Below are 57,671 nucleotides of genomic sequence, written 5' to 3'. Positions count from 1 at the left end.
GCAAAGGCATTTAACAGGGGCTATAGTTTGTCCGTCTTTAATAAGGCTTATATAGAGCTTAAAAAGAGAAATATTGAAGTGATAGTCCATGTGATTTTAGGCTTACCGGGCGAAACGGATAAAGATATGTATGAAACTGTCAGGTATTTAGCAAATCTCAATCCTAAGTTAGACGGAATAAAGCTCCACCTCCTCCATATATTAAAGAATACCAGACTAGAGAGGGAATATAGGGAAAAGCCTTTTAAGATACTAAGCCTTGATGAATATACTGAAATTCTTATAAACTGTCTGAGAATCCTGCCTGAAAGCGTGGTGATTCACAGGATGACGGGAGACGGAGATAAGAGGCTTCTGGTAGAGCCACTGTGGAGCGCTGATAAGAAAAGGGTGCTAAATACCATAAATAAGGCTATTAGAGAAGCTAAAAGATGATATTAAATTAATTGTAGTTAAACAAAATACTTATTGGAGAAAAAAATGGCAAAGAATAATTATTATGCGGTAAGAATAGGAAAGACTCCCGGTATATATAAGACTTGGGAGGACTGTAAGGCTCAGGTTATAGGCTATAAAGGGGCTATATATAAGGGATTTGTAGAAAAGCAGGATGCGGAAGACTTTTTAAGGGGCGGATTATCTGCTCCTAACACTGATGCAGCAAGTGATAATAATGATGAAAATATACAGGCAGAGCCCTCTGATAGTGAAATAACCGCTTATGTGGATGGAAGTTTTAGCAGTGGGAAGATTTTTGGCTGTGGCTGTATTATACTTAAAGACGGAGAGGTAATAGCTGAAATATCAAAAGCCTACGAGGATGAAGAGCTTGCAACAATGAGGAATGTGGCGGGAGAGATAAAAGCTTCTGAACTTGCCATGCAATATGCGTTAGACAATGGCTATACATCATTAAGTATCTACCACGATTATCAGGGGATAGCAAGCTGGTGTCTGGGAGAGTGGAAGACCAATAAGGCAGGAACCGTAGCATATAAGCAGTTTTATGATGGTATAAAAGATAAGCTTAAGGTTCATTTTATCAAAGTCAAGGGCCATTCAGGTGATGAATATAATGAGATAGCTGATGGGCTGGCTAAAAAAGCACTTGGAATTGAGTAGACAAAAAGTGTAAAATTCTCATAAAATAAAACAATAAAAAATATTAAAAAAGTGTTGACATCATAAGTTAATTCATGTATAATATTCCTTGCTTGATTGCAAAACACTTAAGAAATTTCGGGGTGTGGCTCAGTTTGGCTAGAGTACTTGATTTGGGATCAAGGGGTCGCAGGTTCGAATCCTGTCACCCCGACTTGTTTCTAAGTTTTGTAATAAGCGAAAAGTAAATATTACTTGTTTTGCGGGTGTGGTTCAATGGTAGAACACCAGCCTTCCAAGCTGGATACGTGGGTTCGATTCCCATCACCCGCTTTCATTTTGATTATTATTCAAAATGGGTTTGTACCGATAGCTCAGTTGGATAGAGCAACGGCCTTCTAAGCCGTGTGTCGGGGGTTCGAATCCCTTTCGGTACACTTAAGCTAGTCGGATTATATATATGGTGGGTATAGTGTAGTTGGTTAACGCGCCAGATTGTGGTTCTGGATACCGAGGGTTCGAGTCCCTCTACCCACCCTTAGAGTGCAAAGGCGAGAGTCTTTGTATTTTTTGGGCTATAGCCAAGCGGTTAAGGCACGGGACTTTGACTCCCGCATCGACGGTTCGAATCCGGCTAGCCCAGCCATGCGGATATGGCGGAATTGGCAGACGCGCCAGATTTAGGTTCTGGTGGGAACCCCCGTGCAGGTTCAACTCCTGTTATCCGCAGACTACCGGACTTTATTGCATCTTGCATGAAGTTCGGTTTTTTTATATAATGTTCAAGTATCGAAATTAAAACTTCGATGTAGACTTATTTTGATAAGAGAAGCTATGGCGGCTCTATATCATTCTTATTCGTTAAAAGTATCTGCTATAAGAAACTTTAGGGATAAGACAACAAAAATATTGCTTGCAAATAGGAGAGCAGTGATGAAAGACTTGATGAAAAAGTTCAGCCTGAAAGAATTTATCTGGATGACCATTGGTATCGAGATTATGGTAATTGGTATTTATTTCTTTAAGTTTCCAAATAACTTTTCTTTCGGAGGAGCTACAGGTATAGCGGTTATTTTATCAAAGTATACCGTTGGAGTTTTAACCAAGGGAAATATTGTAGTTATCTTCAATGTTTTGCTCCTTATAATAGGATTTATTTTTCTCGGAAAAGAATTTGGACTAAAAACAGTGTATTGTTCTCTGGTTATGTCATTCTCACTGCAGGGACTTGAGTACATTGCTCCGCTTACGGGGCCTCTGACCAATGAAACAATAATGGAACTTGTATATGCTATTTTTCTTCCTGCCATAGGCAGTGCCATATTGTTTAATATAGGTGCCTCATCCGGAGGAACCGATATACTGGCTATGTTGCTTAAAAAGTATACCTCTATGAACATAGGAGTCGCACTTATGTCTGCTGACTGTATACTTGCAGCCCTTACCTTTCCTATTTACGGAATCAAGACAGGACTTATGTCGATGCTTGGTCTTGGCGTAAAGGCTCTTGTTATTGATAACGTAATTGAAAGCATCAATCTTTGTAAGTATATTAATATTGTTTGTAATGATCACGAGCCTATAACAAAGTTTATAGGTAAGGAATTAAACCGTTCTGCCACTGTAGTTGATGCTAAGGGTGCGTATTTAGGACAGCATAAGTTTATGGTGCTTACTGTAGTTAACAGAAGACAGGCGGTTCTTTTAAGAAATTTCATTAGAGAAACCGAGCCTACTGCTTTCATTATAATTACAAGTACAAGTGAAATTGTTGGAAAAGGATTTATGAGAATATAGGAGAGAATCTATGGGAAAATACTTTGGGACAGACGGATTCAGAGGAGAAGCTAATGTAGGATTAACAGTTAATCACGCATTTAAGGTTGGAAGATTCTTAGGGTATTACTACGGTAAGGAGCATAAGGCAAAGATAGTAATCGGTAAAGATACCAGAAGGTCAAGCTATATGTTTGAATATGCCCTTGCAGCAGGACTTACCGCAAGTGGGGCAGATGCTTATCTTTTGCACGTTACAAGTACGCCGAGTGTTTCCTATGTGGTAAGAACAGAGGAATTTGACTGCGGTATTATGATATCTGCAAGCCACAATCCTTTCTACGACAACGGTATAAAGATAATAAACGGAAATGGTTATAAGCTAGAGGCTGAGGTTGAGGCTCTTATAGAAGAATACATTGACAAAGAAGAAGATAATATTCCTCTTGCAACTGGAGAGAATATCGGCAGAACTGTTGACTATGTGCTTGGAAGAAACAGATATCTGGGATATCTTATTTCACTTCCTACCAAATCCTTTAAGGATGTGAGAGTGGGACTGGACTGTGCAAACGGTTCTGCACATCAGATAGCAACTGCAGTATTTAAGGCACTTGGAGCTAAGACCTATGTTATAAATGCAGACCCTGATGGTACTAATATCAACACTGAATGCGGTTCAACCCACATAGAGAAGCTTCAGGAGTTCGTTAGAGAGAAGAATCTTGATATAGGCTTTGCATATGACGGAGATGCGGACAGATGCCTTGCTGTAGATGAAAACGGTAATATTATAGACGGTGATGCTATTCTCTACATCTGTGGTTCATACCTTAAACACAAGGGTGAGCTTGACAACGATACAGTAGTTACAACTGTAATGTCCAATATGGGGCTATATAAGGCTTTTGATAAGCTTGGAATTAAATATGAAAAGACAGATGTAGGCGACAAGTATGTGAGTGAAAATATGGTTGCAAATGGCTATTCCTTAGGTGGGGAACAGTCAGGACACATTATCTTTGGAAAGTATGCAACTACAGGAGATGGAGTACTTACTTCACTTAAAATAATGGATGCAATGCTTATCAGTAAGAAGAGGATATCAGAGCTTACAGAAGGCTTTAAGGTATATCCTCAGCTTCTTGTGAACTTAAAGGTCACTGATAAGGACCTCGTAATGAATGATGAAAAGGTTCTTAAAGCTGCGGATGAGGCTGAGGCAGGGCTTAATGGCGATGGAAGAGTGCTTTTTAGAAAAAGTGGCACTGAACCTCTTATAAGAGTTATGGTAGAAGCAGGAAGTGATGAGAAATGTAAAGAGGCAGCGGACAAAATAATCGATGCTATTAAAGCTTGTGGCTATATTTTATGATATAAGTGTCAAACCTAATCTTTATATTAAAAAGCTTAAGTAAAATGTCCTATACCATTGAAAAAACTTGAGAATTGATATATTATTGAAACAGTTACGCTTTTGAGGCGATAACTGTTTCTTTATGCTTAATGTGAGGTAAAAATGGCAGGGAATAATAATAGAAAAAAAACAGCAAACAAAGGTAATAGAAAAAGCGGCAATAGCAGGAATTCTACAAAGAAGACTGTAGGAAAGAAGACAGGTACAAAGAGAACTACACGTAATAAGCAGGTTAAAGTTGAAAGAGAAGGCTTTTTATCAGAGAACAAATATGAATTATTATTCATATTTACCAGTGTCATCTCAATTGTACTTTTACTTTCAAATTTTAATCTGGTTGGACCTGTAGGAAGAGGTATTAATAGCTTTCTTTTTGGCTGCATAGGTGTGATTACATGGATATTTCCATTCTATGTTTTCTTTGCGTCTATTTTTATGTTGGCTAATGTAGGCAATAAGAGGGTTAGAAATAAAGTTATGGCAAGTGCAGGCCTGCTTTTAGCCTTTGGTGGTATATTTGAGCTTGCGTCATATGGAGACCTAAGTGACATTCCTTGGAAATCTCTATACACGATGTCTGTGGATAATAAAAACGGAGGAGGCTTCCTCGGAGGTGCTCTTGCTAAGATATTTAATCTTGGGCTTGCCCAGGTAGGAGCATACCTTTTGCTAATAGCGATAATTATAATGTTTGTTATTTATTTAACGGGAAGGCTCATAACCTCTGTTATAAACGACAGGGTGACAGAAACCAGAGAGACTATAGCGGAATATAAGAATGAGGCTATGCTTGACGCCAGGGCAAAGGCGGAGGAGAAGTTAGCCAGAAGAAAAGAGCTAAGAGAAATAAGAAGGGCTGAAAGAGAGAGAATAAGACAGGCCAGAGCCGAAGAGGATGAGAGGCTTAGACAGGAGGAAATGGATAGAAAGAGGGCCATTTCCGAAGAGATTATTCAGGAGAGGATTAAGGCAAATATAGAGAACAAGAAGAAGCTTGAGGAGACTGCAAAGCAGGAAGAAGCTAAGAAAGAAGAGGAAGAAGCAGCTACAAAGGAGAAGTCTGCAGATATGGATAAAGAGACTGTAGATGATGCTCCTATCGGAGAAGCTAAAGTGTCTGAAAAGAAAGAGGCTGCCCGTGAAAATCAAAAAACAACAGAGGAAGCTGTTGATATTAACAAAGAGGTAGAAGTAAAGGAGGTAGGCGAGACAGAAAAATCTCAGCTTTCTTTTCTGATTCATAGGGCAAATGAGGATAAGAAGATTTCTGAGGGCAAAGAAGATGAGTTTTACTTAAAAGAAATCAATGATAAGTTCGGTGATGGTGAAGGTTTGTGGAAGCCGGAAGGAGAAGAAGGAAAGATTGATGAAGGGCTTGATACTATAACAGAGCCTAGTGGTATAGCAGAGTCTGATTATAAATCAGAGCTTGGAGGTATAGAAGAGCCTGAAGTAAAGGCTGAAGCTTTGATTGAAGAAGAGGATAAGGAAGATTTAGAGGATGAAGCGGAAAATGAAGTAAGCTCTCATAAGCTTGATAAAAATTACTACGAAACGGATGAGAGCGATTTTGAAGATGATATAGACGAATATGAAGATTTGCTGGATGATGAGGATGAAGAAGAGCTAGTTCCTCAAAGGTCTATTCTTGAAATTGAAAAAGAGAGGCTCCTTGAAAAGAAAACCATAACCGGCAATAAAGCGCTTGAGTCTTCATTTGGTGATGGTGGTAATAATAGTGCAATCTCTACAGACATTTCAAATATTCCTGAAAATAGTAACAGCCCTATAAAAGAGAGAAGAGATGATGGCATAGAGCCGCTTATTCCGGATATATCAGTTGCCAATCCACCTGCACCTCCTAAGCCTTATGTATTTCCGCCAATTAGTCTACTAAGCAAGGCTGAGAGTGATGATGAGGGAATAAGTGATGAAGAGCTACACGAAACTGCAAGAAAACTTCAGGAAACCCTGACTGCCTTTGGAGTAAATGTAAAGGTAACTGATGTCAGCTGTGGCCCATCTGTAACAAGGTATGAGCTTCAGCCTGAACAGGGGGTTAAGGTAAGCAAGATAACTGCACTTACTGATGACATTAAGTTAAATCTTGCGGCAGCTGATATTCGTATAGAGGCACCGATTCCGGGAAAGGCAGCAGTCGGAATTGAAGTACCTAATAAAAAGAACCTGATGGTGTACTTTAGAGATTTGATTGAGAATAAAGACTTTAATGAACACCAGTCAAAGCTTGCCTTTGCTGTGGGTAAGGACATAGGCGGGCAGACTATGATATCTGATATAGCAAAGATGCCTCATCTTCTAATTGCCGGTGCAACAGGCTCAGGAAAGTCAGTATGCATCAATACGCTTATTATGAGTATACTTTACAAGGCAAAGCCTAGTGAGGTCAAGCTTATTATGGTGGATCCTAAGGTGGTTGAGCTTTCTGTATATAACGGAATACCTCATCTTTTGCTTCCTGTAGTAACAGATCCTAAGAAGGCGGCAGCAGCTCTTAACTGGGCAGTTGCGGAAATGAACAGGCGTTACAAGCTTTTCTCCGACATGAAGGTTAGAGAAATAAAGGGCTTTAACAAAAAGGTAGGAAAAGATTCGCCTGAATGGATGCCTCAGATAGTGATAATAGTAGACGAGCTTGCTGACCTTATGATGGTTTCATCAAAGGAGGTTGAAGAAGCTATATGCCGTCTGGCTCAGCTTGCAAGAGCAGCAGGTATCCATCTTGTAATTGCAACCCAGCGCCCAAGTGTAAATGTCATCACAGGTCTTATTAAGGCAAATGTACCTTCAAGAATAGCCTTTGCTGTATCGTCTCAGGTGGATTCGAGGACAATTCTTGACGGAGCAGGGGCCGAAAAGCTCTTAGGTAAGGGGGATATGCTATTCTTCCCTTCTGGATATCCTAAGCCAGTGAGGGTTCAGGGAGCCTTTGTTTCGGATAATGAGGTCTCTGATGTAGTTGAATTCATCAAAGAAAACAATGATCCTGCTCACAAGGCGGCTGATATTACAGAGCAGGTAAACGCAGCTGCTCAGGTTGAGAGCATTAAGGAAGGAAATACACCTGCTGAAGAGGATGACGGCTTTGATGCGTATTTTGAAGAAGCCGGGAAACTGGTAATAGACAAAGATAAGGCTTCTATAGGTATGTTTCAAAGGGTGTACAGAATAGGCTTCAACAGGGCAGCCAGAATCATGGATCAGCTTGCTGAAGCAGGAGTAGTAAGTGCTGAGGATGGAACCAAGCCTCGAAAGGTGCTTATGAGTAAGGATGATTTTGAAGCTTTCATAATGTCAAGACACTGATTAGATTTTTTGACATTAATAGCTATAAAATGAGCACTTTTTTTGAATTGACACATAGAGCATTTATTAGTTATGATTAAGCTGTGCAAGATATTTATAAGTATATTTGGGTATCAAAAGCTATTAAACTCTTTTACAAGCAAATCCAAATATTATTTATCTGCTTTTGACAATTGTATTATAAGTAACAAGTATTAAACTAAAAAACCGAAAAGGGGACGGGATTTATGAAAACTGATATTGAAATAGCTAAAGAAGCGGTGATGAAGCCTATTGGAGAAGTAGCTGAAAAGCTTGGCATTTCCTTAGACGAGCTTGAATTATACGGAAAGTATAAGGCTAAGCTCTCGGATGAGCTTTGGGACAGGATTAAAGACAATGAAGATGGAAAGCTGATTCTTGTTACTGCTATCAATCCTACCCCTGCGGGTGAAGGAAAGACAACGGTCACCGTAGGCCTTGGTGAGGCATTTGAAAGACTTGGCAAAAAGGCTGTAATAGCACTTAGAGAGCCTTCTCTTGGACCTTGTTTTGGAGTAAAAGGCGGAGCAGCAGGCGGAGGCTATGCACAGGTAGTGCCTATGGAGGATTTAAATCTCCATTTTACCGGTGATTTTCATGCAATTACCTCTGCCAACAATTTGCTTTCAGCCTTACTTGATAACCACATAAAACAGGGTAATGCCCTAGGAATAGATACCAATCAGATAGTTTGGAAACGCTGTCTTGATATGAACGACAGGGTACTTAGAAATGTAGTGGTAGGACTGGGGTCATCTGCTGACGGTGTGGTTAGAGAGGATCACTTTGTAATTACGGTTGCCTCTGAAATAATGGCTGTTCTCTGTCTTGCAAATGATATGAAGGACTTAAAAGAGAGACTTTCACGTATAATTGTAGCCTATAGCTTCGATGGCAAGCCTGTTACCGCAGGAGATTTGAATGCAGTCGGCTCTATGGCGGCTCTTCTTAAAGAGGCAATCAAGCCAAATCTTATTCAGACTATAGAGCATAGCCCTGCTATTGTTCATGGTGGGCCATTTGCCAATATAGCCCATGGCTGTAACTCAGTAAGGGCAACAAAGACAGCCCTTAAACTTGCTGATTATGTTATCACAGAAGCAGGTTTTGGTGCTGACCTTGGTGCTGAGAAGTTCTTGGATATCAAATGCCGTATGGCAGGACTTAAGCCATCTGTAGTGGTTCTTGTAGCTACTATAAGGGCTCTTAAGTACAATGGAGGAGTGGATAAGAAGGAGCTTGGAGCAGAGAACCTTGATGCACTTAAAAAGGGAATAGTAAACCTTGAAAAGCATATTGAGAATCTGAAGCAGTTCGGCGTTCCTGTTGTAGTAACACTTAATAAGTTTGTCTCAGACACAGAAGCAGAGCTCAAATTCGTAAAAGATTTTTGTGAGGATAGAGGATGTGACTTTGAACTTGCAGAAGTTTGGGAAAAAGGCGGTCTTGGTGGTGAGGAGCTTGCAAAGAAAATAATTGCAACAATCGAGTCAAAGACTTCTAATTATGCGCCTATCTATGGAGATGAACTTTCTATCAAAGAAAAAATAGAAGCAATATGTACTAAAATTTATGGAGCATCAGGAGTGGACTTTGCGTCTGCTGCTGATAAGATGATTAAAAAGATTGAAGAACTTGGATTTGGCCACTTCCCTGTATGTATGGCAAAGACACAGTATTCGCTCTCAGATAATGCAGCTCTCCTTGGAAGACCTGAGGGCTTTAGAGTGACTGTAAGGGAGGCTTATGTATCAGCCGGAGCAGGCTTTGTGGTAGTGCTTACAGGCAATATTATGACTATGCCGGGACTTCCAAAGACACCTGCAGCATTTAACATTGATGTGGATGATGACGGCAATATAGTTGGACTGTTTTAAATATTATTAAGGAGTTTTTAAGATGTGGGAGATAGAAAAGGCAATTTTGCTTACAAATAATGACAGAGTAGTTGATAAATTCGGAGACAAGATACATTGTATCATGTGTAAGGACTACGAGGAAGTGATGATAAAGACAAGGGATATGGTATATTCGGGCAATAAACTGCTCACTCACCCTCAGGCCTCAAGCCTTAAGCCTAATCAGACACTTTACCGCTCGATTATCATTTATCCAAAAGAAGGTGAAGATAATACAGAAGATATAATGCTTATTGAAAAATGCGTGGAGACATTTAGACAGTGGCAGGGTATTGCGAAGAGCCCCGAGAGCTATCCGGAGGATGTAGCAAATGACTTCAAGACAATTGACTTATCAGTAATTGAAAATGTAATTCCAAGGATATGTTAAAAGGAGCGATTCAGAATGGATTATTTTAAAGGCCTCAATAGAAAAGACTATATAATAAAAGCCAATGAAATGATTAAAAGAGAAGGTATCGATTCTGTTTCAATAAGAAAACTGGCTAAGGAAATGAAGTGTTCATCAGCAAATCTGTACAGGTATTTTGCAAATCGTGATGAACTCATCTACTTTGCTCAGTTAGCTGAACTTAAAAATTATATTACTTCTCTAAATACCGCTGAGAAGGTATGGAGTAATGTATGGGAAAGATATGTGGGGGTTTGGTATTGCTACTGTATGGAAGCATTCAGAAAGCCGCTAGCTTACAATCTGCTGTTTTTTAACAACTATGAGACAGCACTTAGTGAAGCCATAGGGGAGTATTATCGAATGTTTCCTGAGGAAATTGATGAATCATCGACATCATTTCAGGCAATGCTTACCAATCCTGAGTTTTTGGGGAGAGATTTTGAGATGTGTAAGCTTTGTATAGCTGATGATGCCATTACTTATGACAATGCTGTTATGCTTAACAGAATTGTGTGTTTATTATATAAGGGATATCTAAAAACAATCATGGATAATAAAATCACTGATGAAGAGACAATCAATAAATATGTTTGGGATTATATATATGATTGTGAACTTGCGGTTAAGGCTCTTGCCTCAGATTTGAAAGGTTACACAGGCTATAAAACCGTAATTGCAAAATCTTGCAAATAAATACGAATTTTTGCAAAAAATTGCAAATTGAGTTTTAATATTGAATAATAGACTTTTATCTAAATCCGCCATCCACAATGAATTGTCGTAGATGGCGGATTTTATTGCGCTATAAAAAGTTGAAATAATTAATAAAAAATTACTAAAAACTATTGATTAATACCTAAAAATTATGTAACATGTAGATGAACCAGATATTGTATTTTTGGTATGATGTAAGCTTATTTAGTTAGATTTGTAATAACTAATTCATTATGCTTTAAGAGGATATCCTGGGATTAATTTTGTTAAAGGAGGATTAGCCTATGATGCCACGGCCGGGATAATGATTACATTATCTCACAGAACTATATTTTACCTTAAAAATAATAATCAAACGAGAGGTACGTATGAAACAAGAACATAATGCGTTTAGTTGGAAAAGAGTTTTAATCCTTGCAGGTGCAGTAATAGCCTTCCAGATAGGCTCAGGCTTTGCTACCGGACAGGAGATAATTCAGTATTATACTGCATATGGAGTTGAGGGACTTTTAACATTGGCAGTATTTTTCGGAACTTTTCTATATTACAATGTCAACTTTGCAAAAGCGGGAGCAGAAGAGCATTTTGAAAAAGCCAATGATATTTACAGATTTTACTGCGGAAAATATGTAGGTACCTTTTGTGACTATTATTCGACAATCTTTTGCTATATGTCATTTTGGGTAATGGTAGGTGGTGCAGCTTCAACACTTAATCAGGAATATGGACTTCCTCTTTGGATAGGAGCTGTAATCTTAGTAGCTTTAACCGCTATTACTGTTGCAGGCGGACTTGAATTTTTGGTAGATGCGATAGGATTAGTTGGACCAATTATAGTTGTAATATGTATAGCAATCGGTATCATTACTCTTTTTAGAGATGGTGGTGATATCCAGGCAGGACTTGATGCTATTAAAAATGGAACCTTTGAAGGAGCAAAAGCAGGTGAGACCATTAAAAATGCAGGTCCTAACTGGCTTATATCTGGACTTTCTTACTCAGGCTTCGCTCTTCTTTGGTTTGCGAGCTTTATGGCAGCACTTGGTACAAAGAATAGCAAGAAGAATCTTTATTATGGTATAATAGGTGGAACAATTGCAGTATCCGTTGCTATTGCGCTTATTTCTTTTGCACAGATAGCCAATATCAATACACCTAATGCAGATGGAAGCATACATGTATGGGATGCAGCCATTCCAAATCTCATTCTTGCAATGAAGGTATGGAAACCATTTTCAGCTATTTTTGCTGTAATAGTATTTGCAGGTATTTATACTTCAGCTGTGCCTCTTCTTTACAATCCTGCTTCAAGATTTGCTAAAGAGGGTACACCTAAGTTCAAGATACTTACAATTGTGCTTGCTATTATCGGCCTTATAGTAGGACTCTTCTTACCATTTAAGATGCTTGTAAATTATATTTATGTATTAAATGGTTATGTAGGAGCATTACTCATTGTATTTATGTTATGGAAGAATATCAAAGATACTTTTTTAAAGAAAAAAGAGGCCTGATTTATACAATTAAGTAGTTGGAATCCTAAGTTCACTTATAGATAAAAGCAATAAATAAGACGATTTATTGTAAAAATTGCACAAAAATTTAAGAATCACCCTACGGAAATATGCGGTTTTCGTGGGGTGATTTCGTTAAATTGCCAAACTTGGATTAATTAACAATTAATGCTTGAAAATTTATAAAAAATTGTATATTATATACATGTCACAAGTTATCATGATTATATAAGATAACGGAAGTCTAAGAATTAATTTTTTTTAGCAAGATGTTATCGCGATAAAAAATTATTTGTATCAATCAAATATTTTTTATTTTTATAAATAAGTTATCGTGATTACTAAAATTATATAAGGAGGGATTTACCTATGAAATTGGAACTTGGAAAAATCAGAATCGATGATATCCAGTTCGCAGACAAGACTTATGTAAAAGATCACGTTCTCTACGTTAATAAAGAAGAAGTAGAGAAGCTTGTTCTTGAAGACGATAAGCTCAAAGGCTGCAAGCTTGATATCGCAAGACCGGGAGAGAAGACAAGAATTACTCCTGTTAAGGATGTAATTGAGCCAAGAGTAAAAGTAAGCGGTGGCGGCAACATCTTCCCTGGTGTTATCGGAAAAGTTAGTCCTACAGTTGGTGAAGGAAGAACCCATGCTCTTGATGGCTGCTGTGTGGTTACTGTAGGAAGAATTGTTGGTTTCCAGGAAGGTGTAATCGATATGAGCGGCGTTGCTGCTGATTACTGCCCATTCTCAAAAACAGTTAACCTTTGTGTAGTAATCGAGCCTCAGGAAGGATTAGAGACTCACGTATATGAGAAGGCGGGCCGTATGGCAGGTCTTAAGGTTGCTGCTTATCTTGGGGAGGCAGGAAAAGAAGTTGAGCCTGATACACTTGAGACATTTGAGACAAAGCCTATATTTGAGCAGGCTGCAATGTATCCTGATCTTCCAAAGGTTGGTTACGTTCACATGCTTCAGTCACAGGGACTTCTCCATGACACATATTACTACGGAGTAGATGCTAAGCAGTTCATTCCTACCTATATGTATCCACAGGAGATTATGGACGGTGCTATCGTATCCGGTAACTGCGTTGCTCCTTGTGATAAGGTTACAACATATCATCATTTCCACAATCCTGTTATTGAAGATTGCTTCAAGCATCACGGAAAAGACATAAACTTTATGGGCGTTATCTTAACCAATGAGAACGTATTCCTTGCTGATAAGGAAAGACATTCTGATATGGTAGCAAAGCTCGCTGAGTGGATGGGACTTGACGGTGTTCTTATTACAGAGGAAGGCTATGGTAACCCTGACACAGACCTTATGATGAACTGTAAGAAGGTTCAGAGAAAGGGTGTAGACGTTGTTCTTATAACAGATGAATTCCCTGGAAAAGACGGAAAGAGCCAGTCTCTTGCAGACGTTTGCGATGAGGCAAATGCTCTTGCATCTTGTGGACAGGGTAATATGACATTACAGTTCCCTAAGATGGACAAGATAATCGGTACTATGGATTATATCGAGAATCAGATTGGTGGATGGGCTGGATGCGTTAACCCAGATGGCTCATTTGAGGCTGAGATTCAGATTATCATTGCTTCTACAATTGCTAACGGATTCAATACGCTTGCAGCAAGAGGCTATTAATTAATAATTATGGAGGGAAATGAGATGGCAAAGTATAAAATTGTACATTATATAAACCAGTTCTTTGCCGGCATCGGTGGTGAAGACAAAGCCGACTTTAAGCCGGAAGTAAGAGAAGAAGTTATTGGACCTGGTTTGGCGCTTCAGGCTGAGCTTGGCGATGACTATCAGATAGTAGCTACGGTAATCTGTGGTGATAACTATTTCGGAGAAAATCTTGACACAGCAACTGATATAATAGTTGAAATGGTTAAGAAATACAATCCTGACGTATTCGTAGCAGGCCCATCATTTAACGCAGGCCGTTACGGTGTTGCCTGTGGTACTATCTGTAAGGCTGTTGAAGAAAGACTTGGATGTAAGGTTATTACAGCTTCTTATGAGGAGAATCCTGGCGTTGATATGTTCCGTAAGGATATTATTACAGTTAAGACAGGTAATTCTGCAGCTACAATGAAGAAGTCTGTCGGTAATCTTGCTACTCTTATCAAGAAGCTTGCTACAGGTGAAGAGATTTTAGGACCTGTTGAAGAAGGCTATCACGAGAGAGGTATCCGTGTTAACTACTTTGCAGAGGAAAGAGGTTCTGCAAGAGCTATCAAGATGCTTGTTAAGAAGATGAAGGGCGAGGAGTTTACTACAGACCTTCCTATGCCTAAGTTTGATAGAGTTGATCCGGCAGCTCCTGTTAAGGATATAAAGAAAGCTAAGATTGCTATCGTTACATCCGGTGGTGTGGTTCCACAGGGCAACCCTGATCACATTGAGTCTTCAAATGCTACCAAGTATGGAGCATATTCAATCGAAGGAATGCAGTCACTTTCACCAAAGGATTTTACAACAATACATGGTGGATACGACAGACAGTTTGTTATGGAGAATCCTAACCTTGTAGTACCTCTTGATGTACTTAGAGAGCTGGAAGCTGACGGAGAGTTTGGCGAGCTTTACAATACATTCTTTACCACAACAGGTACAGGTACCGCTACAGGTTCTGCTGCAAAGATGGGAACTGAGATTGGTAAGATACTTGTTGATGACCACGTAGACGCTGTTATTCTTGTCAGCACGTGAGGCACCTGTACACGTTGCGGTGCAACGATGGTTAAAGGTATCGAGAGATATGGTATTCCGGTAGTACATATGGCTACAGTAGTTCCTATTTCACTTACAATTGGTGCTAACAGAATCATTCCTGGTGTTGGTATTCCTTATCCACTTGGAGATCCTACACAGGGTGAGGTTGATTCCAAGAAGATTCGTAAGAGAATGGTTAGAAGAGCTCTTAAAACTTTACAGACACCTGTTACAGAGCAGACTGTATTTGAAACTGACAACTTCTAATTAAAATGATATAGGCCCGGATTTATAGATATGAACATAATCTTATAAAGGTTGTATCGTAGAATCCGGGCTGTTTTGTTAATTGAATCCGTGTATCCGTATTTTGGCCTGCAGACAGTTTCAGTCCCAGCTGTGATAGTTTGAGGGGAGGTCGGTTGGATTTGATTAATCTGCTTTTCGGAGACGCAATTATTTAAATAATTACATAGTGGGGTATAAAATATGGGACAAGATAATAATGCAGTAAGTTGGAAAAGAGTTATAATTCTTGCTGGTGCTGTTATTGCCTTTACGATTGGTTCAGGCTTTGCAACCGGTCAGGAAATCATTCAGTATTATACAGCTTATGGTGTTAAAGGACTTTTGGCTTTGCTTGTTTTCTTTGTAGCTTTCCTTTACTACAATTATAACTTTGCTAAGGCTGGAGCTGAAGAAAAATTTGAGAAGTCAAATGATATTTACAAGTATTACTGCGGAAAGTATGTAGGTACTTTCTGTGACTATTATTCAACAATATTCTGTTACATGTCATTTTGGGTAATGGTTGGTGGTGCAGCTTCAACTCTTAATCAGGAATATAACCTTCCTCTTTGGGTAGGTGCAGTAATCTTGGTTGTAATTACTACTATTACGGTTATAGGCGGACTTAATTCACTTGTAGATGCAATTGGTATAGTTGGTCCTATCATAGTTGTACTTTGTATAGCTATCGGTGTTTTAACAGTTATAAGAGATGGAGGCAATATTCAGGCTGGTCTGGATGTCATCGCAAACGGTACTTTTGAAGGTGCTAAAGATGGTGAGACAATCAAGAATGCAGGTTCAACTTGGCTTGCTTCAGGTCTTTCATACGCTGGTTTCGTTCTTCTTTGGTTTGCAAGCTTTACAGCTGCTCTTGGAGCAAAGAACACCAAGAAGAACCTTAACTATGGTATCATCGGTGGTACTCTTGCAGTTTGTATAGCTATCATCCTTGTTTCTTTCGCACAGATTTCAAATATCAATACTCCAAGTGCTGACGGAAGCGTTTATGTATGGAATGCAGCTATTCCTAACCTTATTCTTGCAATGAAGATCTGGAAGCCATTCTCATCTATTTTTGCAGTAGTTGTATTTGCAGGTATTTATACAACAGCAGTGCCTCTACTTTACAATCCTGCTTCAAGATTTGCTAAAGAGGGTACAAGTCAGTTTAAGATACTTACTATAGTGCTGGCAGTTGTTGGTTTGGTAGTAGGACTCTTCCTCCCATTTAAGGTTCTTGTAAATTATATTTATGTATTAAATGGCTATGTAGGAGCAGTGCTTATTATATTCATGATTTGGAAGAATATCAAAGATACCTTCCTCAAGAAAAAGAATGCCTAATTGAAACCGGAAGAAAGCCCTGCCACTAGGAGGTGACAAGGCTTTCTTCACTGTATACATAATGTGTGGTTGAAAAGATAATATATTCTCTTGTGAGCATATTACAAGCAAAAATTGCATTTTGGTAATTAATCACAAGTTCAAATTATCTCTAAGGTCCTCCCTATTCCATAGTGTAACCAGTGCTTCCTTAGCCGCATCAATGACCTCAGGTGAGAATCTGGAGGTGGTTATCATCATGCCCTGAGTACAGGCTCTTTGCTTCATTTCAGTCAGAAAGTTGTTAAAATCACTGATATCAATCACATTGTCGGTAGTTATTATAAGTACTGCACCTCTTTCTGTAAATGACTCTCCATTTCTAGTCCCTTCCCTTGTACAGACAAAATGGCTGCCTGGGAATTCAGATTCATATGGCTCAAGTGCAAACCCTCTTCCTGTATAAAGTGCAGTTATCTTTGCCGTAAGCGCTTCCTCTGAGATAGCTTCAACCTTTTGCATTTTGCTCTCGGCTACAGCTTCGGTTCCATATTTTTTTCCGAGTATCTTTGTGAGGATGGGTGCAAGTACAAGTAACACAAGACAAATTCCTATGTTAAAGGGTGTCAGCCCGCCAAACCTTATGCCTATTAACAAAAGTAATACGATGGCAAACAAAAAGAAATAAATCTCAAACCTCTTATTATTCATCTTCATTATTCCCCTTGACTAATCTATATCTATTATTAAGCTTGGTTGAAAAAGCTTTCGATAGAATATAATACACTAGTTTAGTCTAAGTGTCAAAACTAACGGGATTTGATGTGATAATGATATAAGTTAATTGAATATCTTTTTCTATAAGTCCAAACGATAATATACCAAATTTTATATTATATTTAGCTTTATTAGATATTGTAAAAAGTAACCGAGATAAATATAATAATTACTGATATGGATATTTGCACTTATAAGTGATATAGTATAATCATAGATTATTATTAAAGTCTACTTATGAAAGGAAGGATGATTATGAAAGAGTATGCTCCTGTTAAAGAAGGAAAGATTAGAGAGGTTTATGATATCGGTGACAGCCTAATTATGGTTGCAACTGATAGAATATCGGCATTTGACCACATATTAAAGAATAAGATATCAGATAAGGGAGCCATTCTTACTCAGATGTCAAAATTCTGGTTTGATTTTACAAAGGATATTCTTCCTAACCATATGTTAAGTGTAGATGTAAATGATATGCCTGAGTTTTTTAGAAAGCCTGAATTTACAGGTAACAGCATGAAGGTTAAGAAGCTTCGTATGCTTCCGCTTGAGTGCATAGTCCGTGGTTATATCACAGGAAGCGGCTGGGCAAGCTACAAGGAAAATGGAACGGTTTGTGGTATAAAGCTTCCAGAGGGACTTAAAGAGTCAGAAAAGCTCCCTGAGCCTATATATACACCAAGTACAAAGGCTGAGATAGGTCTTCACGATGAAAATATATCTTATGAGCAGAGTATTGATGTACTTGAAAAGGAGTTTCCGGGTAAGGGAGAGGAGTATGCATCAAAGCTTAAAGATGCAACTATAGCTCTCTATAAGAAATGTGCTGACTATGCACTTTCAAAGGGTATTATAATAGCAGATACCAAGTTTGAGTTTGGTCTTGACGAGAATGACAATATCGTTATAGGTGATGAGATGCTCACTCCAGACAGCTCCAGATTCTGGCCTCTTGAGGGCTTCAAGGTGGGAGCAGGACAGCCTTCTTATGATAAGCAGTATGTAAGAGACTGGCTTAAAGCTAATCCTGACAGTGATTATCTTCTTCCTGAGGACGTAATAGAGAAGACAATAGAGAAGTATAAAGAAGCGTTCAAGCTGCTTACAGGAGAGGATTTCAAGAGATAATATTATAACTTGATGGATATTGCTATCCAATAAGATAACATCACAATTGTATATAATGATATGATTGTCAAAACACTTGATAATCTGTGTTAATACCGATAGGCTCAGTATTTGGCTTATCGGTATTTGCATTAATGTAAGAATATACTTGAAAAATACCAGTTTATCACAGTAAAAACACAATTATATGATATACTTATTAAGAAGTTGAAAATAACTAATTATACTTAAAAACTTGACAAAATACTGTCAAATGATATCATTTTATAAACTGACACAGTAGTCAGTGGCATCCGCGTTATAACTATAAACTAAAATAAGAATGGAGGTGTAAGATGTTAGTTATACCTATTTACAATACAATAATTTTACCTGACGTGCAGTACAATCTCGAGCCAGATTCACTTACAGACAGGGAAAAAAGCACATTAAAGGTAGAAGATACAGTAATACTTTTACCACTTAAGGAAGAGAAGACTAGAGAAGAACTTAGAGCAGAGGATTTTTATCCTATAGGATTAACAGGAGTTATTAAGGGAATTAGAAATGCTGATGGCGATTTGATAATGGCTGTAAGAACTGAAATAAAGGTAAAGGTAGTTAACCTTGTAGCAAACAGAGAGGTTCTGAACGCAGAGTATGAGATTATCTATGACGAGGCTGATATAGATGAGAGAGAGCAAAGAGCCGTATTTAATATGGTTTTAGAGAATCTTGCGCAGATTTCTTCGTATTTTCAGTGGGGAAGCTGGGCTATGCGTTTTTCTGAAAAGCTTGATAATGTCAACGAAGTCATAAGCATAGTAGGGCCTTATACAGACTTAACCGTGGAAGAGAAATATGCAATGCTTGAAACCGACTCGCTTATGGAGAGATACCATCTTATCTCTGAGGCGATGCTTAAGTACAGGGATCTTGTTGAACTTCAGGTAGATATTAACAAGAAAATCCAGGATAAGCAGGGTGATAATTACAGAGAAAGTATGATTAGGAGGCAGATAGAACTGCTTAATGACGAACTTTCCGAATATAATCAGGATGAACTCTCGGATGTAAAGAGGCTTGAAAGTAAAATAGAAGAAGCTGGCTTTCCTGAAGAGGTTAAAGTTGAGATAGACAGGGTATTTAACAAGTTTAGACAGATGGGAAGTGATGACCACGAATATGGCTCCACACTTGAATATCTTGAGTTTGTTACTGCCCTTAGCTGGAAGCCTGAAGAAGAGCAGGAAATAGATATCAAAAAGGCAAAGGAAATACTCAACAAGAGCCATCATGGCCTTAAGAAGCCTAAAGAAAGAGTTACCGAGCAGATTGCGGTAATGGCACTTAAGAAGCAAAATGCAGGCTCGATTATTTTGTTTACCGGTGCACCGGGAACCGGGAAAACCAGTATGGGTAAGGCTATAGCTGAGGCGCTTGGTAGAAAGTATATAAGAATCAGCCTTGGAGGTATAAAGGATGAGGCTGAGATAAGAGGACATCGAAGAACCTATGTAGGCGCAATGCCGGGACGCATAATGGAGAGCATTAAGCGCTCAGGTGTAAACAACCCTGTAATTGTCCTTGATGAAATAGATAAGCTAGGATATGGAAGCTTCAATGGCGACCCTGAGAGCGCACTTCTTGAGGTGCTTGATCCTGAGCAGAATGTTACCTTTACAGACCATTATATGAATGTGCCTTATGATCTCTCTAAGGTGTTATTTATTTGTACTGCTAACAGCATAGATGAGATGAGTGAGCCACTCCTTGACAGAATGGAGATAATAGAGCTTTCTGGTTATACTGCGGAAGAGAAATTCCATATTGCTAAAGAGCACCTTATGTCAAAGTCTCTTGAAGAGACTGGACTCTTAAGGAAAAATATTGGAATATCTGATTCAGTGCTTAAGAACATAATCGCCAATTACACTATGGAAGCCGGAGTAAGAGGGCTTAAGAAGCAGATTGACAAGCTGATGAGGCAGGCAGCAGTTAAGATTCTTGAAAAAGAAGTTGAAAAGGTAGTTATAAAGAAAGGAGATCTTCCTAAACTACTTGGCAATAAAAAGGCTCTTCACGATAAGGTACTTAAGCACAATATTCCAGGCGTAGTGACTGGCCTTGCCTGGACACAGGCAGGAGGAGAAATCCTCTTTATAGAAACGACAGCATTTGCAGGAACAGGGCAGATTGTAATAACAGGTCAACTGGGAGATGTAATGAAAGAGTCTGCCACAATAGCGGTAAATCTGGTAAAGTCTTTACTATTTGACAAGAAAATAGATTTTAGAGATAAAGATATACATATCCATGTGCCTTCAGGCTCGGTACCAAAGGATGGTCCATCTGCAGGAATAACTATGTTTACTGCAATAATTTCGTTGGTGCTTGGTATTAAAGTAGATTCTCTGCTTGCAATGACTGGAGAGATATCTCTAAGGGGACAGGTTCTTCCTATAGGAGGGCTTCCTGAAAAGCTGATGGCGGCAGAAAGAGCCGGTATAAAGAAGGTACTCATACCGCTGTCAAATAAAGAGGACCTTATTGATGTACCTGAGTCAACTAAGAAATCACTTGAGATAGTACTTGTAGACACAGTTACTGATGTTGCAAAAGAAGCACTTGGACTCTCGTTCTATCCTAATAATAAGGGATTTTTTAAGGAGATAAATAAAAAGATAAAAAATGAAGATAAGGAGAAAGTTGTAATACCGGTTAAGAGGAAAAATAAGAATTCTGATTTTATAGCTAATTAAGTAGTATTGTCGTTTAAAATATCTTGAAAAAACTTATAAAATGTGTCATTATAAGTGGAACAAGAGGTGTTAGTTAACTATCAAGTAAAGAAAGGTAAAGAATGAAATTTATAAGGTTAAATAAGGCAACAGTCAGATGTATTCTTACAACTGAAGACTTGGAAGAGTACGGAATTGGCATTGATGACTTTATTGAACAAAACGATCAGGTTTCTGACTTTATCCAAGAACTACTTGAAAAAGCAGGCGCAGAAGTTGGAAATGTTTCCCAAAGCGGTATGGTAACTCTTGGGATAATGCAGATGCCGGGCGGAAAAGTATCTATAACCATAACCGATGCAGGTGCTGAGGATGCTATGGAAGGCGGTATGGCAGACAGACTTGAATCATTGTTTAAGAAGATGTCACAGGTTGACCAACTCCGTCAGTTCATCAGTGAAATGGGGGCCCTTAGAGAAAGTAAGGAAGATGAGGAGAAGTCTCCGGAAAAGCTGATTACCGATTCAATCGTTGGGTTGGATGGAGAAAAAACAACTACAGTATTGCATTTTGACACACTTGATGATATAACTGAATATGCAAAGTCTATCTCTTATGGCAGACCTATAAAAAGCGATCTGTATAAGGTGGATGACGGCTTTATTTTGGTAGTGCATAAGGCCTCGATGTCAATGCTTTCGTATGCGAAGATTTGTTTTTCGGCCATTGACTATGGGGCAAAGATAAATAATGTGCCTACACTTGAAGCCTTCCTGATGGAACATGGCAACTTGCTTATAGCAAGAAAAGCAATTCAGGTTATGAGAAATATTTAGTTTCTTTTGACCTTTGCTAAAACTTAATAATATTCTTAAGCCCTGTGCAAGCTTGCTTGTTATAGGGTTTAAGGTGTTTTAGGCTGTATTAAAAAATATACTTTATAGGAGTGGCATTATGTTAGATATCAGATTTGTCAGAGAGAACCCGGATGTAGTTAAGCAGAACATCAGAAATAAATTTCAGGATGAAAAGCTTCCTTTGGTAAAAGAAGTGATTGAGCTTGATGAGAGATCTAGAGAATTAAAAACAAAGGGAGACAGCCTTCGTGCTGAAAAGAACAAGCTAAGTAAGCAGATTGGAGCTTGCATGGCTAAAGGAATGAAGGACGATGCTGAGGAGCTAAAAAGGAGAGTCGCAGCCGATGCCGAAGAGCTTGAGTCTATGGAAAAAGAGCAGGCTGAACTTGATGAGAAAATCAAGAAAATAATGATGACTATACCTAACATAATAGATGAAAGCGTGCCTATTGGTAAGGATGATTCCCAGAATGTAGAGGTTCAGAGGTTCGGCGAGCCAAAGGTGCCTAATTTTGAGATACCTTATCATACTCAGATTATGGAGAGCTTTGAGGGTATTGACCTTGATAGTGCAGGCAGGGTTGCAGGTAATGGATTTTATTACCTTATAGGTGACATCGCAAGACTTCACTCAGCTGTACTAAGCTATGCAAGGGACTTTATGATAGATAGAGGATTTACCTACTGCGTACCTCCTTTTATGATTAGGAGCAATGTAGTGACAGGAGTAATGAGCTTTTCTGAAATGGATGCCATGATGTATAAGATTGAAGGTGAAGATCTTTATCTTATTGGAACAAGCGAACATTCTATGATAGGACGCTTTATTGGACAGATGCTTGATGAAGAGAGCCTTCCGCTTAAGTTTACCAGTTATTCACCTTGTTTTCGTAAGGAAAAAGGTGCTCACGGTATAGAAGAAAGAGGAGTTTATCGTATCCACCAGTTTGAAAAGCAGGAAATGATTGTATTATGCAAACCCGAAGAGGCAATGAAGTGGTATGATAAGATGTGGCAGAATACTGTAGACCTCTTCAGAAGTCTTGATATTCCTGTAAGAACTCTAGAGTGTTGTTCAGGCGATCTTGCTGACCTCAAGGTTAAGTCAGTTGATGTTGAGGCATGGAGTCCTAGACAGCAGAAGTATTTTGAGGTAGGAAGCTGTTCTAATCTCGGTGATGCTCAGGCCAGAAGACTTGGTATAAGAGTACGTAACAAGAGTGGCAATTATTTTGCAACCACACTCAACAATACTGTTGCTGCTCCACCTCGTATGCTCATTGCCTTCCTTGAGAATAATCTTAATGAAGATGGAAGCGTGAACATTCCTGAGGTACTAAGACCATATATGGGTGGTAAGGAAAAGCTTGTTCCTAAGAAAAAGTAAAGGATACTTTTAGTTAAGAGTTTTGTAAGTATTTTAAAATATTTTTAAGATTAATAGTCTTCGATTTAATTGACTTTGATTGATATAAGGTTTAATCTTATATTGTCAGTTAAATCGGAGATTTATAACTTTAACGGTAAGCTTTGTATTTGGAGATTTATGTACGGATATGTAAATATTAATAAGATGGAGCTGAGGCTTAAGGAAATTTATGAGTTTCAAGGCTTTTACTGTGGGCTTTGTGAGACTTTGGGAGAAAGATACGGCGTAAGCGGAAGATTTTCGCTCTCCTATGATATGACGTTTCTCATAGTCCTGCTTACGTCATTATATGAGCCTGACTCAGCTATAGTAAGTAAACGCTGCCTGGTACATCCTCTTAAAAAAAAGCCTGTAATTACGAATAAGTTTAGTGAGTATGCTGCTGATATGAATATCATCCTGGCTTACGAGCATTTTGATGATGACTATAAGGATGAGAAGAAGCTTAAGGCGGCTGCAGGGCTTTTGGCATATAAGAATGCTTATAAAAGGGCCATAGGTATGTATGAAAGGCAGACAAATGTAATTAGAGAAGAGCTTGATAACCTAAGCAGAATTGAAGAGGCAGAGGATTATGACATAGAGAAAGCAGCTGCTACATTTGGCAGGATAATGGCAGAAATATTCGTATATGAAAAGGATAATTGGGAAGAAGATTTGAGAAGAATAGGCTTTTTCATAGGCAAATTTATATATATAATGGATGCGTATGAAGATGTAGAGGATGACATAAAAAGGGGGAATTATAATCCTTTTAAGAAGATTTATGAAGATAAGGACTTTAAGGAAAATGTGAAATATATGCTTGAGATGACAATAAGTGAGTGTGCTGCATCATTTGAAAGGCTGCCACTTATAAAAGATGTCGACATTTTGAGAAATATATTGTATGATGGTGTGTGGAAAAAGTTTGACAGGAGGTCTGAGAATGAATCCATATGAAGTGCTTGGAGTATCAAGGAATGCAAGTATTGATGAAATAAAGAAAGCTTACAAAGAACTTAGCAGGAAATATCATCCGGATTCTTATGTTGGGAATCCTCTTTCATCATTGGCAGAAGAAAAGTTTAAGCAGGTTCAGGAAGCTTATGATGCCATTATGAAGGAAAAAAACGGAGACTATAATTATGCAGGTAATTACAACAATAACGGATATAATAACAGCGAGAGCGGTGAAATGGCTGAGGTATACAATCTTCTTGGCAGAAGAGCCTACAGTCAGGCTTTAAGCCTGCTTGATTCTATGCCTAACAGAAATGCAAAATGGTATTACTATAGCGCAATTGCTCAGGTGGGACTTGGCAATAACCTTCGTGGTATGGAGTATGCAAGGATGGCAGTATCTATGGAGCCAAACAACATAGAATATCAGAATCTTGTCAACCGTCTAAGCTTTCAGGGCAACAGATACGGCGAGGTAAGAAACGTGTATAGAGGTGGTAGAAGTGGATTTGATGATGCAACTGACCTGTGTTGTAAGCTATGGTTAGCTGATTCACTTTGTGAGTGTATGGGAGGAGATTTGTGCTCATGCATGTAAATGTAAAACAATTAGTTTATGCAGGGCTTTGCCTTGCTGTTTCTATGGTTTTGGTGATACTTGAAGGCGTATTCGGTATGAGTACGCTTTTTTTGCTAAGCCTGTCCGGATTTTTTGTGGGAGTGGTGATAAGAGAGTCAGGCTTTAAGATGGGAGGAGCATATTTGGCTGCATCCATTGCTCTTGCATTTTTCATAGCTCCGGATAAAACAAAGATAATCACGTATGTGGTAGTGGAAATATATATATTTGCAAGAGAGGCAATATGGGAACTTATGACAAAGGGTGAGATTAAAGATGCCAAAAGATCAAACCTATTGTATTTTCTTTCAAAATTAGCAGTATTTAACCTGCTCACTGTACCTCTTGTTCTAATATTCCCTACGCTCTTCCTAACACAGGTAAGTACAAAATGGCTTTTGATTGCTGTAGCGGTGATACAGCCTGCTTGGTATGTAGGAGACAAAGCTTATGATGCGTTTCAGATTGGTATATGGAACAGGATTAAGGGTTTGATATGATATTAAATAAATATTTGGGAAGTAACTACAATGTGGCTGAACTAAAAGAGGCTGTCTATGAAGGCGAAGGAGAGCTAACGAAGGTGGCTGCCTACGCTTTTAAGGAACATAGAGAGCTAACTGAGGTTAGTCTCCCCGAGAATGTAGAAGAAGTAGGAAATAACGCTTTTTACAACTGTAGAAATCTACGCAAAATTGTATTTTATGACAAAATAGAAAGCTTTGGTGACGGAGCTTTTCGTAACTGCAGCAAGCTTGACTATATAGAGGTTAAAAGGGCAGGAGGAAGTCTTAGAGGGCTTAAGGAAATACTATTAGCTATGTCAAAATCTGTGATGGTTTCGGTGTATGGTAATGAATTGTTTTTTCCGCATTTTCAACCTGAATTTCAGGATAATGTAGGAGCGAAAATAGTGGCTGAAATCATGCACGGTGCGGGGATGAATTACAGGGAATGTGTAGGCAGAGAAGGAATAGACTATATGAAATACGATGGGCTGTTTACCATTCAAAAATACTCAATGGACTTAAATGAGGCGATTATGGTATGCAAAGCAAGGCTTATATATCCTGTAGAGCTTAAAGATGAAAAAAGGGCTGAGTACCTTGAGTTTTTGGTAAACAATAAAAAAGCTCTTTTAGATGATGCCGCAAAAAATAAAGACAGCGCCTCGGTTACAGCCTATATCGATGTGGGAATATTTGACACAAGGGAGGCAGCAGATGAGGCCTGTGATTTCTTTTGCGAGACAGACTTTGCAGAGGGTGTCAATATTATGATTGAATATAGAAACAAGAAGTTTAAGAAAACAAGCATAATGGATATGGAAATATAAAATGGGAAGAAGTAATAAAGAATGGGAGAATCTTGGACTAAAGATATTTAACGCCGCAAAAAATGAACTCTACCTGTCTATGAGATACCTCTACTTAGCTATTGACGGACTGGAGATAGTAGCGGATATGAGGGTGGACTTCCTCGCTACAGATGGCGGAAAGCTGTATTTTTTGCCAATGATGGCTGCTGAGAAGTATATGGAAAATCCTCTCATTATCAATAGAGCCTATCTTCACAGCGTACTTCACTGCCTCTTTGGACATATGTATAAAAGGGAGAAGAGGGATGAGGATTTGTGGAACCTTGCCTGCGATATTATGGTGGAGGGGATTATAGATGAAATGGAAGCCAAAAGCGTAACTATGGTTGTTCCACCTCTTAAGGAAGAAGCTGAGGTAAGGATAGCAAGGGAGTGTAAGATATTTTCTGCAGAATACATCTATGACTATTTAAAGAAGAATAAAGAAGATATACTTGCTCTTGAGAATTACTTTAAGGTGGATGACCATTCGCTTTGGGATAATGAAAATAATGATGATAAAGAGGCTAAAAACGATAAACAGGAAGATAATGCGAGAGAGGAAGAGCTTTGGAAGGATGTAAGTACTAAAATCCAGACGGAGATTGAGACATATTCAAGGAGTATAGGTATAGAAAATACAAGGCTGTATCAAAGTCTTGTGACAAGGAATAGGGAAAAGGTATCTTATACTGATTTCCTCAGAAAGTTTAAGGAGCCTGTGGAAGAGATTAAGCTTGATTTTGAGACCTTTGACTATGGATTTTATAACTATGGACTTAGGCTTTATGGGAATATGCCTCTTATAGAGGAGCCGGAATACAGGGTTTCGGAAGCAGTTAAAAATTTTGTGGTTGTTATAGATACCTCAGGATCGGTAAGCAGGGAGATTGTGACTGCCTTCCTTGAAGAGACTGTGAATATCCTGACTGAAGAAAGTGTTACTGAGGATTTTGGTATTACCAGAGAATGTGTTATTATTCAATGTGACAATCAGATTCAGGATGTTAAGGTACTACATAATAAAGAAGAACTTGAGCATTATATAAAAGAGTTTGAAATTATCGGGAGGGGAGGCACAGACTTTAGAGTTGCCTTTAGCTATATAGCTGATGAAGTAAAAGAGGGTAGAATGAGTAAGCCTTCTGGATTAATTTACTTTACAGACGGATATGGTATTTATCCTGAAGCAAAGCCTGAGTATGATGTAGTTTTTGTGTTTCCCGAGACTGCTTATCCTGATGGGAAATTCCCTTATATGAGTGGAGAGTTTCCGGTATGGGCAATGCATTTGGTGATGGATGTTTAGAAAGGTAAAAAGATGAATATAGAAGCGGCTAAGACAGAGATTAAGCGTACTTTAGCGTTGTATTTGGAAAAGGATGAGATGGGCAATTATTTGATGCCCCAGGTGAAGCAGCGACCACTCTTTTTGGTGGGACCTCCGGGAGTGGGTAAGACTGCGATTATGGAGCAGGTGGCAGCAGAGGAAGGTGTGGCCCTTGTGTCATATACCATTACCCACCATACGAGGCAGAGTGCAGTGGGTCTTCCCTTTATAAAAGAGAGGGAATATGACGGTAAGCTGTATTCTACCACTGAATACACTATGAGCGAGATTATTGCAAGTATCTACGAGAGCATAGAAAAGACAGGCATTAAGGAGGGAATACTTTTCCTTGATGAAATTAACTGTGTATCAGAGACACTTGCGCCTATGATGCTTCAGTTCCTTCAGGAGAAGAAGTTTGGCAACTTCAGTGTACCTAAGGGCTGGATTATAGTTACTGCGGGCAATCCTGCTGGCTATAATAAGTCTGTAAGGGAGTTTGATACTGTTACCCTGGATAGAATAAGACAGATAACAATTGAAGCAGAATATAGCGTATGGAAGAATTATGCGATAAAGCAGGGAGTTCATCCTGCTATAATGAGTTTCCTAGAGATTAAAAAAGAAAATTTCTACCACATGGAGACTACGGTTGAAGGAAAGAGAATAGTTACTCCAAGGGGATGGGAGGATTTCTCTGTGCTTTTATGGGGATATGAGAGAAAGGGCTTTGATATATCTAATGAGGTAGCTCTTGAGTTTATAAAGGATAAGAGAATAGCTATAGACTTTGTCAACTTCCTTGAGCTTTTCCATAAATATGAGAATAAATATAGGATAAAAGATATACTTGAAAATGGAGATATTTCAGCTGAACTTCCAGGCTATGAAGAAGCTGGCTTTGATGAGAAAATAAGCGTTATTTCTATGATGCTTTCGGGACTTAATAACTATTTTATAAAGACTTACAGAGAAGAGGAATATCTAAAAAGGCTATTTAATGTGCTTAAAAGGGCTAAGGAGGAAGAGGGCTATAAGACAGTATGTGAGCTCTACGAGGATGAAAGGAAAGAGTACGAGAAGCTTACTCTTGGCAGGGCCTTAGACAAGGTGCAGGATAAGATTTATATTAAGACTATAAGTAAGCTGTCTGAGCTTGTAGCACTGACTGAGGGGCTTTCAGAAGAAGAATTTGCCACTAATATGTCTGAGTTTTTTGCTAAAGAGAAGGCTCTAGTAATTGCCACCACAGAAAAGGCTGAGAAGGCACTTTCCAATGCTATTAATTTTATGGAAAAGTATTTCACGCCATCTGATGACAGCGAGGAACTTGTCGTGGCTTCAGGTTCAGAAATGGTTTACTTCATCTCGGAGCTTGAGACCAATTATTACAGTATGAATTTCATAAGGGAACACTCTAGTGTGGATCTTAAGAAGTATGGAAAACTCCTTAAGACATCTTCGATGCGTGAAAAACTTATGAGTGAGATAAGAGGGGAGTAGCAGATCATTATGTTACAATGAAACCAAAAAACCATAGAAATATGTTACAACAATTGAAAGAAGATGATACTTTCTCGGAAATCCTAAGGTAAATAGATTTGAACTGCTTTAGATTAAGCCTAGTCAGGGGGCTGCCACAATAAGAATGCGATACACATCATTTAATAAAATTATTATATCTTGCTATATTTCCGCTTATTGAGGCAGTCCCCTGAATATTTAGCAGCACTACCTGAGACCGTCTTTTGTCAAAACATAGACCTTGTCACAGACCTCTTCTATGTACTTCCTGTCATGTGAAATGCTTATGATGGCACCCGGAAATTCCCTTAGCATCCTTCTGATTACGGGGCCTGAAAGAGGAGAAAAATTCCTCGTAGGCTCATCAAGTATGAGTACATTAGCCTTAGATATGCTCATCCTAAGCAGAAAAATCTTCGCCTTTTGACCACCTGAGAGCTCAGAGATTGGGTGTTCCATCTCATCTGATGTATAGTTTAGCGAACCTAAAAAAGTTCTGATTTTTGTTCTTTCTTCTTTGCTGCCATCAGGGCAGAGGTATTCCACAGGAGTTATATCAAGTTTAAGCATATCTTCATAGTTTTGCGGCATATATTCAGCCTTTATATCAGTCCTAGATAGCAAGATTTCAGCAATTTTATGTATGAGACTTGTCTTTCCTGAGCCGTTCTTTCCGGTTATGCAGATTTTTTCAGGACCACGAAGATTTAAGTTGATATTTTCAGCAAGGAGGACCTTGTTATCTGGGGTATATAGCTTAGGGAGCTCCAATTCTATGACTGTCTTTCCGGATGGAATTAAAGAGTTCCTGTCTCCAAGCTTAAAAAAGATAGCCTCCTCCTGTTCAGGACTTTCAGTCAAGTCTCTTTCTTCCCTTTCAAAGCGGTGAGCCATAGACTTTACTGCATGCATCTTCTTTTTTAAGAGCCGTCCACCTGCGGGGTCTCTTCTTGAAATAGTTGCCTGTGCGTGTTCAACACTTTTGTATATGCGGCTTAGTTTTTCATCTCGAATCTTTTTCAGACGCCTGTCATTTTCAGCAGCTCTTTCCTGGTTGTTAAAATCGCGCCTCCTTTCCTCCATATACTGGAGATATGGAAGCCTTGCTACTGTATATCTGCTTTCTGTTTTTCTTTTAATCTGTTCAAGGTGAATCACCATATTGGTAGTATTTTCAATTAATACCTCGTCATGAGATATGAAAATGACTATATGCTTAAAATTATTTATTATATTTTCAAGAAGACAAAGAGTATCTGTATCAATGTCGTTAGATGGCTCGTCAAGTAAAAGAACTGTAGGTTCCTCAAGCAAAAGCCTGATAAGTGAGACTTTGATTTTTTCGCCTCCTGACAGAGTTTCCATTAATTGTTCGCTGTAATAAAAATCATCGGGAAGCCCAAAGTCTTTGGCAATCTTGCTTAAAGCTTTTGGGCTCTGTGAGAGGAAACCATCTGACTGCATAAAATAGTCATATACGCTTAGCTTAAGCAATTCATTCGCCATCTCCTGTGGGAGATAAGCAAGTTTTTCCCCGGATTTAATAAGGGTTCCATCTTCATCGCAGTAGGTTGTTATTAGCTCTTTGTCATATATCCACTTTAGTAGAGTGGACTTACCATTTCCCTCTTCGCCGATAATTACAGCCTTATCTCCATCGTTAAATGAAGAGGAAAAGTCGCTTAGTATAATTCGATTATCCTTTTTATGGGTTAAGGTTAGATTTTTTATCTGTAGCATAATCCTCCTAAAATGAAAAAGCCTGTTTCATTTCTGAAACAGACTAAATATTCCCATTATCCTATAATCGGCATCACAATCAATTATCATCTCTTATGATGAAAGTATAAAATTGATTCAGCCCTAAAGAGGTATGTTATGCCTTGATATCAAGACTTCATCAATATTAAAAGGTAATTGATATAAGCATAAAAATAACACAGCTGCCGTGGGGGAATTTTAAATAATCTAATTCAGAAATACACAGACTTATTCCGTAAAATCAGTCTGTTATTAGTTTCATAAATTAAATTATTTATTAATCATTTTGCCACCTGTACTGTGCCTTTCTTTTTTGATAACTCTAATGATACCAAAAATATAATTTTTGTCAATAGCAGCAGATTAAATGTTATAAATAGTGAGTTTGATTGGCGTTTGCCCAATAATTAGGGGAATAACTCTCGCAATAAAATTAATTACAATATTATTAAATTATTCTCGTCTTGCCCTTTATTATATCCAAAAAAAATGTTATAATGAAGAGTGTACGTCAAAAAATCAATCATAAATCAGGGAGGAAGAAACATGAGACTAGGTGGTCTTGAAGCAGGCGGAACAAAGATGGTTCTTTGTGTCGGAGATGAAAAGGGTGAGATATTCGAGCAGATATCAATACCAACAGGCACTCCTGCAGAAACAGTACCTGACATTATTAAGTGGTTTTCAGATAAAAATATAGATGCACTTGGGATAGGCTGCTTTGGACCTGTGGATGTATCACCTGCATCACCTACCTACGGGCAGATTTTGGATACACCTAAGCTTCCTTGGGTACATTATGACTTACTCAAAGAACTTCAAAAAGATATAAAGGTTCCAATGAAAATAGATACAGATGTAAATGGTTCCTGTCTTGGAGAGATGGTATTTGGCTGTGCTAAAGGCATTGATTCAGTCGTGTATGTTACCATAGGAACAGGAATAGGTGTTGGCATTGCAATTGGAGGCAGGCTTGTACACGGTATGCTCCATCCTGAAGCGGGACACATCATAGTAAATAAGCATCCTGAGGATAAGGGAAATTGTATATGCCCATACCATGACAGCTGTCTTGAAGGTCTTGCGGCAGGTCCATCCATGGAAAAAAGATGGAATAAGAAGGCCTATGATTTGGAAGACAATGACCTTGCTTGGGAGATTGAAAGCGAGTATATAGCTCAGGCACTGGTTAATTATATACTTACTGTTTCACCTCAAAAAATAATCTTAGGTGGAGGAGTTATGAACCAGACCAGACTTTTCCCGCTTATTAGAAAAAAGGTTACTAAGTTACTTAACGGGTATTTAAATACTCCTGAACTAAAGGACATGGATAATTATATAGTTCCAAACAGCCTTAATGACAATCAGGGCATACTTGGAGCTATGGAGCTTGGCAGACAGGCTTATGATGAAGAAAAAGCTAAATAGCTATAAAGAAAGGGACAGGGCAATGGTAAGAGCAATAGTTGGAGCAAATTGGGGAGACGAAGGTAAGGGTAAGATTACAGATATGCTTGCACAGACATCTGACATTATCGTTAGATTTCAGGGTGGAAGCAATGCAGGACATACTATTATCAACAACTATGGTAAGTTTGCGCTTCATTTACTTCCATCAGGAGTATTTTATAACCATACTACAAGTATTATCGGAAATGGAGTTGCACTCAATATTCCTTATCTGGTTAAAGAAATCAACTCTTTGATTGAAAAGGGAGTGCCAAAGCCAAAGGTGCTTGTATCAGACAGGGCACAGATTATAATGCCTTACCATATCAAGTTCGATGAGTATGAGGAAGAAAGACTTGGCAAAAACTCATTTGGCTCTACCAAGTCAGGCATAGCTCCTTTTTATTCAGATAAATATGCAAAGATTGGTTTTCAGGTATCAGAGCTTTTTGATGACGAGATTCTTAAAGAAAAAATAGAAAGAGTGTGTATACAAAAAGATGTACTTTTAGAGCATCTGTATCACAAGCCTGCTATTGACAAGGCAGAGCTCCTTGAGACGCTTCACGAGTACAGAGATATGATTGCGCCTTATGTTTGCGATACCGCACTTTTCATACAGGAAGCAATAAAGGCCGGCAAGACAGTTCTTCTAGAGGGACAGCTTGGTACTCTTAAAGATCCTGATTTTGGTATATATCCTATGGTTACATCTTCCTCAACCCTTGCATCCTATGGTGCTATAGGAGCGGGCATACCTCCTTATGAGATTAAGGATATTATAGCTGTTGTAAAGGCTTATTCGAGTGCAGTTGGAGCAGGAGAATTCGTCAGCGAAATCTTTGGTGAAGAGGCGGACGAGCTTAGACACAGAGGAGGAGATGGCGGAGAATACGGAGCAACCACAGGACGCCCAAGAAGAATGGGATGGTTTGATGCTGTAGCAAGCCGCTATGGTGTAAGGATGCAGGGTGCTACACAGGTTAGCTTAACTGTACTTGATGTACTCGGCTATCTTGATGAACTTCCTATTTGTGTAGGCTATGAAATAGATGGTAAGATAACGAAGGATTTCCCTGTAACAGCCAAGCTTAAGAAGGCTAAGCCGGTATATGAAAAGTTACCGGGCTGGAAATGTGAGATAAAGGGAATAAGAAAATATGAGGAACTTCCTGAGAACTGCAGAAAGTACATTGAGTTTATAGAAAAAGAACTTGGAGTACCTGTTACCATGGTAAGTAACGGACCGGGAAGAGAAGATATCATATATAGGAAATAAAGGCTATTGTAAGGAGGGGTACTAATGGAAAAAAAGATTGAAAATTTTGCGGAAGAAAAGTTTAACTTTGAGCTTCCGGAAATATTAGTGCTGCCCTCCGCTTTAGAAGTATCAGTTAGAACCGACACAGGTGCTGTCGGTTCTTTTAAGATAAGATATAAGGATGAATTAAAATATGGTGACAGAAAAATAAGAGGCTATGTTACCTGTAATGATTATCGCTTTAAGTTTGACAAGGTTACTTTTTCAGACTGTGAAGTTGAGGTAAAATTTGAATTTGATGGCAGGGGATTGGCTCCTGATCATGAATACAGCGGAAATATCCGCTTGATTACCGATTGCGGTGAAATTACAGTACCTTACTTCATCAAAACTAAAGAAGAAGGGCTTGTAATAGAGGGCGAGGATATCAAAAATATTTATCAGTTTGCTTCTTTTGCTGAGCATAATTTTGAACTTGCAGCAAAGATATTTTACAGTGATGAATTTGAAAAATATGTTCTAAAAGACAAGGAGGAGCTTAAACTCATACGCAGAGGCTTACTTGGCAACAAGGACAGATACAGGGCGTTAGAGGAGTTTTTCTGTTTTACTAAGAGTAAGCAGAGGGTTAGACTTACTACTGACAGGACAGTTTATAATTTTCACATTTCAGGGCTTCCCATCAAGGATAAGCTGCTCATTCGTAAGAGCAACTGGGGATATGTTAAGGCTGATATCATTACGGAGGGTAAGTTCTTTAGAATTAATAAAAATGAAGTAACAAATGAGTCCTTTGAAGACGGAGAATTTGCACTTGAAGTATTTATAGATCCGAGGTATATAAGGTCTGAGAAAGCAAGTGGAAGGATTATTTTCCGTACCTTTGAAGAAGATCTTTGTATTGAATTTAATTTTATAAATACAACAATTTCGCCTGAAAAGTCTGCCGCGAATAGAAAGAGATTTGAGTATACTAAAAAATTAATAGATGAATTCTACGCCTATCGTATGGGGACAAGCAGTCTTAAAAATGTGACAACTGCTGCACGGACGATATTGTACGGTATTGGTATATCAGGGAGAAATCAGGAAATAGTTGATTATGTCAATATTTATTTACATCTGATTAATGGAAATGAGGCAGAGGCAAAGGAAGAACTTGCAAAGCTTAATACCAATACACAGATACCGTTATTTAGGCTAATTTATATTTATTTCAAGTACAGGCTTGCACCTGATGATCATAAGGATAAATACAGACGAGAGATAGAAAAGCTTATTAATATAAAGGGCTATCAGGCGGGATTATATTTTTTAATCCACATGGATGGCAGATACAAGATGAATTTAGCCAGAAGGCTGGATTTCATTGAGCAGCTTTACAATGAGAGCTTCCAAAGTCCGTTTTTGCTCATGGAGGCTTGGAGTATATATAAGTCTCAGCCGGATTATTTTAGCAAGTTAAATTCATTCTCCATTCAAGTAGTTAACTGGGCTATAAAGCATGGCTTTTTCTCGGGTAAACTTGTCACAGAGAAATTTGTAATCCTTGCCAATGAGTTAAGAGAGTTTAATCCTCTTGTAATTAAGCTCTTGGAAGTAGTTTATAAGAACTGGGGAGTTGAAGAGGTTGTTCAGGCAATATGCGCCCAGCTTATAAGAAAAAAGAACATGGATGAGACTGACCATGAATGGTATAGAGTAGGTATTAAGCGAGGTATCAAGCTTACAGGAATATACGAACTGTATATGAGAACGATGAGAGATGATTCAGATGAGAAAATAGAACTCTCGGTATATTCATACTTCTTGTATGATAATACACTTAATACCGCAAAAAAAGCCTTGCTGTATTCATACCTGATAAAGAATAAGGATGAGGCTGATTTACAGGATATATATAGGGAATATAAGGAGCAAATCTACTCATTTGCAAGTGAACAGATTAAAAAGGGTGAAATCAGCTCCAATCTTGCAACTGTATATAAGCTGGTATTTAAGGATTACAACTTTTTATCAGAACATTATTCTTATCTGCCTTCAGTTATTTTTAAGAAGAAAATTGTATGTAAAAATGCAAATATGCAGTTTGTTACCATAGTTACCAGGGGACTTATGGCTGGCTCTTCATATAAGTTTAATGACGGAGTGGCTATTGCTGATGTGTCAGGAGAGTATTCTACTGCTGTAGTGGCGGATAAAGAAGGAAACCTATATCCTGCCAAAGAATATTGTGATTCGGAAAGACTTATAAACTACTATGATTATTTAAATAGCTGTTATGAGGCAGGAGATAGAAGCTATATGGAGCTTCTTACCATTGTTGCTGAAAATGACCGCTTTCATAAGCAGTGTAAGCACCTAACCGAAATCTGTGAGCAGCTGCTTGCATCCAAGGTTGTTACAGAAGAGTACAAGTATTTTATAAGAAATAAGCTCTTAGAGTACTACTTTGAAGCCAATGAAGGTGAAAAGCTTGAACTCATATTAAATGACTATGATTTTAATCAGGTTGACGGGAAGTTAGCTGACTATGCTGCCAATATAGCCCTGATAAGAAATGTATACCCTCTTTCGCTTCAGGCACTTAAGATAATTGGCCTTGATATGGTGGCAGCAGGAAAGCTGTCTAAGGTCATTTCATCCTATATAGAAGATGAAGATGAAACAAGAAAAAAAGAAAACTTTGGTATAATAATTTCATCTGCATACAGGCTCATGCTTGATAAAAAGGCTGATGATGAGGTTATCATCTTCCTTAGAGACAATTATGAGGGTGGAGTGACTGAGCTAAACCTTATATACAAGGAGCTAAGGGACAGAGATTTGCTGAATGTAGAATTTATCTCAAGGGTTATTCAGCAGATGCTCTTTTCTGAGTCTCTTGCAGTAGAGTCTGATAAGATATTTGAATACTACGAAAAGTTTGGCGAAGAGACCTTGAGTAAGGCATTTTTATCCTATGTTTCCTACAAGTGGCTTGTGAGGGATGTAAGAGTCGGTAAATACTTTGAAAAGCGCATATATGATGAGGCATACAAGACAAAAAGCACGTTGTTCATTGTTTCATATCTTAAAATCCTAAGCGAGAAGAAGTTTTTAACTGATGAGGAGAGGGATTATGTCACAGTATGGGTAGAAAACCTTGCCGAAGAAGGCATTATACTTCCTTTCTTTAAGGAATTTAAGAATAAATGCAGGCTTCCTGCTGAAATCGAAAATTCAAACTATGTGGTATGCTATGCCGACAGCGAAGATGAGGTTGCCATCAACTATAGAATCATTTCTTCTGCTAACGGCGGAGACAGAAGCTATACTGTAGAATGGATGAAGAATGTGTATCAGGGCATCTTTGTAAAAGAATTTTTGGTTTTTGCAGATGAAGTGGTGCAGTATTATATCTCCATTAAGGAAAAAGGTGATGATGAGCCGAAGATAATAATGAGTGACGAGTTAGTCATCAAGCAGGATGTGCTCTTTGAGGAAGACTTGGGGCATAGCTTATTCTCGCAGATAAACATGATGTATGTATGTAAGGACTTGTCAGACGAAAAAACATTAAAAGAATATATGAGGAATTATGTAGCCGAAAAGGAGATTATAGATAAGCTATTTTCTTTAGAGACTATAGATGAGGAGTTTTGATAATGAGAGAGAAGGCAGGACTTTTGGTAGGAATGGACATTTGCGAGGATTATGTCCAGCTGACCTATTATGATAATGAGCTTCTTTCACCTGAATCAGTCAGCAGGGGGGAAGGAGAAGAGCAATACCTTATACCTGCGAGACTGGCGTACAGAAAAAGTAAAAATGACTGGATAATAGGAGATGAGTTAGACAAAGAAGAGCCAGGAGACATTGTCGAAGTACAGGATTTTATCAAAAATGCCTGCCTTTATGAAGAGATAAGGGTATATGATAAGACCTATAAGGCTAAGCAGCTGATGAAGATATTTCTTGAGGCTTTGTTAAATGTACTAAATAGCTTTTATCCATTTAACGAGATAGAATATATGGGAATTACTTTTCCTACAGTTACAAAAGAGATGTCATTCATGATGAATGCTGTACTTAAGGAGCTGGGATTTGAGAAGGAAAAGTACATTCTTTTAACTCATGACGAGGCATTTTTATACTATACTATCAATCAGAAAATCGAGCTTTGGCTAAATGATACTGCTTTATTTGAACTTGAGGAAGACGGACTTCACTTTAGAATACTTACCATATCCAAAAAGCTTGAGCCTATAACAGCTAAAATAAGCAAAAAAGAGAAGGCTGAAAAGCTTAATAAGTCCTTAGTTAGAAGCAATCAGGAAGAAAGTGCCAATTTGTTTCATACCCTATCTCTGATGGCTCTTGAAGAATCTACAGTTTCTACCATATATGCGGTAGGAAGAGGCTTTATAGATGCTTGGGCAGATGGAGTACTTAGGAAGCTTTCTCCGGGAAGAAGAATATTTAGAGGACAGAACCTATATGCTAAGGGAGCGTGCCTGGCCGCAAAAGACAAGACCTCAGATGAACCAACAGACATAGTGCTGATGGAGGAGGACAAGACAACAGTAGGCTTTTCGCTTATGGCTGTAAAGGACGGTAAAAATACTGAGATTACACTCTTAAAGCCTGCACTAAAGTGGTATGAAGCAGAAACTGAGATTGACCTAATTATTAAGGATGAAGATGAGCTGGGTATACAGATAAATGATTTTATTACAAAAAAAACCAGCCAGAGATTTATATCATTTTCGGGAATTAGCACTGCTGAAGCAGGATTGACTAGAATAAGGCTGTCACTTAAATTTACAAACAGAGATACCTGCATCATAAAAGCCTCTGATTTGGGCTTTGGGAGCTTTGTACCTACCACAAACAGAGTCTGGGAGTTAATATGGGAAAAGTAATAATATGTAGCGGTAGACTTGCGGAAAAGCCGTTTGTGCCGGATGGAACAGATAAAAGACTGTACTCTATTGAGGAAATCTGTCACTATGTAAACAACAATGTATACAGCATAGATATGAAGTTTTTTTCTCATCATCTGACAGATTATATTAGAGAAGAGCTTAAATTGCCTGCTGTGGCAGACAAGCTCAAAAGATTGGTTGAGGATGGTTTCAGCCTTAATGATGTAATCACTGCTTTATTTTGCAGCTGCGACCTCTATAGCAAGGACGAGATTCTTGAAACCATAGAGCTTGTTAAGTCCTTAGAGAAAATGCCGGACTGGGAAAGAAAGGCATTTATAGGCTATAAAAAGCTTGAAGAGAAGAAATACCTTGCGGCCTTAAAGTGCTTTAGAGGAACTCTGAAGGTGGAAAGCCTTGCAGATAGGGACTATGGACTGGTGCTAAAAGCTATGGGGATTTGCCTCATACATGTATCCTCCTTTAGAGAAGCAGCAAATTGCTTCTACAAGTCTTATAAATATACTGGTAGCAATAAGGCACTTTTACTGGCCATACTTGCACTTAAGCTTGGAGGCCATGAAAAGGAATTTAACGAAAAAGTCGGTGAATTTACAACTGATGAGGCTGTTATATCAAAGGCTGAGTCTGTATGGAAAGAAACTGAGAGATTGGCTCTAAATAGTGAGAATATAAGTAGAATTGAAAATGTTTTCGGCAAGCTTAAGACCTATAAGGTAGCGGAAGGCTACAAGGAAATAGAGTTTAAGCTTGAAGAATTTAAAACTGAGTATAGGGAAGGAGCTTGGAATGGGCTTATTTCATAAAAAGGTAAAGGAAATTGAGCAGGTTGAGGAAAAGGTTGATTATGAAGAGGAAGCCCGCTCGATTTGTGAAAAGATTGACAAAGCCAATCTTCAAATCAAAATCATAAAAAAAGAGTATGATGAAGTAAACCGTTATCTACAGGATGCTCAGATAATTGACGGTTTGCCTGAAGAGCCAAAGAAAGAACTGCTTACATACGCAAAGTACATACTTGACCTAAGAAAGGATATATCAAAACTTGAAAGTAAGAGAACTGAGCTTACCGAGTTTGAGTTCGGGGTTATGGAAAGGTATGAGGATATAATTCCTGACGAAATTAAAAGACTGAAAAAAGAAGAAGAGTACGAGCAAACTATTAAAAGTGATTTGAGAAAGCTATCAGGTGAAAAGGCAGTGCTTAGGCATGAAGAGGAGGTAGAGCTTAGCAGAAAAGCATTTCTAGGGAAGCTGGGCTTGGTAGCAGGAACAATTATAGGCTTACTTTTGCTTATGTATCTTATTCTTTATATGATATTTGATACCTTTGCTGATATTGCATTTATACTTACCATAATAGGCGGTGTTGTTATAGCCTTTTATATATTTATTGAAACTGATAAAAACTCGAAGGCACTTAAGTTGAATGCTGCTAAGGAGAATAAACTGATTAATCTTACCAATACAGTTAAGATTAAGTATGTTAATCAAAAGTCATCTCTAGATTACAGCCACGATAAGTATGCGGTAAACAATGTATTTGAGCTTGAGTACAGGTACAATCAGTATATGTCCTATAAGGAAGATGAGATGAAGCGCAGAAAGGCCAATTCAACTTACGAGTTTTACAACAACAAGTATAAGGACCTGCTCTTTCAGTATAAGGTTCATGACGCTGAGGTATGGTCTTATCAGGCTGGAGCGGTAGTAGATCCTAAGGAAATGGTTGAAATAAGACATAAGTTAAATGAACGAAGGCAAAAGCTAAGGGAACAGCTAAGTGAAAATACTGAAACAATATCAAAGCTAGGGGAGAGGCTTACTGAGATAGGAAAGAAGTCTGAAGAACTGGGAATCATGGTCAATGGGATGATGGAGTTCTATGGATTTGGAGCAGTTCCAAGTGGGACAAGGAAAAAAACAAGGACTATCTCAATAAATACTAACGTAAGCACAAGTATAAAATAGGCTAAAGTGACTTATCAGTCTATTTATGATATAATATATCTTAACAATAAAACGGATAAGGGGTAATAATATGGCAATTTGTTATAAACCATTATGGCACTTATTGGTAGAAAGAGAAATGAACAAAGAAGACTTAAAAAGAGCTGCAAACATAACAAGCAAATTTAATATACTTGCGATTAGAGAAAACTGGTGTATTGACTCTATAATTAATATTCCTGTAGTTCATTGGTTAGAAAAAAATAATGAAAATAAAAAACTTAAAGTAATAGATACAGATAGTTACAGTAAGTTTATGCCTAATGAAAAAGTTATTACACCAACATTTATTATTATGAATCAAGAATATCAGGAGATAGGGAAATGGGTTCAATATCCTAAAAGAATAATAGATGTGGTTGAATCTAAGGACCAGTTCGAGTTATAGTAGAGAAAAGGAGATACCGACAGGGAGAATATGTTGTAGATATATTGAAAGAGGTATTAGATATCCTGATTAACTATAGAGATAATATTTATTTAGACAGGAGGAAATAAAGTGAGTCAAGAAAATAAGATAAATCAATCTTGCTGAGTTTCAACACAAAAAACCATTGGTACAATGGAAGAAAAAGAATATTGCCCCAAATGTCACGAAATAGGAGAAAAGGTTAAGAATATAACTGTAAAGCATATGGTATCAGAAAACCTTATGGGAAAGGTTGTAGATGAAGAAACTTACTATTTATGTATGAATGAAGATTGTGATGCCGTGTATTATAACTTAAACAATGAAAAAGTTTTTTATAAGGAAGACGTAAAAGTTCCTATATGGTTAAAAAAGAATGCAAATCCCAAATATATATGCTATTGCAACCAAGTTACAGAACAACAAATTATAAACGCTGTTTTATATGATGGTGCAAAGAATATTAAAGATATTATTAGACTTACAGGGGCAATGAAAAATGGAAAGTGCGAAATTAACAATCCTTTGGGTAAATGCTGTAGTCCTTTTATTCAAGAAACCATCAATAAAGCATTAAATAGCAAAAAATAGTTTGCGACAAATAATTTATAAAGTACGTCATAACAGTAATAAAATTAAAAATAATAAAAAACTATATAATTAAAATTTTAGCGGTTCAGATGTAAAAGTCTGGGCCGCTTTTTTATTTTCCCCGGAAAGGAGGTCACCTATATGGTAAATGATGAAGTTAATAATAAGGCTATAAATATTGAGATAAAAGTGGCTCAGTATTCAGCAAAGGCTATTTTAAAAGCTATGAAAAAGATTATAGAATATGCCTATGAAAAAAGCCAACAACTAGCAGATTATATTATTGAATAAAGAAAAACTAATTCAAGGAAACTTAAGGATATGGTAAAGAAAGGTCAGCTGGAAAATATTGATAAGCAAATCGAAAATAATATGAGGGAGATACTAACTCATGGGCAAATCTCTGGTCTGACGAACAAAAATCTCATATGAGGTTATGCTGGAGGATAAGACTGCCATACAAGCCAAAGGCCTATAACTACACGCAATCTTGTTACAGATGGTTCTATCACAGAAAATGTATGTGTATGTGGAAACAATGGTAACATGTGCGAACCAGATACCGAAAACTGAGGGGTATGGAAGTTCCCAAAGACTTGGCTTGAAAGCGGCAAACAGCAGACGTGACTATTGGCTTACAACACTGACAGTTTCCGTTAACATGGTAATGACAAAAGAAAGACTGATAAACAGTGGCTTTTATGATTTAGCCGCAGCATATCAGTCTGTGCACGTCAACTATTTAAAGCGCTGTATACGAGAACCGTACGTAAAGTGCTGTGAGAGAATGGCAGTTGGTCACCGCCTTATACTCGCTTCAAAGTATAAATGTTATGAGTCAATTATATATATATCCAAGCAGTTTTATACCTTGAAATGAGTAAGTTTATCTTATTTTTTGTCATATATTTTCTTCAAATTATCCAGTCTTGAAACTGAATTCTGAAGCAGTAAATCAGCAAGTACAAGGGCCGTCATAGACTCAACAACTACTACTGCACGGGATACAACAATAGGATCGTGGCGGCCCTCTATGTTTATATCAATTTCTTCCTTGTCTTTATTAACAGTGCTTTGTGTCAAAGCAATTGACGGTGTAGGCTTAAAAGCAGCTCTAACAATGAGAGGTGAACCGTCACTCATTCCGCCTAGAACACCACCGCTATGATTGGTAGACTTTTTAATTTCTCCATTTTCACAAATGAAGGCATCGTTGTTGTCAGCACCTGTGCTTCTTGCAGAGGCAAAACCATCGCCTATTTCAACTCCCTTAACAGCTCCTATTGAAAATAGAGCCTGCCCAAGCCTTGCATCGAGCTTATCAAAAACTGTCTCCCCTAGCCCTGAGGGAAGCCCTGTGGCTACACATTCTACTATTCCGCCGGCAGAGTTCAAGCCTTTTTTAATCTCTTCCAGATATCCCTCAGCCAGCTTTGTAGATTCTTCATCAGGCATATAAAGTGAGGAATTAAGTACAGCCTCTCTTGTTATTTTACTTCTATCGTTAAGTAGGTCAGCTGGTAAGCTAATATTTCCTATTGAGTGAGTGTAAGCAAGTACATCTATGCCAAATTCTTTGAGAAGCTTAGCTGCTACAGCACCTGCGGCCACTCGGGAAAGGGTTTCTCTTCCTGATGAGCGGCCTCCTCCCCTATAGTCTCTAAATCCATATTTTTCATCAAAGGTATAGTCGGCATGCCCCGGACGGTAGTAATTAGCTATTTTGTCATAGTCCTTTGAGTGTTGGTCGGCATTTCTTACCATCACAGCGATCGGAGTGCCCGTTGTAAGCCCATTAAATACTCCTGAGAGTATTTCTACATCATCATCTTCTTTTCTTGGAGTAGTAAAATTGCCTCTACCGGGGCGTCTTCTATTCATATAAGGGGCAATATCCTCTTTACTTAGAGAAAGCCCTGCAGGACAGCCATCTATAACCACTCCAAGTCCTGCACCATGAGACTCTCCCCAAGTAGTTATCTTAAACAAAGTTCCAAAAGTTGAACCAGCCATACTTTCCTCCTAAATACTAGATGTAATTAAATTCCTCATAAATCAATTGGTTCAGAAATATTGCCTAAGTTAAAATTTTTTATTGCTTTATCCATATCTTCTAATGAACTAACGGAAATTCCGTCAGGTATGGTTAACTCTCTAGGCTCAAGTATTATGCAACCATTATCGTATTCTTTTACATTGTAATATTTGTATAATGCGCCACGAAGTGTGATTCTTTTCTTGTTGTCAATATGAACTGTATAATCTTTTATGGCTGTCATAGTCAATCCTCCTATCAAAATATTGGTGGGATATCCCACTAATATCATCATATACCTTACAAATATATATGTCAAGAATGAAAATCAATGCTTTAAAAAACTCCCCCATTGTGTTAGACTTTTTCTATAACAATTAGCTCTAACTAATGCAAGGAGGACAAAATGGAAGTTAAAGAAAAACTGGCAAAATTAAGAGAGAAGATGGCTGAGGAGGGTATTGATTTTTATCTTATGCCTACAGCTGATTTTCATGAATCAGAATATGCAGGAGAGCATTTTGGAGTAAGAAAATATATGTCAGGCTTTACCGGTTCAGCGGGCAGCCTTTTAGTTGGAAAGGATAAGGCGGCTCTTTGGACAGATGGCAGATATTTTATCCAGGCTGAAAGAGAGCTCTCAGGAAGCACCATCGAACTTATGCGCATGGGTGAGGAGGGGGTTCCTACCATATCAAAGTACATTGAAGATAACATTCCTGAAAAAGGAGTGCTTGGCTTTGATGGAAGAGTAATCAATTCTGCGCTTGGCAATAAGATTAAGGCTGCCATTGAAAAGAAAAATGCTACTATTAAATATGACAAGGATTTGGTAGATGAAATCTGGACTGACAGGCCTGCACTTTCCGTGAAACCTGCATTTTTCCTTGAAGAAAAATACTCAGGCAGATCTGCATCAGATAAGCTTACCTTTGTAAGAAACAAGATGAAAGAAGAGGGAGCTGATGCCTTTATACTTACCTCCCTTGATGATATAGCCTGGCTCTACAATATGCGTGGAGATGACATCCCTTGCAACCCTGTAGTGCTGTCATATACTGTTGTATTTATGGATAAGGCTGTAATCTTCTTAAATGAAGCAGTGCTTAACGATGTGCTTAGGGCAGAATTTGCTGCAAACAAGGTAGAAATAAGGCCTTATAATGACATTTACGAGTATGTAAAAGGACTCAAGGACTGCAAGAAGGTACTGCTAAGTACTGCTAAAGTAAACTATGCAATATACAGCAATATACCTGATAATGTTGAAAAGATTGACAAGCCAAATCCAACCACCCTTGAGAAGGCTAAAAAGAATTCTACAGAGATAGAAAACATCAAAAAGGCTCATGTGAAAGACGGAGTTGCCATGGTGAAGTTCATTTACTGGGTAAAGAAGAATGTTGGTAAGATGAAGATTACCGAGATTTCCGCAAGTGATTATCTTGAGGAGAGAAGAAGGGAGCAGGAAGGCTTTATTGAACTCTCCTTTGATACGATAGCTGCCTACAATGCAAATGCCGCTATGATGCACTACTCAGCTACACCTGAGCATGATACGGAGCTTAAGCCTGAAGGCTTCTTCCTTGTAGACTCAGGCGGACAGTATTATGAAGGAACCACAGATATTACAAGAACCATAGTACTTGGCCCGCTTAAAGATGAGTGGAAGAGGGATTATACGCTTACACTTAAGGGACATATGAATCTCTTAAACGCTAAGTTTCTCTATGGCTGTACAGGCATTAATCTTGACGTCCTTTGCCGTGCTCCACTTTGGAATATTGGTATAGACTACAGGTGTGGAACAGGTCATGGTGTAGGCTATCTCTTAAATGTTCACGAGGCGCCAAATGGCTTCAGATGGAAGATGGTTCCTGAGAGGAATGACAGTGCAGTTCTTGAAGAGGGCATGATAACTACAGACGAGCCGGGTGTATATACTGAGAATAGCCATGGCATAAGAATTGAGAATGAGCTTCTTTGCAAGAAGGACATTAAAAATGAATATGGTCAGTTCATGTGCTTTGAGTCTGTAACCTATTGCCCTATCGATAAAGAGGCAATTGATGTAAAGTATCTTGAGAAGAGGGATATAGAGCAGATAGACGATTACCACAAACTGGTATATAAGGAGCTTTCACCTTACTTTGAGGGTGAGGAGTTAGCTTGGCTTAAGGAGGCTTGTGAGCCGATTAAGGGGGAATAATGGAAGTTATAATTAAAGAATACGCAGTATATAAAGAAGCGGAAATACTTGGATTATATACAAGTGTAGGCTGGACAAATTATACTGATAACCCTGAAATGCTAAGAAATGCTTATTTGAATTCCCTTAATATATATGGGGCCTATGTTGATGACAAGCTGATTGGCATAATCAGGGTGGTTGGTGACGGATATTCTGTAATCTTCATACAGGACCTCTTAGTTCATCCTGAGTTTCAGAGAAAAGGAGTTGGCACGCTTTTGCTAAAGAAGGTACTTTGTGAGTATGATTCTGTCTACCAGAAGCATTTAATGACCGAAGACACTGAAAAGACTATATTATTCTATAAATCACTAGGCTTTGTAGACAATAGCGAGATTGGGTGTAAGGCATTTTCTGTGTATAAAGTAATGACATTTTGATGTTTTTTCGGGTAAAACAAAAGTTGCAACCGTAGGTTGCGTGATTGTAAGCTAAAATATGAGAGGAAGTATAGTAATGTAGATACTTCCTCTTTTGTTGTGCGTAAAACTGCGCACACTTCTAACGGGTGCAGTCCCGAATCCGCCTGATATTGGGAAGGATGAACTAAAAGAAAGTGTGCCTATGGTGACCTCGAGTTTTAAGAAAGGTGGATATGAGGAAGACATTAATTTATGGTAAATTGAAAGTCAAACTTCCATTTATAAATAGAATTTATGGTTATCAAACAAAATCTGGTGAATGGATTTTTGATTATTTTGTAAAATCACATTAATAAAGGAGAATCTTACTATATGGTTGATATTGAGTTATATAAAAAAATGATTGATTATAACTTAGATAGTCTTGATATTATAAAAAAGTCTAAACAAATTATGATTGATTATTTTAAAGAAACTTTAGAAACAGATTCTTCTGAGTATTTTTTAAAAGATATCTGTTTAGAAACTCTTGAAGATAATACAAAATTAATTTCTTATGGCGTTAGATTTGATGTATTAAGAGATAACCTGTTTCAATTTTGTATTGTTTTTCAAATATACTCAAAAGAAAAGGAATTTTTATATAACTATTTTTCATATTTTGATGTAAATGGTAATCTGATTGATAATTTTATAGATTAAGTTTAATATCGTATGTACAGTGCTGTGAGGTAACGGCGGTTAGCCGCCGCCTCCTACCGGACTACAACAACTTACTTCTTTGCACCCTGTAGCTTATTTTAGTAATCAGTCCCAAAGGCAAAAATCTGCTTCCAAAGGCTCCAAGAGCTGTGAGATTATCCGAGAACACCAAAGATTTTCTCCTAAACATGGCCTTTAAGCCTCTTTTTGCGCAGTCACTAGGTGCAGCAGTGGCAAATTCTTTGGAAGCTCCTGCTGTAGTGAAAAATTCAGTTTTCATTGGTCCGGGGCAAAGTGTGGTAACTGATATAGGCCTGCCTCTCCTTTTTAGTTCTTCATTTACCGCCGAAGAAAGGCTAAGCACATAGGCCTTTGAAGCGTAGTAGGTGGAGAGAAGAGGCCCTGGTAGGAAGGCTGCAATGCTGGCAACATTTAGGATATATCCTTTTTTCTGAGTTTTGATAAACTCCTGACTAAGAAGGGTAAGGGCTGTAATATTGGTATTAATCAGGTCTACATTGTCCCTGCCTGACATATTGTTAAATGCGCCAAGTATACCAAAGCCGGCATTGTTGATAAGGACATCAATCTTCTTTGTGAAGCATTTACCTGCAAGATTCAATACATCACTTACATCAGATAAATCAGCAGAAACAACCTCCACCTTTATCTTATATTTCTTTTCTATAGCATTTTTAAGTGCCATAAGCCTGTCTTTTCTTCTGGCAGTTATAATAAGGTCATATCCGTTCATTGCAAGAAGTCTTGCAAATTCTACTCCAAGCCCGCTACTAGCACCTGTAATCAAAGCTAACATGAGTAGCCCTCCTTTATGTATATAAATCGTATCAAAGGTTAATAAATTCTTTTGCAGGCAAGCTTTAACAGAATTTTTATGCTTTTGACACCAACAACATATTAAATCATTTTTACTAAATAAGCAAATATTTTACTTTCTAGATTAAGTGCCATTAATGTAATAATTGACTACATTTTACATATCAATAATGCAAACAAAAACTACATTTTAGGCACGAATACTAACAAATTTCCCCCTCGAAACTTTGACATAGAGCCCTATTTGTTGTATCATAGAACTGATTAAATTTTGACAATAAACTATGTAGGAGACTGTATATGATAGCCTCAGTTAAAGGGAAATTAGAGGGTGTAACCGCTGATAGTGTGATAATAGATGTGAATGGCATGGGAGTGGAAGTGATAGTGCCAAACAATGTAATCGGCAGGCTTCCAAAGCAGGATGAGGCTATAAAACTCCATACCTATCTACACATAAGAGAAGATGCTATGCAGCTTTTTGGTTTCCTTGAAAAAGAAGATCTGGACTTTTTTAAGCTCTTGATTACGGTTAACGGTATTGGACCTAAGGCTGCGATTGCCATACTTTCATCCATGTCTACAGATGTTCTTACCTTTGCCATACTTTCTGAGGATATAAAGACCATAGAAAAGGCTCAGGGAATAGGTGCCAAAACTGCTAAAAAGCTGGTTCTTGAGCTTAAAGACAAGGTAGGTGTCATAAATGCGAAGGCTGTAGAGCTACGGTCTGATTCATCTTCGGATATTTCACTGACTATAGGAAGTGCAATAAAAGAAGAAGCATCACAGGTGCTTGAGGCTCTGGGATATAGTAGGACAGAGGCTATGAAGGCAATAACTGCAATTGAAATAACAGAGGAAATGACATCAGAAGACTTGGTTAAATCAGCTCTTAAAAATCTGATGTAAAAGGTTGAAATAGATGCAAAACGATACAAAAAGACGGATAATATCTACAGTCGCTTCAGAGGAAGATATAAGAAATGATGATACTCTAAGGCCTAAGTTTTTGACTGATTACATCGGACAGAAAAAAGCCAAGGAAATGATGAAGGTGTATATAGAGGCAGCTAAGGGAAGAAAAGAACCGCTTGACCATGTGCTTCTTTACGGACCACCGGGACTTGGTAAGACTACTCTTGCCGGCATCATAGCAAATGAAATGGGAGTACATATTAAGATTACCTCAGGTCCTGCCATAGAGAAGCCGGGAGATGTTGCAGCCATATTAAACAATCTCAAAGAAGGGGATGTGCTCTTTGTAGATGAGATTCACAGGCTGAACAGACAGGTTGAAGAGGTACTTTATCCTGCTATGGAGGACTTTGCCATAGATGTGGTTATAGGAAAAGGGGCAACTTCAAAGAGCATTAGGCTTGAACTGCCCAAGTTTACTTTAATAGGTGCAACCACGAGGGCGGGTATGCTTTCTGCTCCTCTTAGGGACAGATTTGGAGTGGTTAACAGGCTTGAATACTATACCTTGCCAGAACTAAAGACCATAATTGTGCGTTCTGCAGGTGTACTGGGAGTGAAGGTAGATGAGGATGCGGCCTTAGAGATGGCAAGACGTTCAAGAGGTACTCCAAGACTTGCCAACAGGCTGCTAAAGAGGGTAAGGGATTTTGCAGAGGTAAAATATGATGGCAAGGTAACAAAAGAGGTTGCAACAGAGGTGCTTGCACTTCTTAATATAGACAGTTACGGGCTTGACCATATAGACAGAGAGATACTTACTACAATGATAGAAAAGTTTAACGGAGGCCCTGTTGGCTTAGAGACAATAGCGGTTTCCATAGGAGAGGATACGGCAACAATAGAGGATGTATATGAGCCGTATTTGATTCAGTCAGGATTCCTAGCAAGAACACAAAGAGGAAGGATAGTTACTGACCTTGCCTATACACATTTGGGCTTAAGGTAGACTATGTTGGGGTGAAAATATGAATGTAAAAAATGATATCAAGGTTATTATCAATAATAAACAATATACCATTAGCGGATACGAAAGCGAAGAGTATTTACAAAAAATCGCCCTATTCTTAAACTCAAGATATGCCGCTCTTGCTAAAGAGGATGGGTATAAGCATTTGGATGAGAAGCATAAGAATCTTATGCTGCAGATTAATCTTGCTGATGAATACTACAAAATGGTAGAGAAAAAAGAAGATCTGGAGAAAGAAATAGAGGAGAGAAATAAGGAAATATTTGAACTTAAACATGAACTTATTTCAAAGAAGGAAGAAGAACGAGGAAAAAAACGAAAGTAACAGATGAATAAGAAAAAAGAAATAGAAATACTTGCTCCTGCAGGCTCAGTAGAGAGGATGAGGGCTGCTTTTGCAGGTGGAGCTGATGCCTGCTACATAGGTGGAAAAAGCTTTGGGGCCAGAGCCTTTGCGGATAATCCTGAAGAAAAAGAATTGGTGGAAGCCATTCACTATGCCCATTTGCACGATAAAAAACTATATATGACTATCAATACCCTTATCAAGGAAAATGAGATGAAGGGGCTTTATAACTATGTGCTTCCGTACTATAAGGCGGGTATTGATGCTATTCTTGTGCAGGATTTTGGAGTATTAAAATTTCTTCGTGAAAGCTTTCCTGACCTTGCACTCCACGCCAGCACTCAGATGACTGTCTGTGATACAGGAGCCACAAGGCTTCTTAAACAGTATGGTGTCGAGAGGCTGGTGCTTTCAAGGGAATTATCCCTTAAAGAAGTAGAAGCCTTTAGGGATGACGATATAGAGATAGAGTGCTTTGTACATGGGGCACTCTGTGTCTGTTATTCGGGACAGTGCCTTATGTCCGTTATGAATGGAGGAAGAAGCGGAAACAGAGGAAGCTGTGCAGGACCTTGCCGTATGAGTTACAACCTTTACGAAGGGGAGAATTCATCTGGTATAAGCCCCGGAAAGAGCCTTGAGACTAAGCCATATCTGCTTAGTCCAAAGGATATCTGCGCCCTCGACCTCATTCCTGATATGGTGGAGGCGGGTATAGATTCATTTAAGATAGAGGGTAGGATGAAACGCCCTGAATATGCTGCTCTTACAGCTTATTTATACAGAAAATGGACAGATGTGTACTTAAATGATGGAAGAGAAGAGTTTGATTCTACTCAGGCTGTGCGTGAGAGAAATGAGGATGTAGAAAAGCTCTCTGATATCTACAACAGAGGCAGCTTTACAAAGGGCTATCTGGTTAATCATAACGGCCTTGAGATGATGGCTAACACGAGGCCAAATCACAATGGAGTGCTTGTTGGAAGAGTTATCAATGTGATTGCAAGCGGTAGAAAAAATGTGATGCTAATTAGTGCAGAGAAAGACCTAAACGCACATGATGTGGTGGAAATCAGGTCTGATAATAGGCCTACAGAGCCTGTGTATGAGTTTACTCTTAAGGATGGCAAGAAAAAGGGAGAGAGCTTTGAAGCTAACTTTACGAAGGGCTTGCCTGTTAAGGCAGGGCTTTGTGTGTACAGGACAAAAAACGAAGTACTGCTTAACGATATAAACGATAATATTATCTTAAAACCTATTAAAAAGAGAATTAAAGCAAGCTTTTATGCAGAGGCTGACAACGAGCTTATCCTGACTCTTTATACAGATGATACCAGTATTTCAGTAAACGGAGCCATCTGTATGAAAGCCGAAAACAGGCCTGTGGATGAAGAGAGAGTCTGCTCATCTCTACTAAAGATGGGTGATACTGAATTTACTCTTAAGAGAGAGGATATTGATGTAAATCTCGTGGGAGATGTTTTCTTTCCGATGTCAGCTCTGAACGAGCTTAGAAGAACGGCCTGTGAAGCCCTTGAAGCGGAAATTGTCGGAAAATGTATGAAAAACAAAATGAAGCCTGACACTGAGGCTCATAGTGTGATTCCTAAGCCAGACTTCAATCCTTTTTATGAGGTTGTTGTCTCTGACTTAAAGCAGTTAAAAACTGTATTGGAGGTAACCAGACCTTACAAAGACAGGACAGAGATAATAATAAATACTGAGCTTTTTGGACTTGCAGATATTAAAAAAGGGCTTGATGAGGCAGAAAATGAAGGTAGGATGCTTTATCTTAGGCTTCCTGAGATATTTAGGAGAAATAACAAAGAAAAATATCAGAGATTTTTTGCAAAAGGGAATACAGGGTTTGACCTCCTTTTTAGGATTAAAGGCTTTTTAGTAAGGAACTTAGAAGAAATATCCTTTGTAAAGGAATTGGAGAAACTGTCATCTATATCCTTTGATATGATAGGAGATACCAATTTATATGCCTTTAATTCAAAGGCTGTAGAAGCTCTTTCTGACTTTGGGATTAATCATTATACAGCTTCACTTGAACAAAGCATAAGAGAGGCAGAGGCTGTAAGAAACAATATAACTGTATCCTCAAAGCTCTCTCTGGTGGTATATGGACGAGAAGAGCTTATGGTTATGACTCAGTGCCAATGGAAAAATAAAGGAGCCTGTGTGAAAGAACTTAAAAAAGGTGATAAGAGGCTTCCTGACATTCTTTATATAGAGAATAAGAAGAGCAAGTCTGATGGAAAGAGGGGTAAATTTCCTATAATCAAGGACTGTGAGAGCTGTACCAACTATGTATATCAGGATGTTCCGCTTAACCTATTTGAGAAAATGGATGAGATTAGGGAACTTTCGCCTGACTTTTTAAGGCTCGATTTTTCATTTGAAACGGATTCAGAAGTAAGAGAGGTAATGAAGCTTGCAAAGTTTAGTAAGTGAACTATCTAAGTACATTATAATTATTATTACCGCGATATATGCATATTTAGGCTTTATCGGCTTTGTATATGGTGATAAAAAAAGAAACGGTGAGATATACTTTTTCCAGCCTGTACTCATCCTTATGTTTCATTTGGCAGGGTTTTTATGTATATTCCTAAAAACTCCGGAAATAAAGGTGGTTATACTGTATTTTGTACAGGTACTGCTCTTTGTTGTAACTACATTTTTGTATAGAATATTTTACAGGAAGCTGTTTAAAACCCTGTTCTTTCATATGCAGTTTCTCATAGCAGTGGGCTTTGTCTTTGTTACAAGGCTTAACTTCGTGTTGGGAGCAAAACAGACTGTATTTGTAGCCGCCGCACTCATAGCCTGCCTCATACTTCCATTTCTGATAAAGAAGATGACCATGCTTAGAAATATGGGCTATCTCTATGCGGTAACCGGAATAGCCTCCCTTGCCTATGTGTTTTTAAGGGCCAGAGTACAATACGGAGCTAAAAACTGGATAAAGGTGTTTGGAGTAAGTATACAGCCGTCCGAGTTTGTAAAGATTCTTTTGATATTTATGATAGCTTCTTTGTTTTATGTAAGCAGAAGCCTTAAACAAATAATAATAACAACCTGTTTAACAGCAGTAATGGTGCTTCTTCTTGTGCTTAGTAAAGACCTTGGTGGAGCTATGCTATACTTTACTACCTTTGTAGTAATGACTTATTTTGCCACTGGCAATGTCAAACTTCTTGGACTATTTACAGGAGGAGGCATATTGTCTGCTATTGCAGGCTACTACATCTTCGCCCATGTAAGGGTGAGGGTGCAGGCCTTTGTAAATCCCTGGAAATACATAGATGACAAGGGCTACCAGGTAACTCAGTCGCTCTTTGGTATAGGAAGCGGTGGCTGGTTTGGCTTTGGCCTTGGCAATGGTGCTCCTACCAATACACCTGTGGTTGAGAGTGACTTTATATTCTCAGGTCTTTGTGAGGAGCTTGGCCTGCTTTTTGGTTTTTGCCTCATACTGATTTATCTATGTACAATAATAGCGTTTATTTTACTTGCCTGGAGAACAAAGAGTGCGTTTCATCAGCTTGTATCCATAGGCTGTGCAACAATGTACTCGTTTCAGACATTTTTATCCATAGGTGGAACCGTAAAGTTCATACCATCAACAGGAGTAACTCTTCCTCTTGTCAGTCAGGGAGGGAGTTCAATCATAAGTACGATATTTATATTTGGTGTAATACAGGGGCTTTATATAGCGGGTAATAAAAATGCCGAGGCTGTGGAAACAGTAGCTACTAAGCCTATCAAAAAGCCTCTGGGACTGACCTACCTGATTATAGGACTCTTTGTAGGCATGGTAGGCTACCTCACATATTTTGAATTTGAAACAGCACCAAAGATCATGAACAATGCCTACAATAAAAGGACTGATATCTATGCGGCCTATGTATCCAGAGGAAAGATACTCTCTGCTGACGGCGATGTGCTTGCATACACCAAAGAAGAAAAGGGCAAGAGTGTGAGGGTATATCCTTATGGAGATATGTACAGCCACATAGTAGGGAGAAATGTATCCGGTAAGACAGGGATAGAAGCTATTATGAATTATGAGCTTTTGACCTCTAATGACAATGCGGTTAACAGGGTGATTGAGAGACTGAATCAGGTCAAAAATAAAGGTGATAACGTAGTTACTACCATAGACAGCAGGCTTCAAAAGAGCTTAAATAATGCACTGGAGGGCTTTCACGGAGCAGGAGTTATCATTGAGCCGGAGACCGGTAAGGTGCTTGCCATGGTATCAAAGCCTGATTATAATCCAAACACTGTACTTGCGGACTGGGACAGCCTGTCAAAGCTGCCCAAAAAGGATGCTAAGCTTGTAAATAGGGCAACAAACGGGCTATATCCACCGGGGTCAACTTTTAAGGTAATTACTGCTCTTGAATACATAAGTGAGAATAAAAACTATGACAAATTTAACTTTGACTGCAAGGGAGTATATACCGTAAGTGGAGAGAGTATAGCCTGCTATGACAAGATTAAACATGGAAAAGAAGATTTGAAGAAAGCCTTTGCTAACTCCTGTAATGGTGCCTTTGCAAGTATTGGCATAGGGCTTAACAAGGGTAAATATATGAAGCTTGCTGAGAAATTTCTCTTCAATAAGGAGCTTCCATTTGCCCTTACCACCTCAAAAAGCAGCTTTGTACTGGATTCTTCATCCAGCCTTGGTGAGGTGATGCAGACAGCCATAGGACAGGGAAAGACTCAAATAACTCCTTTTCACAATGCTCTTATAGCGGCTACTATAGCCAATGGCGGAGTGTTAATGAAGCCTTATACCGTTGGAGAAATAACAACCGAAGATGGAAAAAGGGTTGTAAAGAGCTTTGAGGCATCAAAAGCAGGAAGGCTTTGCTCAAAGAAAAAGGCAGAAACCATCAAGTCTTATATGAGGGCAGTAGTTACTGAGGGCACAGCTAAGAAGCTGTCCTGGCTGGGATTTGACATATATGGGAAAACAGGAACTGCAGAATACAAAAAGGAAGATGGCACTAAGGGAGATCACTCGTGGTTTATGGGCTTTGGTGAAAGAAACGGAAAGCAGATTGCTATCAGTGTGGTTGTAGAAGGTGAAGGCAGAGGGAGTTATACGGGAGTAGATGTGGCTAGTAAGGTATTTGCAAACTGGAAGTAAGAGATTTTTATTTGACAAGTAATTTCTAAGAAATTTCCTGAAGATAAAAATAGGATGTCAAAATCATTTGACATCCTGTGATACAGGAGATGGGACTTGAACCCACATGATATTGCTATCGTCAGATTTTGAGTCTGATGCGTCTACCATTCCGCCACTCCTGCAAAGCAAGAAGTAGTTTAGCATAAATTTTGCAAATATTCAAGTATCTTGCAAAAAAAAGTACGAGAGAGCCTTTTGCAAAAATGAAACTTATGTGATAAAATTAGTAGGTTTTACTAAAGATAACAGCATAACAATGGGAGGGATGACTATGAAATGGCTTAAGTACAGACTCGAAACAACAACAGAGGCAACTGATTTGATTATAGATATGCTTGCGGAACTTGGCATATACGGGGTAGAAGTCATTGACAAGGTACCGCTTACAGAGGCTGAAAAGAAGCAGATGTATGTGGATATTCTTCCTGAAAGCGAGCCCAATGACGGAAGTGCGGAGCTTGTGTTTTATCTAAGCGACGGTGCTCCTGATGAGTCTTCATCCGCATTCTACAATAGTGGAACAGGCATTGAAGATATAGCAGCCTTTTATTCGGATGAGCTCATAGAAAAGATTAGAGAAGGGCTTGAAGAGGTTGCCAACTTTGTGGATGTGGGAAGCGGTGCAATCTACATTTCAGAAACGGACGAGGCAGACTGGGCAAATAAGTGGAAAGACTACTTCCATACATTTAGAATAGGAGACAACATAGTGGTTACTCCTACTTGGGAAGAACCATCAGATGTGAGAGAAGAGGATGTTGTCATAAAGCTGGATCCCGGAGTTGCCTTTGGTACGGGAACTCACGAAACCACTAGGCTTTGTGTGGAAGCACTGCAAAAATATGTAAAGAGGGATTCTAAGATTCTTGACGTAGGCTGTGGTAGTGCTATTCTTACCATAGCGGCGCTTAAGCTGGGAGCGAAATGGGCTTATGCTGTGGATATAGATCCTGTGGCAGTTAAGTCTGCAAAGGAAAATCTTGAGATAAACGATATTACAGAGGATATGGCAAGGCTTGAAACAGGAAACCTGCTTGAAGATGAAGAGCTTTGTAAAGAGCTTTACAAAACGCAGTATGACATAGTTGTAGCCAATATTCTTGCCCCTGTGCTTGTGCCTTTAACACCTATAATCACTCCTGCACTTAAAGAAGGCGGTTATTATGTCTGTTCAGGTATAGTAAAGGAGCTTGCAGATGATGTGATAAGAGCAATACAGGATGCGGGACTTAGACTTGTTTCCAATACCTGTGATAATGACTGGGTATGCTTAGTAGCGAGGAAGTAGAATGTCAAACTTTTTTATAGATAGCGGTAATATAGACGGCGAGGCTGCTTATATTACCGGAAGTGACGTTAATCACATTAAAAATGTACTGAGGATGAAGGAAGATGATGAAATAAGGCTTTCTGCGGGTAACGGTCTTCTTTACACTGCAAAAATCAGCGAGTTTCTACCTGATAGGATAGTATGTAAGATAGTTGACTGTGAGGGAGGCAAGTCTGAACTTCCTGCTAAAATCATCCTCTTTCAGGGGCTACCTAAGAAAGACAAGATGGAGCTTATCATTCAGAAGGCAGTAGAGCTTGGGGTTAGTGAGATAGTTCCGGTTATGATGAAGAGAACCATAGTAAAGCTTGAAGATGCTAAAAAGGAACTTAAAAAGCTTGAAAGATGGAGAACTATTTCACTTACCGCTGCAAAGCAGTCCGGTAGGATAATAGTCCCTGAAGTCTCAGAATTTATTACATTTAACGAGGCAGTTAAAAGGGCAGAGAATCTTGAATATAACCTAATTCCCTATGAAAATGAAAAAGGAATGGATAGGGCGAGGGAGCTCGTGAAAGAAGCAAATGGTAAGAAGAGTATAGGAATATTTATAGGACCTGAGGGTGGAATCTCTGAGGATGAGCTTGAACTTGCCGTAAAAATGGGAGCAGAGCCTATAAGCCTTGGTAACAGGATACTTAGAACCGAAACTGCAGGACTGGCCCTTATTTCAGTTCTTGCATTTGAGATAGATATATAGGAGTAAGAAATAAATGGAATGCTATTTAGATAATGCGGCAACCACAAGGGTGCTTGACAGTGTAATCGATATAATGAATGAAACTATGAGGACAGCATATGGAAATCCTTCATCTAAGCATATAAAAGGCTTTGAAGCAGAAAGATATGTGGAAGAAGCAAGGGAGATGATAGCAAAGACCTTGAAGGCTAAAAAAAGTGAGATTATCTTTACCTCCTGTGGTACTGAATCTAACAATCAGGCTATAATTATGGGGGCAGCGACCAGAAAACGCTATGGTAATAAGATAGTTACCACCTGCTTTGAGCATGCCTCTG

The 57,671-nt window shown here is 38.5% G+C and carries 48 protein-coding genes and 7 tRNA genes (2 of these 55 running past the window's edge); 49 read left to right on the top strand and 6 right to left on the bottom strand.

The annotated features are described in order from the left end of the window. The 18 genes from JJN12_RS06495 to JJN12_RS06410 all read left to right on the top strand — a co-directional run. Positions 1-435, top strand: partial view of a TIGR01212 family radical SAM protein gene (locus JJN12_RS06495; RefSeq protein WP_208428916.1) — the end only. Its footprint begins 471 nt before the window's first position; 435 of the gene's 906 nt are visible here — the last part of the coding sequence; the start codon falls outside the window, past its left edge; its stop codon occupies positions 433-435. A gap of 45 nt (positions 436-480) precedes the next feature. Further along, positions 481-1,122: a ribonuclease H1 domain-containing protein gene (locus JJN12_RS06490; RefSeq protein WP_208428915.1), complete on the top strand. Its 642-nt coding sequence runs from the start codon at positions 481-483 to the stop codon at positions 1,120-1,122. Positions 1,123-1,240: 118 nt separating this feature from the next. Next, positions 1,241-1,315 (top strand) — tRNA-Pro (locus JJN12_RS06485). 48 nt (positions 1,316-1,363) lie between these two features. Next, positions 1,364-1,434, top strand: a tRNA-Gly gene (locus JJN12_RS06480). Between the two features lie 30 nt (positions 1,435-1,464). Then, positions 1,465-1,538: transfer RNA gene (locus JJN12_RS06475), tRNA-Arg, on the top strand. Positions 1,539-1,564: 26 nt separating this feature from the next. Then, positions 1,565-1,638: transfer RNA gene (locus JJN12_RS06470), tRNA-His, on the top strand. Positions 1,639-1,672: 34 nt separating this feature from the next. Continuing rightward, positions 1,673-1,747, top strand: a tRNA-Gln gene (locus JJN12_RS06465). Between the two features lies 1 nt (position 1,748). Beyond that, positions 1,749-1,830, top strand: a tRNA-Leu gene (locus JJN12_RS06460). 204 nt (positions 1,831-2,034) lie between these two features. Then, on the top strand, positions 2,035-2,898 hold the full coding sequence (locus JJN12_RS06455) for a YitT family protein (protein ID WP_236013721.1): 864 nt from the start codon (positions 2,035-2,037) through the stop codon (positions 2,896-2,898). Positions 2,899-2,908: 10 nt separating this feature from the next. Then, on the top strand, positions 2,909-4,252 hold the full coding sequence (gene glmM, locus JJN12_RS06450) for a phosphoglucosamine mutase (RefSeq protein ID WP_208428914.1): 1,344 nt from the start codon (positions 2,909-2,911) through the stop codon (positions 4,250-4,252). 144 nt (positions 4,253-4,396) lie between these two features. Beyond that, positions 4,397-7,621, top strand: coding sequence for a DNA translocase FtsK (locus tag JJN12_RS06445; RefSeq protein WP_236013719.1), 3,225 nt, complete (start codon positions 4,397-4,399; stop codon positions 7,619-7,621). Positions 7,622-7,848: 227 nt separating this feature from the next. Next, entirely contained in the window at positions 7,849-9,519 is a 1,671-nt protein-coding gene (locus JJN12_RS06440; protein ID WP_208428913.1) for a formate--tetrahydrofolate ligase, read from the top strand. A 22-nt stretch (positions 9,520-9,541) separates the two neighbouring features. After that, complete coding sequence (locus JJN12_RS06435) at positions 9,542-9,931, top strand: GrdX family protein (protein ID WP_208428912.1); 390 nt, start codon at positions 9,542-9,544, stop codon at positions 9,929-9,931. A 15-nt stretch (positions 9,932-9,946) separates the two neighbouring features. Beyond that, positions 9,947-10,648: a TetR/AcrR family transcriptional regulator gene (locus tag JJN12_RS06430; RefSeq protein WP_208428911.1), complete on the top strand. Its 702-nt coding sequence runs from the start codon at positions 9,947-9,949 to the stop codon at positions 10,646-10,648. A gap of 389 nt (positions 10,649-11,037) precedes the next feature. Then, complete coding sequence (locus JJN12_RS06425) at positions 11,038-12,183, top strand: YkvI family membrane protein (protein ID WP_208428910.1); 1,146 nt, start codon at positions 11,038-11,040, stop codon at positions 12,181-12,183. Between the two features lie 369 nt (positions 12,184-12,552). Further along, positions 12,553-13,842 carry a sarcosine reductase complex component B subunit alpha gene (gene grdG, locus JJN12_RS06420; RefSeq protein WP_208428909.1) on the top strand — a complete coding sequence of 430 codons (1,290 nt, stop codon included), beginning with the start codon at positions 12,553-12,555 and terminating at the stop codon, positions 13,840-13,842. Between the two features lie 24 nt (positions 13,843-13,866). Continuing rightward, the gene (gene grdF, locus JJN12_RS06415; protein ID WP_208428908.1) at positions 13,867-15,186 is read left to right on the top strand and encodes a sarcosine reductase complex component B subunit beta; all 1,320 of its coding nucleotides are present in this window, start codon (positions 13,867-13,869) and stop codon (positions 15,184-15,186) included. A 222-nt stretch (positions 15,187-15,408) separates the two neighbouring features. After that, positions 15,409-16,554 (top strand): YkvI family membrane protein, encoded by a 1,146-nt coding sequence (locus JJN12_RS06410; RefSeq protein WP_208428907.1) that lies wholly within the window; start codon positions 15,409-15,411, stop codon positions 16,552-16,554. A gap of 132 nt (positions 16,555-16,686) precedes the next feature. On the opposite strand, the gene JJN12_RS06405 is transcribed toward JJN12_RS06410, so the two are convergent. Further along, a complete protein-coding gene (locus JJN12_RS06405; protein WP_208428906.1) occupies positions 16,687-17,250 on the bottom strand; it encodes a restriction endonuclease in 564 nt (187 codons plus the stop codon). Positions 17,251-17,565: 315 nt separating this feature from the next. Between JJN12_RS06405 and JJN12_RS06400 the strand changes: the two genes are divergently transcribed. The 10 genes from JJN12_RS06400 to JJN12_RS06355 all read left to right on the top strand — a co-directional run bounded on the left by JJN12_RS06400 (position 17,566) and on the right by JJN12_RS06355 (position 29,198). Next, positions 17,566-18,441, top strand: a complete 876-nt coding sequence (locus tag JJN12_RS06400) for a phosphoribosylaminoimidazolesuccinocarboxamide synthase (protein ID WP_331466916.1) — start codon at positions 17,566-17,568, stop codon at positions 18,439-18,441. A 335-nt stretch (positions 18,442-18,776) separates the two neighbouring features. Then, the gene (gene lon, locus JJN12_RS06395) at positions 18,777-21,182 is read left to right on the top strand and encodes an endopeptidase La (RefSeq protein ID WP_208428904.1); all 2,406 of its coding nucleotides are present in this window, start codon (positions 18,777-18,779) and stop codon (positions 21,180-21,182) included. Positions 21,183-21,283: 101 nt separating this feature from the next. Beyond that, positions 21,284-21,997, top strand: a complete 714-nt coding sequence (locus JJN12_RS06390; protein ID WP_208428903.1) for an adaptor protein MecA — start codon at positions 21,284-21,286, stop codon at positions 21,995-21,997. Positions 21,998-22,115: 118 nt separating this feature from the next. Then, a complete protein-coding gene (gene serS, locus JJN12_RS06385) occupies positions 22,116-23,405 on the top strand; it encodes a serine--tRNA ligase (protein ID WP_208428902.1) in 1,290 nt (429 codons plus the stop codon). A gap of 159 nt (positions 23,406-23,564) precedes the next feature. Further along, the gene (locus JJN12_RS06380) at positions 23,565-24,389 is read left to right on the top strand and encodes a DUF5685 family protein (RefSeq protein ID WP_208428901.1); all 825 of its coding nucleotides are present in this window, start codon (positions 23,565-23,567) and stop codon (positions 24,387-24,389) included. Next, positions 24,376-24,987, top strand: coding sequence for a J domain-containing protein (locus JJN12_RS06375; RefSeq protein ID WP_331466915.1), 612 nt, complete (start codon positions 24,376-24,378; stop codon positions 24,985-24,987). Before JJN12_RS06380 ends, JJN12_RS06375 begins: the two co-directional genes overlap by 14 nt. Then, a complete protein-coding gene (locus JJN12_RS06370; protein ID WP_208428900.1) occupies positions 24,978-25,508 on the top strand; it encodes a hypothetical protein in 531 nt (176 codons plus the stop codon). Before JJN12_RS06375 ends, JJN12_RS06370 begins: the two co-directional genes overlap by 10 nt. Beyond that, positions 25,505-26,344 carry a leucine-rich repeat domain-containing protein gene (locus tag JJN12_RS06365; RefSeq protein ID WP_208428899.1) on the top strand — a complete coding sequence of 280 codons (840 nt, stop codon included), beginning with the start codon at positions 25,505-25,507 and terminating at the stop codon, positions 26,342-26,344. Before JJN12_RS06370 ends, JJN12_RS06365 begins: the two co-directional genes overlap by 4 nt. 1 nt (position 26,345) lies before the next feature. Further along, positions 26,346-27,674 carry a vWA domain-containing protein gene (locus JJN12_RS06360; RefSeq protein WP_208428898.1) on the top strand — a complete coding sequence of 443 codons (1,329 nt, stop codon included), beginning with the start codon at positions 26,346-26,348 and terminating at the stop codon, positions 27,672-27,674. A 12-nt stretch (positions 27,675-27,686) separates the two neighbouring features. Beyond that, positions 27,687-29,198, top strand: coding sequence for an ATP-binding protein (locus JJN12_RS06355; protein WP_208428897.1), 1,512 nt, complete (start codon positions 27,687-27,689; stop codon positions 29,196-29,198). A 228-nt stretch (positions 29,199-29,426) separates the two neighbouring features. Here the strand turns inward: JJN12_RS06355 and JJN12_RS06350 are convergent, their stop codons facing one another. Beyond that, entirely contained in the window at positions 29,427-30,959 is a 1,533-nt protein-coding gene (locus tag JJN12_RS06350; RefSeq protein WP_208428896.1) for an ATP-binding cassette domain-containing protein, read from the bottom strand. A 567-nt stretch (positions 30,960-31,526) separates the two neighbouring features. Here JJN12_RS06350 and JJN12_RS06345 point away from each other — a divergent pair. The 10 genes from JJN12_RS06345 to JJN12_RS06300 all read left to right on the top strand — a co-directional run bounded on the left by JJN12_RS06345 (position 31,527) and on the right by JJN12_RS06300 (position 42,511). Next, on the top strand, positions 31,527-32,411 hold the full coding sequence (locus tag JJN12_RS06345) for an ROK family protein (protein ID WP_208428895.1): 885 nt from the start codon (positions 31,527-31,529) through the stop codon (positions 32,409-32,411). 22 nt (positions 32,412-32,433) lie between these two features. After that, positions 32,434-33,711: an adenylosuccinate synthase gene (locus JJN12_RS06340; RefSeq protein ID WP_208430343.1), complete on the top strand. Its 1,278-nt coding sequence runs from the start codon at positions 32,434-32,436 to the stop codon at positions 33,709-33,711. Between the two features lie 24 nt (positions 33,712-33,735). Then, complete coding sequence (locus tag JJN12_RS06335) at positions 33,736-37,338, top strand: DUF5717 family protein (RefSeq protein ID WP_208428894.1); 3,603 nt, start codon at positions 33,736-33,738, stop codon at positions 37,336-37,338. 2 nt (positions 37,339-37,340) lie between these two features. Further along, positions 37,341-38,597, top strand: coding sequence for a DUF5716 family protein (locus JJN12_RS06330; protein WP_208428893.1), 1,257 nt, complete (start codon positions 37,341-37,343; stop codon positions 38,595-38,597). Further along, positions 38,585-39,427 (top strand): hypothetical protein, encoded by an 843-nt coding sequence (locus JJN12_RS06325; protein WP_208428892.1) that lies wholly within the window; start codon positions 38,585-38,587, stop codon positions 39,425-39,427. Before JJN12_RS06330 ends, JJN12_RS06325 begins: the two co-directional genes overlap by 13 nt. Further along, positions 39,411-40,592, top strand: coding sequence for an AAA family ATPase (locus tag JJN12_RS06320; RefSeq protein WP_208428891.1), 1,182 nt, complete (start codon positions 39,411-39,413; stop codon positions 40,590-40,592). Before JJN12_RS06325 ends, JJN12_RS06320 begins: the two co-directional genes overlap by 17 nt. 70 nt (positions 40,593-40,662) lie before the next feature. After that, on the top strand, positions 40,663-41,019 hold the full coding sequence (locus JJN12_RS06315; protein WP_208428890.1) for a thioredoxin family protein: 357 nt from the start codon (positions 40,663-40,665) through the stop codon (positions 41,017-41,019). Positions 41,020-41,148: 129 nt separating this feature from the next. Beyond that, positions 41,149-41,631 carry a Csac_0668 family 2Fe-2S cluster-binding (seleno)protein gene (locus JJN12_RS06310; protein WP_328706814.1) on the top strand — a complete coding sequence of 161 codons (483 nt, stop codon included), beginning with the start codon at positions 41,149-41,151 and terminating at the stop codon, positions 41,629-41,631. A 141-nt stretch (positions 41,632-41,772) separates the two neighbouring features. Further along, entirely contained in the window at positions 41,773-41,922 is a 150-nt protein-coding gene (locus JJN12_RS06305) for a hypothetical protein (RefSeq protein WP_021766402.1), read from the top strand. A 247-nt stretch (positions 41,923-42,169) separates the two neighbouring features. Further along, positions 42,170-42,511 (top strand): hypothetical protein, encoded by a 342-nt coding sequence (locus JJN12_RS06300; protein ID WP_208430422.1) that lies wholly within the window; start codon positions 42,170-42,172, stop codon positions 42,509-42,511. An 11-nt stretch (positions 42,512-42,522) separates the two neighbouring features. Here the strand turns inward: JJN12_RS06300 and aroC are convergent, their stop codons facing one another. Further along, entirely contained in the window at positions 42,523-43,644 is a 1,122-nt protein-coding gene (gene aroC, locus JJN12_RS06295; RefSeq protein WP_208428888.1) for a chorismate synthase, read from the bottom strand. A 35-nt stretch (positions 43,645-43,679) separates the two neighbouring features. Beyond that, positions 43,680-43,910: a hypothetical protein gene (locus tag JJN12_RS06290; RefSeq protein WP_208428887.1), complete on the bottom strand. Its 231-nt coding sequence runs from the start codon at positions 43,908-43,910 to the stop codon at positions 43,680-43,682. A gap of 162 nt (positions 43,911-44,072) precedes the next feature. On the opposite strand from JJN12_RS06290, the gene JJN12_RS06285 reads away from it, so the two are divergent. From JJN12_RS06285 to JJN12_RS06275, 3 genes are all read left to right on the top strand, one after another. Beyond that, positions 44,073-45,875 carry an aminopeptidase P family protein gene (locus JJN12_RS06285; RefSeq protein WP_208428886.1) on the top strand — a complete coding sequence of 601 codons (1,803 nt, stop codon included), beginning with the start codon at positions 44,073-44,075 and terminating at the stop codon, positions 45,873-45,875. Next, entirely contained in the window at positions 45,875-46,297 is a 423-nt protein-coding gene (locus JJN12_RS06280) for a GNAT family N-acetyltransferase (RefSeq protein WP_208428885.1), read from the top strand. Before JJN12_RS06285 ends, JJN12_RS06280 begins: the two co-directional genes overlap by 1 nt. A 354-nt stretch (positions 46,298-46,651) precedes the next feature. Beyond that, positions 46,652-46,981 carry a hypothetical protein gene (locus JJN12_RS06275; RefSeq protein WP_208428884.1) on the top strand — a complete coding sequence of 110 codons (330 nt, stop codon included), beginning with the start codon at positions 46,652-46,654 and terminating at the stop codon, positions 46,979-46,981. A gap of 61 nt (positions 46,982-47,042) precedes the next feature. Here the strand turns inward: JJN12_RS06275 and JJN12_RS06270 are convergent, their stop codons facing one another. Beyond that, the gene (locus JJN12_RS06270) at positions 47,043-47,798 is read right to left on the bottom strand and encodes an SDR family NAD(P)-dependent oxidoreductase (protein WP_208428883.1); all 756 of its coding nucleotides are present in this window, start codon (positions 47,796-47,798) and stop codon (positions 47,043-47,045) included. Between the two features lie 320 nt (positions 47,799-48,118). Here JJN12_RS06270 and ruvA point away from each other — a divergent pair, with 320 nt between their 5' ends. From ruvA to JJN12_RS06245, 5 genes are read left to right on the top strand one after another with little or no spacing between them, the layout of a single operon-like run. Next, positions 48,119-48,730, top strand: a complete 612-nt coding sequence (gene ruvA, locus JJN12_RS06265; protein ID WP_208428882.1) for a Holliday junction branch migration protein RuvA — start codon at positions 48,119-48,121, stop codon at positions 48,728-48,730. Between the two features lie 13 nt (positions 48,731-48,743). Then, entirely contained in the window at positions 48,744-49,745 is a 1,002-nt protein-coding gene (ruvB, locus tag JJN12_RS06260; RefSeq protein ID WP_208428881.1) for a Holliday junction branch migration DNA helicase RuvB, read from the top strand. Positions 49,746-49,764: 19 nt separating this feature from the next. Next, positions 49,765-50,091: a cell division protein ZapA gene (locus tag JJN12_RS06255; RefSeq protein ID WP_208428880.1), complete on the top strand. Its 327-nt coding sequence runs from the start codon at positions 49,765-49,767 to the stop codon at positions 50,089-50,091. A 3-nt stretch (positions 50,092-50,094) separates the two neighbouring features. Further along, the gene (locus JJN12_RS06250; protein WP_208428879.1) at positions 50,095-52,572 is read left to right on the top strand and encodes a peptidase U32 family protein; all 2,478 of its coding nucleotides are present in this window, start codon (positions 50,095-50,097) and stop codon (positions 52,570-52,572) included. Then, entirely contained in the window at positions 52,553-55,282 is a 2,730-nt protein-coding gene (locus tag JJN12_RS06245) for an FtsW/RodA/SpoVE family cell cycle protein (protein ID WP_208428878.1), read from the top strand. Before JJN12_RS06250 ends, JJN12_RS06245 begins: the two co-directional genes overlap by 20 nt. A gap of 81 nt (positions 55,283-55,363) precedes the next feature. On the opposite strand, the gene JJN12_RS06240 is transcribed toward JJN12_RS06245, so the two are convergent. Next, positions 55,364-55,446 (bottom strand) — tRNA-Leu (locus JJN12_RS06240). A gap of 149 nt (positions 55,447-55,595) precedes the next feature. On the opposite strand from JJN12_RS06240, the gene prmA reads away from it, so the two are divergent. The 3 genes in view from prmA to JJN12_RS06225 are tightly spaced (at most 13 nt apart) and all read left to right on the top strand, a layout consistent with a single transcriptional unit that may run on beyond the window. Further along, on the top strand, positions 55,596-56,612 hold the full coding sequence (gene prmA / locus JJN12_RS06235; protein WP_208428877.1) for a 50S ribosomal protein L11 methyltransferase: 1,017 nt from the start codon (positions 55,596-55,598) through the stop codon (positions 56,610-56,612). Position 56,613: 1 nt separating this feature from the next. Further along, entirely contained in the window at positions 56,614-57,354 is a 741-nt protein-coding gene (locus JJN12_RS06230; RefSeq protein WP_208428876.1) for a 16S rRNA (uracil(1498)-N(3))-methyltransferase, read from the top strand. A 13-nt stretch (positions 57,355-57,367) separates the two neighbouring features. Further along, positions 57,368-57,671, top strand: the start of a protein-coding gene (locus JJN12_RS06225) for a cysteine desulfurase family protein (RefSeq protein ID WP_208428875.1). The gene runs 878 nt beyond the window's last position; only the first 304 of its 1,182 coding nucleotides appear in the window; its start codon is at positions 57,368-57,370; its stop codon lies beyond the right edge, outside the window.

This window comes from Catonella massiliensis, assembly GCF_016651435.1.
Taxonomy (GTDB): domain Bacteria; phylum Bacillota; class Clostridia; order Lachnospirales; family Lachnospiraceae; genus Catonella; species Catonella massiliensis.
The sequence above is the reverse complement of the archived record's forward strand: the minus strand, read 5'-3'. Positions and strand labels throughout refer to the sequence as shown.

Coding starts and splice junctions, on each gene's coding strand:
- JJN12_RS06300 (WP_208430422.1), top strand. CDS start 42,170: ATGGTAACATGTGCGAACCAGATACCGAAAACTGAGGGGTATGGAAGT.
- JJN12_RS06230 (WP_208428876.1), top strand. CDS start 56,614: ATGTCAAACTTTTTTATAGATAGCGGTAATATAGACGGCGAGGCTGCT.
- JJN12_RS06330 (WP_208428893.1), top strand. CDS start 37,341: ATGAGAGAGAAGGCAGGACTTTTGGTAGGAATGGACATTTGCGAGGAT.
- JJN12_RS06410 (WP_208428907.1), top strand. CDS start 15,409: ATGGGACAAGATAATAATGCAGTAAGTTGGAAAAGAGTTATAATTCTT.
- ruvA (WP_208428882.1), top strand. CDS start 48,119: ATGATAGCCTCAGTTAAAGGGAAATTAGAGGGTGTAACCGCTGATAGT.
- JJN12_RS06340 (WP_208430343.1), top strand. CDS start 32,434: ATGGTAAGAGCAATAGTTGGAGCAAATTGGGGAGACGAAGGTAAGGGT.
- JJN12_RS06405 (WP_208428906.1), bottom strand. CDS start 17,250: ATGAAGATGAATAATAAGAGGTTTGAGATTTATTTCTTTTTGTTTGCC.
- JJN12_RS06355 (WP_208428897.1), top strand. CDS start 27,687: ATGAATATAGAAGCGGCTAAGACAGAGATTAAGCGTACTTTAGCGTTG.
- JJN12_RS06270 (WP_208428883.1), bottom strand. CDS start 47,798: ATGTTAGCTTTGATTACAGGTGCTAGTAGCGGGCTTGGAGTAGAATTT.
- lon (WP_208428904.1), top strand. CDS start 18,777: ATGTTAGTTATACCTATTTACAATACAATAATTTTACCTGACGTGCAG.
- JJN12_RS06365 (WP_208428899.1), top strand. CDS start 25,505: ATGATATTAAATAAATATTTGGGAAGTAACTACAATGTGGCTGAACTA.
- JJN12_RS06345 (WP_208428895.1), top strand. CDS start 31,527: ATGAGACTAGGTGGTCTTGAAGCAGGCGGAACAAAGATGGTTCTTTGT.
- glmM (WP_208428914.1), top strand. CDS start 2,909: ATGGGAAAATACTTTGGGACAGACGGATTCAGAGGAGAAGCTAATGTA.
- ruvB (WP_208428881.1), top strand. CDS start 48,744: ATGCAAAACGATACAAAAAGACGGATAATATCTACAGTCGCTTCAGAG.
- serS (WP_208428902.1), top strand. CDS start 22,116: ATGTTAGATATCAGATTTGTCAGAGAGAACCCGGATGTAGTTAAGCAG.
- prmA (WP_208428877.1), top strand. CDS start 55,596: ATGAAATGGCTTAAGTACAGACTCGAAACAACAACAGAGGCAACTGAT.
- JJN12_RS06280 (WP_208428885.1), top strand. CDS start 45,875: ATGGAAGTTATAATTAAAGAATACGCAGTATATAAAGAAGCGGAAATA.
- JJN12_RS06325 (WP_208428892.1), top strand. CDS start 38,585: ATGGGAAAAGTAATAATATGTAGCGGTAGACTTGCGGAAAAGCCGTTT.
- JJN12_RS06335 (WP_208428894.1), top strand. CDS start 33,736: ATGGAAAAAAAGATTGAAAATTTTGCGGAAGAAAAGTTTAACTTTGAG.
- JJN12_RS06445 (WP_236013719.1), top strand. CDS start 4,397: ATGGCAGGGAATAATAATAGAAAAAAAACAGCAAACAAAGGTAATAGA.
- JJN12_RS06430 (WP_208428911.1), top strand. CDS start 9,947: ATGGATTATTTTAAAGGCCTCAATAGAAAAGACTATATAATAAAAGCC.
- JJN12_RS06375 (WP_331466915.1), top strand. CDS start 24,376: ATGAATCCATATGAAGTGCTTGGAGTATCAAGGAATGCAAGTATTGAT.
- JJN12_RS06305 (WP_021766402.1), top strand. CDS start 41,773: ATGGTAAATGATGAAGTTAATAATAAGGCTATAAATATTGAGATAAAA.
- JJN12_RS06275 (WP_208428884.1), top strand. CDS start 46,652: ATGGTTGATATTGAGTTATATAAAAAAATGATTGATTATAACTTAGAT.
- JJN12_RS06315 (WP_208428890.1), top strand. CDS start 40,663: ATGGCAATTTGTTATAAACCATTATGGCACTTATTGGTAGAAAGAGAA.
- JJN12_RS06490 (WP_208428915.1), top strand. CDS start 481: ATGGCAAAGAATAATTATTATGCGGTAAGAATAGGAAAGACTCCCGGT.
- JJN12_RS06255 (WP_208428880.1), top strand. CDS start 49,765: ATGAATGTAAAAAATGATATCAAGGTTATTATCAATAATAAACAATAT.
- JJN12_RS06285 (WP_208428886.1), top strand. CDS start 44,073: ATGGAAGTTAAAGAAAAACTGGCAAAATTAAGAGAGAAGATGGCTGAG.
- JJN12_RS06390 (WP_208428903.1), top strand. CDS start 21,284: ATGAAATTTATAAGGTTAAATAAGGCAACAGTCAGATGTATTCTTACA.
- aroC (WP_208428888.1), bottom strand. CDS start 43,644: ATGGCTGGTTCAACTTTTGGAACTTTGTTTAAGATAACTACTTGGGGA.
- JJN12_RS06400 (WP_331466916.1), top strand. CDS start 17,566: ATGAAAGAGTATGCTCCTGTTAAAGAAGGAAAGATTAGAGAGGTTTAT.
- JJN12_RS06370 (WP_208428900.1), top strand. CDS start 24,978: ATGCATGTAAATGTAAAACAATTAGTTTATGCAGGGCTTTGCCTTGCT.
- JJN12_RS06360 (WP_208428898.1), top strand. CDS start 26,346: ATGGGAAGAAGTAATAAAGAATGGGAGAATCTTGGACTAAAGATATTT.
- JJN12_RS06435 (WP_208428912.1), top strand. CDS start 9,542: ATGTGGGAGATAGAAAAGGCAATTTTGCTTACAAATAATGACAGAGTA.
- JJN12_RS06455 (WP_236013721.1), top strand. CDS start 2,035: ATGAAAGACTTGATGAAAAAGTTCAGCCTGAAAGAATTTATCTGGATG.
- JJN12_RS06440 (WP_208428913.1), top strand. CDS start 7,849: ATGAAAACTGATATTGAAATAGCTAAAGAAGCGGTGATGAAGCCTATT.
- JJN12_RS06380 (WP_208428901.1), top strand. CDS start 23,565: ATGTACGGATATGTAAATATTAATAAGATGGAGCTGAGGCTTAAGGAA.
- JJN12_RS06250 (WP_208428879.1), top strand. CDS start 50,095: ATGAATAAGAAAAAAGAAATAGAAATACTTGCTCCTGCAGGCTCAGTA.
- JJN12_RS06350 (WP_208428896.1), bottom strand. CDS start 30,959: ATGCTACAGATAAAAAATCTAACCTTAACCCATAAAAAGGATAATCGA.
- JJN12_RS06425 (WP_208428910.1), top strand. CDS start 11,038: ATGAAACAAGAACATAATGCGTTTAGTTGGAAAAGAGTTTTAATCCTT.
- JJN12_RS06290 (WP_208428887.1), bottom strand. CDS start 43,910: ATGACAGCCATAAAAGATTATACAGTTCATATTGACAACAAGAAAAGA.
- grdG (WP_208428909.1), top strand. CDS start 12,553: ATGAAATTGGAACTTGGAAAAATCAGAATCGATGATATCCAGTTCGCA.
- JJN12_RS06320 (WP_208428891.1), top strand. CDS start 39,411: ATGGGCTTATTTCATAAAAAGGTAAAGGAAATTGAGCAGGTTGAGGAA.